Annotated in this window: 39 protein-coding genes; 22 read left to right on the forward strand and 17 right to left on the reverse strand. The window is 65.9% G+C overall.

Annotated features, from left to right (window positions below):
* Positions 1 to 317 precede the first annotated feature (317 nt).
* Positions 318 to 764 (forward strand): gamma-butyrobetaine hydroxylase-like domain-containing protein, encoded by a 447-nt coding sequence (locus CKO23_RS16580; RefSeq protein WP_200332933.1) that lies wholly within the window; start codon positions 318 to 320, stop codon positions 762 to 764.
* 22 nt (positions 765 to 786) lie between these two features.
* A complete protein-coding gene (locus CKO23_RS16585; RefSeq protein ID WP_200332934.1) occupies positions 787 to 1,953 on the forward strand; it encodes a PQQ-dependent sugar dehydrogenase in 1,167 nt (388 codons plus the stop codon).
* A 59-nt stretch (positions 1,954 to 2,012) separates the two neighbouring features.
* Here the strand turns inward: CKO23_RS16585 and CKO23_RS16590 are convergent, their stop codons facing one another.
* The gene (locus tag CKO23_RS16590) at positions 2,013 to 3,233 is read right to left on the reverse strand and encodes an argininosuccinate synthase (RefSeq protein ID WP_200332935.1); all 1,221 of its coding nucleotides are present in this window, start codon (positions 3,231 to 3,233) and stop codon (positions 2,013 to 2,015) included.
* 226 nt (positions 3,234 to 3,459) lie between these two features.
* Between CKO23_RS16590 and CKO23_RS16595 the strand changes: the two genes are divergently transcribed.
* The 11 genes from CKO23_RS16595 (at position 3,460) to ald (ending at position 15,812) form a co-directional block, all read left to right on the forward strand.
* The gene (locus tag CKO23_RS16595) at positions 3,460 to 4,191 is read left to right on the forward strand and encodes a mobilization protein (RefSeq protein ID WP_200332936.1); all 732 of its coding nucleotides are present in this window, start codon (positions 3,460 to 3,462) and stop codon (positions 4,189 to 4,191) included.
* Positions 4,192 to 4,421: 230 nt separating this feature from the next.
* Entirely contained in the window at positions 4,422 to 5,234 is an 813-nt protein-coding gene (locus CKO23_RS16600; protein ID WP_200332937.1) for a UDP-2,3-diacylglucosamine diphosphatase, read from the forward strand.
* Positions 5,235 to 5,789: 555 nt separating this feature from the next.
* Positions 5,790 to 6,599 (forward strand): response regulator, encoded by an 810-nt coding sequence (locus tag CKO23_RS16605; RefSeq protein WP_200332938.1) that lies wholly within the window; start codon positions 5,790 to 5,792, stop codon positions 6,597 to 6,599.
* A gap of 26 nt (positions 6,600 to 6,625) precedes the next feature.
* Complete coding sequence (locus CKO23_RS16610; protein ID WP_200332939.1) at positions 6,626 to 6,988, forward strand: response regulator; 363 nt, start codon at positions 6,626 to 6,628, stop codon at positions 6,986 to 6,988.
* 15 nt (positions 6,989 to 7,003) lie between these two features.
* A complete protein-coding gene (locus CKO23_RS16615; RefSeq protein WP_200332940.1) occupies positions 7,004 to 7,273 on the forward strand; it encodes a hypothetical protein in 270 nt (89 codons plus the stop codon).
* Positions 7,270 to 9,075, forward strand: coding sequence for a methyl-accepting chemotaxis protein (locus tag CKO23_RS16620; RefSeq protein WP_200332941.1), 1,806 nt, complete (start codon positions 7,270 to 7,272; stop codon positions 9,073 to 9,075). Before CKO23_RS16615 ends, CKO23_RS16620 begins: the two co-directional genes overlap by 4 nt.
* Before the next feature lie 13 nt (positions 9,076 to 9,088).
* On the forward strand, positions 9,089 to 12,538 hold the full coding sequence (locus CKO23_RS16625) for a hybrid sensor histidine kinase/response regulator (protein ID WP_200332942.1): 3,450 nt from the start codon (positions 9,089 to 9,091) through the stop codon (positions 12,536 to 12,538).
* Positions 12,539 to 13,210, forward strand: coding sequence for a COG4315 family predicted lipoprotein (locus CKO23_RS16630; protein WP_200332943.1), 672 nt, complete (start codon positions 12,539 to 12,541; stop codon positions 13,208 to 13,210).
* Positions 13,211 to 13,255: 45 nt separating this feature from the next.
* Positions 13,256 to 14,020, forward strand: coding sequence for a bacteriorhodopsin (locus tag CKO23_RS16635; protein ID WP_200332944.1), 765 nt, complete (start codon positions 13,256 to 13,258; stop codon positions 14,018 to 14,020).
* Between the two features lie 213 nt (positions 14,021 to 14,233).
* Positions 14,234 to 14,578, forward strand: a complete 345-nt coding sequence (locus tag CKO23_RS16640) for a phenylpyruvate tautomerase MIF-related protein (RefSeq protein WP_200332945.1) — start codon at positions 14,234 to 14,236, stop codon at positions 14,576 to 14,578.
* A 115-nt stretch (positions 14,579 to 14,693) separates the two neighbouring features.
* Positions 14,694 to 15,812, forward strand: coding sequence for an alanine dehydrogenase (gene ald / locus CKO23_RS16645; RefSeq protein WP_200332946.1), 1,119 nt, complete (start codon positions 14,694 to 14,696; stop codon positions 15,810 to 15,812).
* A 10-nt stretch (positions 15,813 to 15,822) separates the two neighbouring features.
* Here the strand turns inward: ald and CKO23_RS16650 are convergent, their stop codons facing one another.
* Genes CKO23_RS16650 through CKO23_RS16665 form a run of 4 tightly spaced genes read right to left on the reverse strand, consistent with a single transcriptional unit; the run spans position 15,823 to position 19,416 of the window.
* On the reverse strand, positions 15,823 to 16,425 hold the full coding sequence (locus CKO23_RS16650; RefSeq protein ID WP_200332947.1) for an ABC-type transport auxiliary lipoprotein family protein: 603 nt from the start codon (positions 16,423 to 16,425) through the stop codon (positions 15,823 to 15,825).
* A complete protein-coding gene (locus CKO23_RS16655; RefSeq protein WP_200332948.1) occupies positions 16,422 to 17,480 on the reverse strand; it encodes an MlaD family protein in 1,059 nt (352 codons plus the stop codon). Before CKO23_RS16655 ends, CKO23_RS16650 begins: the two co-directional genes overlap by 4 nt.
* Before the next feature lie 15 nt (positions 17,481 to 17,495).
* Positions 17,496 to 18,296: an ATP-binding cassette domain-containing protein gene (locus CKO23_RS16660; RefSeq protein WP_200332970.1), complete on the reverse strand. Its 801-nt coding sequence runs from the start codon at positions 18,294 to 18,296 to the stop codon at positions 17,496 to 17,498.
* Between the two features lie 13 nt (positions 18,297 to 18,309).
* A complete protein-coding gene (locus tag CKO23_RS16665) occupies positions 18,310 to 19,416 on the reverse strand; it encodes an ABC transporter permease (protein WP_200332949.1) in 1,107 nt (368 codons plus the stop codon).
* A gap of 234 nt (positions 19,417 to 19,650) precedes the next feature.
* Here CKO23_RS16665 and CKO23_RS16670 point away from each other — a divergent pair, with 234 nt between their 5' ends.
* Entirely contained in the window at positions 19,651 to 19,956 is a 306-nt protein-coding gene (locus CKO23_RS16670; protein ID WP_200332950.1) for an antibiotic biosynthesis monooxygenase family protein, read from the forward strand.
* A 49-nt stretch (positions 19,957 to 20,005) separates the two neighbouring features.
* Here the strand turns inward: CKO23_RS16670 and CKO23_RS16675 are convergent, their stop codons facing one another.
* Entirely contained in the window at positions 20,006 to 20,839 is an 834-nt protein-coding gene (locus CKO23_RS16675) for an MBL fold metallo-hydrolase (RefSeq protein ID WP_200332951.1), read from the reverse strand.
* Positions 20,840 to 21,005: 166 nt separating this feature from the next.
* Here CKO23_RS16675 and CKO23_RS16680 point away from each other — a divergent pair, with 166 nt between their 5' ends.
* The gene (locus CKO23_RS16680; protein ID WP_200332952.1) at positions 21,006 to 21,233 is read left to right on the forward strand and encodes a hypothetical protein; all 228 of its coding nucleotides are present in this window, start codon (positions 21,006 to 21,008) and stop codon (positions 21,231 to 21,233) included.
* 162 nt (positions 21,234 to 21,395) lie between these two features.
* On the opposite strand, the gene CKO23_RS16685 is transcribed toward CKO23_RS16680, so the two are convergent.
* Positions 21,396 to 24,467, reverse strand: a complete 3,072-nt coding sequence (locus CKO23_RS16685) for a type I restriction endonuclease subunit R (protein WP_200332953.1) — start codon at positions 24,465 to 24,467, stop codon at positions 21,396 to 21,398.
* Between the two features lie 47 nt (positions 24,468 to 24,514).
* On the opposite strand from CKO23_RS16685, the gene CKO23_RS16690 reads away from it, so the two are divergent.
* Both CKO23_RS16690 and CKO23_RS16695 read left to right on the forward strand, forming a co-directional pair.
* Positions 24,515 to 24,838, forward strand: a complete 324-nt coding sequence (locus CKO23_RS16690; protein WP_346014625.1) for a type II toxin-antitoxin system RelE/ParE family toxin — start codon at positions 24,515 to 24,517, stop codon at positions 24,836 to 24,838.
* Between the two features lie 3 nt (positions 24,839 to 24,841).
* On the forward strand, positions 24,842 to 25,147 hold the full coding sequence (locus tag CKO23_RS16695; RefSeq protein ID WP_200332954.1) for an addiction module antidote protein: 306 nt from the start codon (positions 24,842 to 24,844) through the stop codon (positions 25,145 to 25,147).
* 56 nt (positions 25,148 to 25,203) lie between these two features.
* Here CKO23_RS16695 and CKO23_RS16700 read toward each other — a convergent pair whose 3' ends face one another.
* The 7 genes from CKO23_RS16700 to CKO23_RS16730 form a co-directional block, all read right to left on the reverse strand.
* On the reverse strand, positions 25,204 to 25,872 hold the full coding sequence (locus CKO23_RS16700) for a hypothetical protein (RefSeq protein WP_200332955.1): 669 nt from the start codon (positions 25,870 to 25,872) through the stop codon (positions 25,204 to 25,206).
* Between the two features lie 175 nt (positions 25,873 to 26,047).
* Positions 26,048 to 26,698: a restriction endonuclease subunit S gene (locus CKO23_RS16705; RefSeq protein ID WP_200332956.1), complete on the reverse strand. Its 651-nt coding sequence runs from the start codon at positions 26,696 to 26,698 to the stop codon at positions 26,048 to 26,050.
* Positions 26,699 to 26,770: 72 nt separating this feature from the next.
* Entirely contained in the window at positions 26,771 to 27,160 is a 390-nt protein-coding gene (locus CKO23_RS16710) for a type II toxin-antitoxin system death-on-curing family toxin (protein ID WP_200332957.1), read from the reverse strand.
* The gene (locus tag CKO23_RS16715; RefSeq protein ID WP_200332958.1) at positions 27,157 to 27,384 is read right to left on the reverse strand and encodes an AbrB/MazE/SpoVT family DNA-binding domain-containing protein; all 228 of its coding nucleotides are present in this window, start codon (positions 27,382 to 27,384) and stop codon (positions 27,157 to 27,159) included. Before CKO23_RS16715 ends, CKO23_RS16710 begins: the two co-directional genes overlap by 4 nt.
* Complete coding sequence (gene relB / locus CKO23_RS16720; protein ID WP_200332959.1) at positions 27,381 to 27,623, reverse strand: type II toxin-antitoxin system RelB family antitoxin; 243 nt, start codon at positions 27,621 to 27,623, stop codon at positions 27,381 to 27,383. Before relB ends, CKO23_RS16715 begins: the two co-directional genes overlap by 4 nt.
* A gap of 76 nt (positions 27,624 to 27,699) precedes the next feature.
* Positions 27,700 to 29,877: an N-6 DNA methylase gene (locus tag CKO23_RS16725; protein WP_200332960.1), complete on the reverse strand. Its 2,178-nt coding sequence runs from the start codon at positions 29,875 to 29,877 to the stop codon at positions 27,700 to 27,702.
* A gap of 481 nt (positions 29,878 to 30,358) precedes the next feature.
* Positions 30,359 to 30,901 (reverse strand): chemotaxis protein CheW, encoded by a 543-nt coding sequence (locus CKO23_RS16730; RefSeq protein ID WP_200332961.1) that lies wholly within the window; start codon positions 30,899 to 30,901, stop codon positions 30,359 to 30,361.
* 761 nt (positions 30,902 to 31,662) lie between these two features.
* Between CKO23_RS16730 and CKO23_RS16735 the strand changes: the two genes are divergently transcribed.
* A complete protein-coding gene (locus CKO23_RS16735; RefSeq protein WP_200332962.1) occupies positions 31,663 to 36,039 on the forward strand; it encodes a PAS domain S-box protein in 4,377 nt (1,458 codons plus the stop codon).
* A 165-nt stretch (positions 36,040 to 36,204) separates the two neighbouring features.
* Here the strand turns inward: CKO23_RS16735 and CKO23_RS16740 are convergent, their stop codons facing one another.
* Both CKO23_RS16740 and CKO23_RS16745 read right to left on the reverse strand, forming a co-directional pair.
* Positions 36,205 to 37,575 carry an NAD-dependent succinate-semialdehyde dehydrogenase gene (locus CKO23_RS16740; RefSeq protein WP_200332963.1) on the reverse strand — a complete coding sequence of 457 codons (1,371 nt, stop codon included), beginning with the start codon at positions 37,573 to 37,575 and terminating at the stop codon, positions 36,205 to 36,207.
* Between the two features lie 150 nt (positions 37,576 to 37,725).
* Positions 37,726 to 38,505: a dienelactone hydrolase family protein gene (locus tag CKO23_RS16745; RefSeq protein WP_200332964.1), complete on the reverse strand. Its 780-nt coding sequence runs from the start codon at positions 38,503 to 38,505 to the stop codon at positions 37,726 to 37,728.
* 422 nt (positions 38,506 to 38,927) lie between these two features.
* Between CKO23_RS16745 and CKO23_RS16750 the strand changes: the two genes are divergently transcribed.
* Both CKO23_RS16750 and CKO23_RS16755 read left to right on the forward strand, forming a co-directional pair.
* Positions 38,928 to 41,129, forward strand: coding sequence for a VTT domain-containing protein (locus tag CKO23_RS16750; protein ID WP_200332965.1), 2,202 nt, complete (start codon positions 38,928 to 38,930; stop codon positions 41,127 to 41,129).
* Complete coding sequence (locus CKO23_RS16755; RefSeq protein ID WP_200332966.1) at positions 41,122 to 41,907, forward strand: endonuclease/exonuclease/phosphatase family protein; 786 nt, start codon at positions 41,122 to 41,124, stop codon at positions 41,905 to 41,907. Before CKO23_RS16750 ends, CKO23_RS16755 begins: the two co-directional genes overlap by 8 nt.
* Positions 41,908 to 41,962: 55 nt before the next feature.
* Here CKO23_RS16755 and CKO23_RS16760 read toward each other — a convergent pair whose 3' ends face one another.
* Positions 41,963 to 42,145 carry a hypothetical protein gene (locus CKO23_RS16760; protein ID WP_200332967.1) on the reverse strand — a complete coding sequence of 61 codons (183 nt, stop codon included), beginning with the start codon at positions 42,143 to 42,145 and terminating at the stop codon, positions 41,963 to 41,965.
* 526 nt (positions 42,146 to 42,671) lie between these two features.
* On the opposite strand from CKO23_RS16760, the gene CKO23_RS16765 reads away from it, so the two are divergent.
* Both CKO23_RS16765 and CKO23_RS16770 read left to right on the forward strand, forming a co-directional pair.
* Positions 42,672 to 43,127, forward strand: coding sequence for a hypothetical protein (locus tag CKO23_RS16765; RefSeq protein WP_200332968.1), 456 nt, complete (start codon positions 42,672 to 42,674; stop codon positions 43,125 to 43,127).
* Positions 43,128 to 43,568: 441 nt separating this feature from the next.
* Positions 43,569 to 43,863, forward strand: a 295-nt coding sequence (locus CKO23_RS16770) for a twin-arginine translocation signal domain-containing protein (RefSeq protein WP_200332969.1), incomplete at its 3' end; no start/stop codon positions are given.

The following is a 43,863-nucleotide window of genomic DNA, read 5'->3' on the forward strand; positions in this document are numbered from 1 at the left end:
ACGCCAAAAATCATCGGACATCTCTTGAAAGGCCATGGCATCATCGATACGCGTGATTGTCGTACCTAAGAGGCTATCTTATTTAGAATTTTAATGATTTAAGCATTTTCTGTTCCGGATATCCTCTTAGCCGCTCGCAAGCCAGGCAGGGCGTTCTGACCGCAGAGGCGCGATGGACGCAGCCTCGTGTCTTGGAACGGCGGCTTACCCTCGGGCCGCCACGGGCATCTCGCTTGATTGCCGCGCCGCCGTCCATAGGTTAGGCGGCATTCGGCCGTCATCCTCCGTGCGGCTTATCACCGATCGATCCGAGTCCAATGGAACAGCATCCGAATCCTACAGAGATCCAGCTCCATCAGAAGTCGCGCGTTTTGGAACTCAGCTTCGATGACGGCGCCCGCTTCCGGCTGCCTTGCGAGTATCTGCGCGTCTATTCCCCCTCGGCCGAGGTGCGCGGGCATTCGCCCGCCACCGCCAAGCTGCAGGTGGACAAGGAAGGGGTCGGCATCACCGACCTGAAGCAGATCGGGCACTACGCCCTCAAGATCTTCTTCGACGACGGCCACAACTCAGGTCTGTACGACTGGCCCTATCTCTACAAACTGGGGCGCGCCTGGCAGCCGCTCTGGCTCGACTACCTCAGGCAGCTTCGCGATGCGGGCCGTCAGCGGCAGGGGCCGGATCCGTTCGAGGTGATGAAGGCCGACGGTCTCACGCCTTCCGCGATTCCCGGCGCGGCTCCTGTGGTGTCGGGCGAGCACTGAAATGCCGGTCCGGGAGCGTCGCATGGGATTGAGCCGCAGGGTCCTCCTCCAATGCCTGCTCTGGATTCCGCTCCTCGGCGGCGCGGCGGATGCGGCGCCGATCGCGCCGACCGGAGATGTGCCGGAGGCCCAGGGCTGGCGGACAGAGGTCGTCGTGGATGGGCTCGAACACCCTTGGTCGATCGCCTGGCTGCCGGATGGCTCGGCGCTGGTGACGGAGCGGCCCGGCCGGCTGCGGATCATTCGTGACGGCCGCTTGGACCCTCGGCCGATTGCCGGGGTACCCGAGGTCCTGGCTTACGCACAGGGCGGATTGCTGGACATCGCCGTCCACCCGGACTTCGCGCGCAACCGGCTCATCTACCTGACCTATGCGACCGGGACGAAGGACGCGAATCGAACGACGCTGGCGCGCGCCCGACTCAGCGGCGCACGGCTCGAAGGCCTGGAGGTCATCTTCCGCAACCCGGACACCAAGGCGGACGGGCAGCACTTCGGCTCGCGACTGCTCTGGCTCCCCGACAAGACCTTGCTCATGAGCATTGGCGACGGCGGCAATCCGCCCGTGTCATTCGACGGCGAGAACATCCGCAACCAGGCGCAGCGCCTCGGCACCTTCTTCGGCAAGATCATCCGGCTGAAGGACGACGGCAGCGTTCCCGCCGACAATCCCTTCGTGCATGAGCAGGGTGCGCGGCCCGAGATCTACACCTACGGTCACCGCAACATCCAGGGCCTGGCGCGCGACCCGGAGACGGGCGACGTGTGGGCGAACGAGCATGGCGCGCGCGGCGGCGACGAGTTGAACCGCATCATCCCGGGACAGAACTACGGCTGGCCCGAGGTGACTTATAGCAAGGAATACTGGGGGCCCAGGATCTCCGACCTGAAGAGCCGATCCGGCGTGCGCGACCCCAGGGTCGTCTGGACGCCGTCCAAGGCGCCAAGCGGCCTCGTCGTCTATCGCGGCAATCGCTACCCAGGCTGGACGGGAAACCTCTTCAGCGGTGCGCTCAAGTTCCGTCAGATCCGCCGCATCACCCTCGATGATGAAGAGGCCGTCGGGGAAGAGAAGCTCAGCATCGGCAAACGCGTTCGGGATGTGCGTCAGGGGCCGGATGGCTTCCTCTATGTGCTGACCGACGAGCCGAATGGTGCCTTGCTGCGCATCCTGCCGGCGGAATCCTGACGCGAGAGGCCCGACCCTGAGGCGCAATCGAGAAGCCGATCGCGCCTCAGGATGAATGGCTACTTCCTCATCCGTCCCTGCACCCGCAGACGCAGCGCGTTGAGTCGAATGAAGCCGGTCGCGTCTTTCTGGTCGTAGGCGCCGGCATCCTCCTCGAAGGTCGCGATGGAGGCGTCGAAGAGGCTATTGGTCTCCGACTTGCGTCCGGCCACCATCACATTGCCCTTGTACAGATTCAGCCGCACGACACCGTTGACGACGCTCTGGGTCTGGTCGATGGCGGCCTGGAGCATCTCGCGCTCCGGAGAGAACCAGTAGCCGTTGTAGATCAGGCTGGCGTAGCGGGGCATCAGCTCATCCTTGAGGTGTGCGGCCTCGCGGTCGAGGGTCAGCGACTCGATGGCCCGGTGCCCCTTGAGCATGATGGTGCCGCCGGGGGTCTCGTAGCAGCCGCGAGACTTCATGCCGACGTAGCGATTCTCGACGATGTCGGCGCGGCCGATGCCGTTGGCGCCGCCGATACGGTTGAGTTCGGCCAGCACCTCGGCCGGCGACATGGCCTTGCCGTCGATGGCGGTGATGTCGCCCTTCTCGTAAGCCAGCTCGATGGTCGTCGGGGTATCCGGGGCCTGCTCCGGCGCGACGGACCAGCGCCACATGTCGGCGCCGGGTTCGACCCAGGGGTCTTCCAGGTCATAGCCCTCGTAGGAGATGTGCAGCAGGTTGGCGTCCATGGAGTAGGGCGACTTGGTGCCGTCGCGCTTCATCTCGACCGCGATGCCGTGCCGCTCGGCGTAGGCCATGAGCTTCTCGCGCGAGAGCAGGTCCCACTCGCGCCAGGGGGCGATGATCTTGATCTCGGGGTTGAGGGCGTAGGCGCCCAGCTCGAAACGCACCTGGTCGTTGCCCTTGCCGGTGGCGCCGTGCGAAATGGCGTCCGCGCCGGTCTCGGCGGCGATCTCGATCAGGCGCTTGGCGATCAGCGGGCGCGCGATCGAGGTGCCGAGCAGGTACTCGCCCTCGTAGATGGCATTGGCCCGGAACATCGGGAAGACGAAGTCGCGCACGAACTCTTCGCGCAGGTCGTCGATGTAGATCTCCTTGACCCCCGCGGCCGTGGCCTTGGCGCGCGCCGGCTCCAGCTCCTCGCCCTGGCCGATGTCCGCGGTGAAGGTGACGACCTCACAGCCGTACTCCTCCTGCAGCCACTTGAGGATGACCGAGGTATCCAGTCCGCCCGAGTAGGCGAGGACCACCTTTTTGATTGCGCTCTGCGCCATCGTCTTGCTCCAAATCGTTGGTTGAAAGGCCCTTGTCGGGCAAACGCACAGTATAGAACGCGCCCGTGGGCAGTGGGAGCCGGTCGCGGGCGGCGCGGGGCGGCTCTGCGGCCACTGGAAGACCAGCCCTTACTGGAATCTCATGACCACGGCGGGCGCAGCGGCTACCATTCGCGCGTCCCGGCCTCAGGCCAGAGGCGTTTCTTAACCAACCCAGGCAAATAGCATGAGCAGGATTCACTTCATCGGCGGCGAGAAAGGCGGAGTCGGCAAGTCCGTTCTCGCACGACTCTTGGCGCAGTACCACATCGACAAGGCATTGGCGTTCACCGCGTTCGACACGGACCGGTCTCACGGCACACTGCTGCGATTCTACGGGGACTTCAGCCAGCCGATCGCCCTCGACGATGCTCAGAGCGCGGATCGGATCATGGAGACCGCCTTGGAGGCCGAGCAGAACATCCTGGTGGACCTGGCGGCACAGACATCGACCTCATTGCATCGCTGGATCGATCAGACCGATCTGCTGGCGCTTGCGAGCGAGGAGGGGACGCAGATCGTCTTCTGGCATGTGCTCGACGACGGCGCCGACAGTATCGCCCTGCTCGACGCCTTGTTGGCGCGCTACGAAGGCGCCGCCGCCTTTGTCGTGGTCCGTAACCACGGTCGCGGTAAGGACTTCGCCAACTTCACGGCCTCTCCGGCCCATGCGAAGGCGCAGGCGTTGGGCGTCCCGGTGATGGATCTCCCGGAACTGCATGCCGCGTCCATGCGCAAGATCGACCACGCCAACACCAGTCTCTGGGCGGCCGCGCACAACAAGGACGCCGGACTCGGGCTGATGGACCGCCAGCGCGTCAAGGTTTGGCTCAATCGCTCCTATCAGCAGCTCGATCTGATCCCGGACCTGCTTTGCGGGGCTGCGCTGGCATCCAGTGCGCAGGAGCCAGGTCAATAGCACGCGTCAGTTGCGCGCAGGCCAAGGCCTGAGCTGCATGCGAATGGCAGTGGAGGCGCCTCGTCCGGCGAGTGCGACGAGGCGTCTCCGCATCGCCACGGATTCGCCATCGAGTTGTCAAAAACGCCTCGAAAAACAGCATTCTTCATCGCATCTTCACCTCGCTTCAACCCGCCGGTAACCAAGTTTCGCGACCATCTCGTGAAGTCATTCACGAGGCAGGTAGTGCGATGTCCGAAATCAAACGCATGAACCCCCTGAGATACCGCAGCATCTTCCTGTCGGATGTCCACTTGGGGTCTCGCGGCTGTCAGGCGCAGTTCATCCTGGATTTCCTTCGGTCGACACAGTGCAGGCAGCTCTATCTGGTCGGAGACATCATCGACCTCTGGGCCATGAAGACCGGCCTCTACTGGCCCGATGCCCACAATCAGGTGGTGCGCGAGATCTTCGAGAAGGCGAGGGCGGGGACGCAAGTCATCTACATCCCCGGCAACCACGACGACCTCTTCCGCGATCACCTGGACGCCCGCTTCGGCGATGTCGTCGTCAGGGACGAGATCGTGCACACCACGGCCGACGGGCGCCGTTTCCTGGTGTTGCACGGTGACAAATTCGACGGCGTCGTCCAGCACAGCCTCTGGCTCGCCAAGCTCGGCTCGCGCGCCTATGACCACCTGCTGGCCTTGAACGCCTCTCTCAGCTGGCTGCGCTCGCTCTTCGGCCTCAGGTACTGGTCGCTGGCGGGCTACCTCAAGCACAAGGTCAAGAACGCGGTCAGCTACATCGGCAGCTACGAGCACGCAGTCGCGACGGAGGCCGAGCGCCGCGAGCTTGACGGCATGATCTGCGGTCACATCCACCATGCCGAGATGCGCGACATCCAGGGCGTGACCTACTGCAACTGCGGCGACTGGGTCGAGAGCTGCACCGCGCTGGTCGAGCACCACGACGGTCGGCTGGAGCTACTGCGCTGGACGGATGCCTATCCAGAATCGATTCGCACGCCCGAGCCGGCCGTCGCGCTGGCTCAGGCCAGCTGACTCCCGCGCCCAAGCTTCCCGGGCCATGGTCTCTCTTTCCTCGTAACGCAAGGCGCGCGCTGCCGCGCCCATCGGCCTCTGACGCGCAGCGGCTCATGCGCCATTGCGCGCGGTCTCGTCCCCGTCATCTCACGTCCAGGGCGGCGCCTTCTGCGCGTCCCGGGATCCTCCTCCCTGCCCCTTCGATCTATCCCGCACGGCGTCTTTCTGGCAGCGTCAGGGTCTGATCTGCTTGTCGACCGATCGCGAGGCGCGTTGTTGCATCGCCGAAACCGATGCCTTGCGAGTGTCGGCCTCTCGATCAACCTGTGACGGACCTCAAAGCCGACGAACGGGAAGGCTGATTAAATCTGCAACAGAATGGTCAGGGGATCTGTCGACAACCTCGGCCCTCGACGCCAGGGCTCCCGCGAAGAACCGGCACCGACGGCGACGATCAGACGGACGACAGAGCCGAAGGCAGCCGTTTGGTCGGATCCACGGAGCCGCGCGGGCGGTGGGGCATGGTTGTGCTCGGATCGCTCTGAGACGCGGATTTCATCACGGGTATGACAGATGGCAGCCACCGACAGTAGAAACTTCGCCGTTGCCCTGTGCGGCTTCTCCGAGACCGACGAGAAGGCGCTCAATCGGGCCTTCATGCTCTCGGATGTCCGCCCGCGTCGCTACCAGTTCTGGACACCTGGTCGGCGTCGTCCAGATCTCTTCGCCGTCAACGAGGATCTGGCCGCTGGGCCGCGGGCGTGGAGCCTCATGCGGGCCGAGGTCGCGGGTGAGGCCATCCCCGTGGTTCGCATCGGCGCCTGCGAACGGGCGGCGGCGGATTTCGACGGCGCCACCCACGTCTTCTTCAAGCGGCCGATTCTCGCCAACCGCATTCTCAAGACGCTCGACGCACTGGTGACCGAGGTCTACCAGTTCGCCCCGGATCTCGCGATCCATGACGACATGAGCATGCCCCTGCGCGGGGAGGACGCGCACCTCGTCGAGCCGTCCGTGCCATCCTCGGCCAAGCGGATCCTGGTCGTCGACGACAGCGAGTCCGTGCGCAAGATGATGGAGATGCGTCTGGTGAGGAAGGGGTTCGCGGTGGATTTCGCGGTGACTGGCGAAGAGGCCCTGACCAAGGCGCGCGAGCAATCCTACGATCTCATCTTTCTCGACGTCATGCTGCCGGGGATCAACGGCTATGACGTGTCACGCCACCTGAAAAAGGACCTCCAGGTCCGCGCGCCGGTCGTGATGCTTACCGGTAAGACATCCCGCATCGACAAGCTGCGAGGGACGCTCGCCTCGGCGGACGCCTACCTCACCAAGCCACTCACGATCGAAAACCTGAACGATACGCTGCAGCGTTATCTGTGACGCACGCGCATGAGGTACCTCATTCAATGGCCAAGTTACTCATCGTCGACGACTCCGCCACGGAACGCGATTTTCTCAGAGACATGCTGGTCAGGGCGGGCCACGTCGTCATGACCGCCAATTCCGGGCGCGAAGGCGTCGAAGTCGCGCAGCGCGAGCATCCGGATCTGGTCTTCATGGACATCGTCATGGATGACGTGGACGGCTATCACGCCACCCGCACCCTCAAGGACGACCCGCGGACCGATTCCATCCCGGTCGTCGTCGTCAGCAGCAAGAATCAGAAGGCCGACAAGATGTGGGCCCAGCTCCAGGGCGCCAAGGGCTATGTGGTCAAGCCCTGCAGGTCCGAAGAGATCCTCAAGCACGTCGATGAGCTGGCCCTCTAGGGCTGAGTGCTTGTGATGAGCGCCTGTCCAGCCGGGGAGGCGACAACCATGCTCGCTCGGGCTCGTCCGCGAATCGACGAGCGCATCGGCGTCACCCGCTCAGTCGCCGTCCAGCGCAGCCCCTTGTGCGCCTTGCCCAACCTGGCTGATGAGCGTCTTTGCCGCGGTCCGGAGCTGGAAGGAAGAACCGATCTCGAGCGCAACCTCGGTGGCCGGCTGAGGCTTCTCGCCCAGCGCGCCAGGCTGCTCAACGCCAGTGCCATTTCGTTCAAGGACTCGCCATGAAACTGACCGACCTCACCATCTCAGCGAAGCTCACCATCGCAACCACGGCCCTGGTCTTGATGGTCTTCGCGCTCGTCTCCGGCGCCATCCTCTGGGGGCTCTACGGGCTCTCCGAGGAGCGCGAGCAGGCGGCCCAAAGCCTCAGCGCCGGGACCGACGGCGAGTTGACCAACCTGCTGCGGCAGAAGACCATCCACTCCATCGAGACGGCGGGTGTCCTCCTCTCGGACATCGCCGGCCAGGCCCGGGATCTGGGCGCGGACGCCCATGTCGCCGCCATGGCCACCCTGGTTGCGCAGGATCCCGAGATCTCCGGCGTGGTTATTCAGGATGCCCAGGGTCAGCGCCTCCTGGGTACGACAGACGCCATCGGCGGCAGCTACCGCGAGTTCCCGATCGCGCGCGACGGCCGCGAGATCGGCAAGGTGGTGATCGGCTTGAGCCAGGGTTTCGAACCGGCGGCCGCGGCCTATCTGAACCAGCGTCTCTTCGACGCCATGGCAAGCGGCGCGGATCAGCGCGAGGTCACCATGGCGCTGGTCATCGCCCTGCTCATCCTCAGTGCCCTGCTCATCGGCGGGGTCATCTATCTGTCGATCGCCAACCTCTCCAAGCGCTTCATCCTGAGTCCGGCCGAGCGCATCCGCGACGCGCTCCACGGCATGGAGCAGCGCCGCGACTTCTCCGAGCGTCTCGCCCCCGGCGCGGACGACGAGCTGGGTCGCACCGTGCTCGCCTTCAACCAGGGCATCGACTACCTCGAGCGCCAGAACGACCAGCTCAACGACTCCATCATCGAGATGCTGCAGGTCGGCGCCGAGATCAGTCAACGCCACGACCTCACCCTCAAGATGCCAATGAAGGAAGACATCACCGGCCCCCTGCGCGATGCGCTCAACCAGATCACCTCCGAGAGTGCGCGGGTGCTGGTTCAGGTCCGCGGGATCGCCGAGCGCGTCGGGCAGACCTCGGCTCAGGTCCAGTTACAGGGCAACCGTGTCGTCGAGGTGGCCGCCGCGGAGCGCGAGGTCATCGAGCAGGCGGCCAACGACCTTGCCGAGGCGGTCGAGGCCATCAACGGCATCGCCGAGCTGGCGCGTTTCTGCAACGAATCGGCCGAACGGGCCTCGGCGTCGACCGACCAGGCGCTGGCCTCGGTGAAGGAGGCCGTCGACGGGATGGGCAAGATCCGCACGACCATCCAGGAAACCGGCAAGCGCATCAAGCGCCTCGGCGAACGGTCGCAGGAGATCAGCGGCATCGTCGACATCATCAACAGCTTCTCGGAGCGCACGCATGTGCTGGCCATCAACGCGGCCATGCAGGCGGCGACCGCCGGCGAGGCGGGGCGCGGCTTCGCCGTGGTCGCCCAGGAGGTCCAGCGGCTGGCCGACAGCTCGCGCAGCGCGACCAGCCAGATCGAGACCCTGATCGCCAATATCCAGGTCGAGACCCAGGACAGCATCCAGACCGTCAACGAGGCGACCGAGGCGGTGGGGATCGAGTCACGCACCATCGAGAACGCCGGCGAGCTGATGCTGGAGACGCAGCAGACGACCGCCAACCTGGCGCAGGCCGTGCGTCAGATCGACGGTCGCGCCCAGGCCCAGGTGGAGGCCAACCGCACGCTCATGGAGCGGGTCGAGTCCATGCGTGCCAGCACCGTGGAGACCACCGACCAGCTCGACCACCAGACCAACGAGACCATCCGGCTGGTCGGTGACTCCAACAGCCTGATCGAGGCGATCCAGCTGTTCCGTCTGCCGGCACCCGTTGAGGTCGACGCGGTGCGCCAAGCTTAGGGGCGAGGTCGTTATGAACTCCGGCGCAATAGCCGAGGTCTTTTCCAGCGCGGTCCCTGCCTTGCAGCAGGCCGTCGAGCTTGCCGGGGATTGCGGCGGCGCCAACGAGGACCGCTTGGCGGCGGCAAACGACTTTGCCGAGACCCTGGCGGATCTCTGGCCGATGCTGGAGCCGCGGGGCGAGCATGTGATCGAACTGCTCGGCCTGCTGGACATGGCCGTGAGCGGCCTGCCGGAGCAAGCGGCCGAAGGCAATGCGCAAGCCGCCGTCCAGGTGCTCGAGTTGCTCGCGCTGCTGGAGGTCTATTTCGAGACGCCCGATGATGCGGAGGTCGTCGAGGCCCTGATCGAGATCGCGACCTGCGAGTCCTTCGACCCGCCGCTGACCCCGGAGGCCGCGGCACTCTGGCGGGCGCTGCCAGGCGACCCCGAGCGCTCGCCGCCTGAGCCCGACGCGGCGCCGGAGACGGCGCCCCCCGAAGTCCCCCGCGAAGTCGAAGAGGCGTGCGCTGTCGAGGATGTGGTCGAGAGCGGCTCGGGTCCCGCCGTCGCGCTCGTCGCGACCGAGGACGATGCCTCGGCCGAGCTGAGCGAGGAGGCCGTCGAGCTGCTCGCCATCCTGGCCTCGGCCGTCGAGGACATGGGCGACGAGCTGGGCCAGCGGATCCACGACATCGCCGAGGTCGCTGCGACGGCCGAGCGCCGCGACGCCGCCCTGGCCGCTCAGGAGATCCTGGTGTGTCTCGCCGACGCCTCGTCGCAGGCCGGTTTCCTGTCCTTTTCGAGCGTTTGCGCCAGCCTCGGCTACAAGATCGCCGCCATGCCGGCGGACGAGCCTTGGGCGGAGGCTCACCTCAAGGGTCTGCGACGGCTGCCGACCTGCATCCAGGGCTATCTCTTCGATCCCTTGTCCGAGCGCACTCGGATCGATCTCGTCGGGCTGCTCTGCGAGCCGCACTGGACCGAGCCCCTCACCAAGGCGGATGCCACGGCCTTGGTCGAGGGTCTCTACCGCGAGCCGCGGATGCTCGAGGCGGAGACCGGGCCGGCGCGTCCGAGCGCGATCGAGGCGGAAGACCTCGCCCTCGAGCTGGCGGATGACATCGACGCCGCGGTGGTCGCGAGCTTCCGCCGCGAGGGGCCGGAGCTGGCGCAGCAGCTCGCCGTCGCGCTGCAGAAGGTCATCGAGGGGCGCGGCGGTGAAGAGCCTCTGCGCCACTCCCAGCGACTGGCTCACACCATCAAGGGCTCCGCCAACGTCTGCGGCGTGCATGCCATCGCCATCCTCGGGCATCACATGGAGGATCTGCTGGAGTTCCTGGCCGAGCGGGAGCTGGCGCCGGGGCCGGCGTTGGGCGATACCCTGGCCGCTGGAGCCGATGGCCTCTGCGTCATGTTCGACGTGCTCAACGGCGTCGAGCCCTATGACCCCGAGACGCTGCGGCCGATCATGCAAGAGGTCCTGGATTGGGCCAATCGCATCGATCGCGAAGGCCGCTCGGCGCTCGCGGCGGGCGCGCGCGCGAGCAGTGCCGAGCCGCTCCCGTCCGAGACCGAGACCGAAACCGGGACCGAAATCGAGACCAAGACCGAAGCCGAGGTCCCGAGCGAGCCCGCCGTTGCGCCGCCGCCGGCGAGCAATGCGGACCTGGATGAGGCCTATCTCCAGGTGCCGGCGCGCACGGTCGAGGAGCTGCTGCGCCTGGTCGGCGAACTCTCCATGGCCCTCTCGCAATCCGAGGAGCAACTCGGCCAGGCGCAGCGCACCCTGCGTGAGACCAGCGAGCTGGACCGGCGCAATCTGCTCCATGTCGCCGAGCTCGAGAAGCTGGTCGATCTGCGCGGTCTGGGCACCCGCGGCGGTGCTCGGGGTCAGGCGCGCAGCGAGACGGTCTTCGACCCCATCGAGCTCGAGCAATACAACGAGATGTACATCGCCACCCGCCGCCTGAACGAGGGCGTGAGCGATGCGCGCGAGCTGGCGCAGACCCTGGACGGCACGCTGCGCTCCATGGGCGAGCTGTCGCTCCAGCAGATCAAACTGAGCCAGCAGCTGCGCCAGCTCACCATGGGCACGCGGCTGGTCGCGGTCAGCAGCCTGGTGCCGCGTCTGCAGCGCGCGGTTCGCCAGACCTGCCGCGCCACGGGTAAGGAGGCCGAACTCAGGGTCCATGGTGGCGAGGCGCGCATCGATAGCGATCTGCTCGACCGCCTCATGCCGGCCATGATGCATATGGTGCGCAACGCGATCGATCACGGCATCGAGTCGCCCGAGGAGCGCGCGGCCAGTGGCAAGCCACGCGCGGGGCGCATCGAGGTCCATTTCAAGCAGCTCGGCGACCAGGTCGAGGTCGGCATCGGCGACGATGGCCGCGGTCTGGACCTGGGGCGGATCCGGGCGAAGGCGATCGGCAAGGGGCTCATCGATGCCCGCTCGGAGGTGACCGACCAGGAGCTGGCCATGCTGACGCTGCGGCCCGGCTTCTCCACCCGTGATCAGGTCACCCAGGTCTCCGGGCGCGGCCTGGGCATGGATGTGGTCGCCAGCACCGTGCGCGCCCTCAACGGCGCACTCGAGATCGAAACCCACCCTGGCCAGGGCTATCGCTTCACGGCCAGGATGCCGTCCTCGCTGCTGGCGATGTATTGCCTGCTCGTGCAGTGCAACGCGCAGCTGCTCGCCATCCCCGCCAACGAGATCCGACGCGCGCTGCTCTCGGACGAAGGGCGTCTGCAGGCGACGCGCGAGGGCTGGCGCTTCACGCACGAAGAGGGCGAATGCCCCTTGATCCAGCTCAATACGCTCATGGGACTGCCGGCGCCCGAGCCGGACCGCGGGCGTCAGGTCGTGCTGCTGATGGACACCGATTGCGGGGAGCAGGCGGTCATGGTCGACGCCCTGCTGGAGGGGCGCGAGCTGGTGGTCATGCAGCTGAGTACGCGGGTGCCACGGATCCCCGGACTCCTGTCCGCCTCCATCCTGGGTGACGGCCGCGTGGTCCCCATCGTCGACCTGCGTGGCCTGATTCGGGTTGCCTCGGGCGCGGATCTCGCCGACCTCGCCGCGCATGCGGCGGCGGAGGAGATCCGCCCACCGACCGTGCTCATCGTCGACGACTCGCTGTCGATGCGGCGCGTGCTCTCGCGTCTGGCCGAAGACGGCGGCTTCCGGCCCCTCACGGCGCGGGACGGCATGGAGGCGGTTCAGGTACTCGCGCGCGAGGCGGTGGATGTGCTGCTGGTCGATATGGAGATGCCGCAGATGAACGGTCTGGAGCTGACCGCGCACCTGCGCGCGCGCCCCGAGACCAGCGGACTGCCCATCGCCATGATCACCTCGCGCTCGACCGAGAAACACCGGCGCGAGGCCCTGCGGGCCGGCGTCGACCACTACTTCGTCAAGCCCTATCGGGACGACGACGTGCTGGACTTTCTTCAACAGGCCCTCGATCAGGTGTCTTGAATGGACAGACCGATGCGCATTGCCCTGATGACCACTCTCGCCCTGTCCTTCGGCGCGACCGCCCAAGCCCAGCAGGCGCCGCCGCAAGGTCAGCAAGGCTATTACTACTACCCCCAGCCGGCCTACTTCGCGCCCTATGCGCCCTATGGGTATCAGCCTCCAGCACCGCCCGCCGCGCCCGCGGTCAAGGCGCCGGCTCCCGCTGCCGCGCTGGCGCAGCCCAAGACAGACGCAGCCGCAGCTCCGGCGCCGCCCCCGACGGCCAAGACGGCGGAGCGCGCTCCCGCGTCGGTCGAGACGCTCTCGGACCCTTACCCGGCTGCCGATCCTCAGGCGATTGAGACCCTGACGGGTCGCTTTCGGGTCGAGCAGGGTCGACTCGGTCCCGTGCTCGCCGATGCCGATGGGCGCACCCTCTATCTCGCGCGCGGTGACGGGGTCGAGGCGCAGTGCCACGCGGCGGGCTGCGCGGGTCTCTGGCGCCCCTATCTGGCCGATGGCGATGCCGCCGCGGAGGGGGCCTTCGGCGTGCTTCAGCTGGCGGACGGTCGCCGCCAGTGGAGCTATGACGGACGCCCGCTCTACCACTGGATCGGCGATCAGGGCGCGGGCGATGTGACGGGCGATGGCGTCGACGGGATCTGGTTCGCCGTTCGAATTCGCCGGGGATGATGCAATGACAGGACTGACACAGGACTCTGCTCGGGAACCCTTATCATGACGACGCTCTTCAATCTCACCTACTTCTCCTTTCTCGCCTGCGGGCTGGCGGCCATTCTGGCGGTGGTCTACTTCGTCATCCAGACCCCCAGGCTGGCCGGACGCCTGCGCCTGCTGGCGCTGCTCAACATCCTCGTCTGCGCCGCCTCAAGCGTCGTGCACCTCTACTTCTTCACCCGGCTGCAACCCATCGCGGCGGGCGCCGCCGGGGTGCAGGAGATGGCCGCATCCATTGGTCAGCTGCCGCTCATCGTCCGCTATGGCTATTGGTTGGCGACGACGGCCATGCTCATCGTCATGTTCCCGCTCCTCATGGGCATCGAACGCGTCGGCGCCGCCTTTGCGCTCAAGCTGGTCCTCATCGATGCCGCCATGATCTCGACCGGCTATCTGGGCGAGCGCTCGACCCTGGCCGGCGACGGGGCAAGCCTGACCGCCCTGAGCTGGTTCACCCTGAGCGGCATGCTCTGGATGTACATGACCTTCTCCATCTTCCAGGTCCTGCGTCGCCTGCCGAGCGAGGGGCTGATTCCGGCCCAGCGCGATGCGCTCATCTACATGTTCTTCTTCTTTCTGATCGGCTGGGCCATCTTCCCCGCCGGCTTCTTCTACGCCATGGTGTTCGACTCCGGTGTCGGCGTGGTGCTGCGGGAGTTCACCGTCAACGTCGGCGACATCGTGAACAAGGTCCTGTGGGGCTTCCTCGTCGTCTACGCGGCCGGCGAGATCTCCAAGTCCCTGCGCCCCGACAGCACGGGCTGACCCGGAAGAGAGCGAACGCGGCCTCTCGCCCCGCATCTCGCGACACCGCCGCGCGGTGTCGCGCCATCCCCGGCGCTCCGCGCCCAGCGTCCCCGACCAAGAGTACGGCCGCCGCTGCCCAGCCCGACTGCGCCGCGACGCCCCTGGCGGTGCGACAGCGCGCGGCGGCTCCACTATCATCCGGCGTATCCAACTGCCTACGGAGACGCCACCATGCCCACCCTTCGCATCACCACCAATGCCCAAGTGCCGGCCGCCGAGCGCGCCGACCTCCTTGCCCGCGCCTCGCGCACGCTCGCCGAGATGCTGGGCAAACCCGAGTCCTACGTGATGGTCGTCCTCGAAGATGGCCGCGACATGCTCTTCGCCGGCACCGGCGAGCCGGCCGCCTACCTCGAGCTCAAGAGCCTGGGATTGCCGGAGTCCAAGACCGCCGACTACTCCGGCGTCTTGTGCGGACTGCTCGGCGAGACCTTGGGCATTCCCGCCGGGCGCGTCTACATCGAGTTCGCGGCCCCGCCACGCCATCTGTTCGGCTGGAACGGCGGCACATTCTGAGCCGCGCCCCGGACCCGCCTCGATGAAAGCGCCGTCGCCGACCCCAAGATCCGCGGGCATGGGGCGGCGGCTTTCCTGCCGCTCCGACTTCAGACAATGTCAAGAGGGCTAGGGGATGGACGTCGGTGTTCCGCGCGAGATCAAGAACCATGAGTACCGGGTCGGCCTGACACCCGCATCGGTCAAGGAACTGACCGTCCACGGGCATCGCGTACTGGTGGAGACAGCCGCTGGTGCCGCGATCGGCTTCGGCGATGACGCCTACATCTCCGCTGGGGCCGAGGTCGTGGCGAGCGCCGACGTCCTGTTCGAGCGGTCCGAGCTGATCGTCAAGGTCAAGGAGCCTCTAGCGGTCGAACGCGCCCGGCTGCGCGCGCACCAGACGCTCTTCACCTTCCTCCACCTGGCTCCGGACCCGGAGCAGACGCGCGATCTCATGGCGAGCGGTGCCCTCTGCATCGCCTACGAGACCGTGACGGACGCGGCCGGCCGGCTCCCGCTGCTCGCCCCCATGTCCGAGGTCGCCGGCCGCCTGTCGATCCAGGCCGGCGCCCATTGCCTGGAGAAGGCCCAGGGCGGACGCGGGGTGCTGCTTGGCGGCGTCCCAGGTGTCGAGCCCGGTCGCGTGACCATCCTGGGGGCTGGCGTCGTTGGAAGGAATGCGCTGGCCATGGCTGTCGGCCTGGGCGCGGAGGTCAGCGTGCTGGATCGCAGCCTGGCGGCCTTGCGGGCGATCGATGATCGTTTCGGGAATCGCGCGCGCACCCTCCTGGCGACCAGGGATGCCGTCGAGCAGTGCGTCTCGCGGGCCGATCTCGTCATCGGCGCGGTCCTGGTCCCCGGCGCCACGACGCCCAAGCTGGTCACGCGCGACATGGTCGGGAGGATGCAGCCCGGTTCGGTCCTGGTCGATGTCGCCATCGATCAAGGCGGCTGTTTCGAGACCTCGCATCCCACCACGCACCAGGCCCCGACCTTCGAGGTCGAGGGGGTCGTCCACTATTGCGTCGCCAATATGCCTGGGGCTGTCGCTCGCACCGCCACCCTGGCGCTCAACAACGCCACCCTGCCATACGTCCTCGCACTGGCCGAGCAGGGATCGCGCGCGGCCCTGCTCGATGACCCCCATCTGCGCGATGGCCTCAACGTTGCGCAAGGCCGGGTCTGCCGCAAGGAGGTTGCCGAGGCGCAGGGGTTGGATGCCGCGGCCGCGCTCGAGCTGCTGTCGGGCTGAGCCTGCGGACTCAAATCGCTTGCGACACGTCCGCCGCCAGCTCGGTCAGGATCTCCCCGAGGGCGCTTCCGTAGCCTTTCACCACGGCGGCTGGCGATGGCTCGACGAGATCCACGCGGCGGCTTAGGGTCCGCTCGAGGCGCGCCCTCGGCGTCACGGCCGTCAGGTCCATCAGTCTGAATTGCACGGTGACGACGGCCGCTGCCCGGCGCTCCGGGCGCAGGTCGCCGTAGAGTTCGGTCACCACGGCCTCCAGGACGTGGGTCGCGCCCTCATAGTTGTCTGGCTGGGTCACGGCGGCGAAGGGGCCGGCGCGATCGAGCCATGCGGCCATGCTGGCACCCAGAAGGTCGCCCGGGTCGGCGATGAAGGTGTTGTCGGCGTCGGCGGCGTAGCGCACCGCGTCGAGCCGGAAGACGAGCGCGCGACTGGCGAAGGCCGGTGCGATGCGTACGCGCCCCATGCTCAGGGTCTCGGGGCGCCGTTTGGCGCTCATTGCCGGAGGCGGGATCTCGACCATATAGGTCGCCGCCTCCGGCATGGGTCGCCCGATCGAGCAGGCGGTCAGCGCCACGAGGGCACAGAGCAATAGGGTCAGGCGCGTCAGGATCATTTGCCTTTGCTCCAGGGAAACTCGGCGCCTTGCCGCGGTCCGCCGATGAAGAAGCCAGCGGGATCGCGCTTGGCGCGCTCGGAGAGGGCGCGCAGGTTCGCCGCCGTGACGCGCAGGTCCGCGACGATGACGCGCACGTCGTATTGATTGTCGCCGACCAGCGCGTCGACACGCTGAAGCGTCTGGTCCAGGTTGGTCAGGGTTCGGGCGAGCGCGTCGCCCTCGGCGATCGCCTTCAGACGCGCGCTGAAGTCCTCCGCGTTGTGCAGGGTGCGTCCGAAGCTGGGGTCGGCCAGGAGGTCGTCGACCCGCTTGGAGGCGCTGGCGAAACGGCGCATGGCCTGCGCGATCGGCGCCTCGGCCAGGGTTTGGTCGAGCCGCTTGACCAGGGCGCGCGAATCCGCCATGAGCGCGACCATCTCGCCCGAGAGTGTCTCGATCGGGAGCTGGTCGAGCTTGTGGTCCAGGGTGACGATGAGTCGGTTCAGGTTGGTGCCCAGCTCGCGGATGCCGGCCTCGTTCAGGCTGGCCAGGAACTCCTGCGCCTTGGCGATGAGTTCGCCGGTGAGGCTCTGCGCCGAGGGGATATAGGGGTCCTTCGGCGTCCAGTCGAAGGGCAGCGGCGGGTATCTCTCGGGGTCGAAGTAATCCAGCACCAGGTACAGCTGTCCGGTGATGCCGGCGAGCTGGGTCTGCGCGCGCAGGCCGCGGGCGACATAGTCCTGGATCTCGGTGCGCCACTGCTCGAGGAGGGCATCCGGGCCTGAGAGCTTGGCGCGCACGACGATGTAGGCACGGCGGTTCTCCAGCGGCACGCCCCGCTCATAGGTCACGGCGGAGAGCAGGATGTCGCTGACCTGGCCGACCGGCACGCCGCGGAAGTTGACCGGCGCGCCGAGCTCCAGACCGGCGACGGATTGATTGAAGTAGGTCTCGATGACCAGGGTCGGTTTGAGCATGGAGCGTCCGACCAGGATGAAGAGCACGCCAAGGAGCGCCGCCACCGCGACGCTGACGAAGATCCCCAGTCGGACATAGCCTTGCCGCTCGTCCATGCTCTGCCCCCCTGCTCAGTCGACGCCCGCGTCCGGCCGGCGATTGAAGAACTGCCGCACCTTGGCCTCCGTGCCGCGGTCGCGCAGCTCGGCCGGCTTGCCCGTGGCAATGATGCGGCGCGTCTCGGTGTCCATCATGACGGCTCTGTCGGCGATGTTGAAGATGCTCTGCAGCTCGTGGGTGACGACCACGAAGGTGAAGCCAAGGTGTTTGCGCAGCCGCAGGATGGTCCGATCCAGATTGGCCGCCGTGATGGGATCGAGGCCCGCCGAGGGCTCGTCCAGCATCAGGATGTCCGCCCCCAGCGCCATGGCGCGCGCGATGCCGGCGCGTTTCATCATGCCGCCCGAGAGCTCGCCCGGCATCAGGGACTCCGCCTCGCCCATCTCGACCAGGTGCAGCAGCATGCGCGCGATCAGGTTTTTCTGCGCCAGCCCCAGGTCGGTGAAGGCATCCAGCGGAAAGCGCACGTTCTGCAGCACGCTCTGGGAGCCGAAGAGGGCGCCGCTCTGATACATGATGCCGAGACCGCGCTGAAGCCGCGCCTTGTCCGCCGGCCCGGCGTTCACGATGCTCTCGCCGTCGATCAGCACATCGCCATGGATTGGCGCATAGAGGCCGATCATGTTCTTCATCAGGCTCGACTTGCCGCATCCGGACTCGCCCAGGATGACCAGGATCTCGCCGCGCCACACATCGAAGTTCGCGTCTTCCAGCAGAACCTTGGGGCCGTAGCCGATGCTGAGATGGCGGACGCTGACGGCCGGCGCCTCGACGGCCGTCTGGCCGGGCTCGGGGGCGCGCGCCGGGGGCATGTCGGGCGGCGCCTCAGGCATCGAGCAGCACGGTGAAGAGACCGTCCAGCACGACGATCCAGATGATGCTCGTCACCACGGCGCTGGTCGCGGAGAGGCCGACCGAGGTCGCGCCCGCCCCGGTCGCCAGACCGCGCTGACAGCCGATGACCGCGATGGCGAGCCCGAAGGCGGCGGCCTTCATGAGGCCGACCAGGAAATCCCCGATCGCCACGGCGCCGAGCAGGTGGTGATAGAACTGGAAGAAGCCGATGTCGAAGCGGATCAGCACCAGCGCGCCCCCAACCAGGCCGACGATGTCCGCGAGGACGGTCAGCAGCGGCACCACCAGGACGGCGGCCAGCAGGCGCGGCAGCACCAGGAAGCGGATGGGGTCCAGCCCGAAGGTGAGGATGGCGTTGATCTCCTCGTTGACCTTCTGGGTGCCGATCTGGGCGGCAAAGGCGGCCCCGGTGCGCCCGGCGAAGACGATGGCGGTCATGAGCGCGCCCAGCTCGCGCAGCATGGCGACGCCCACGCCATCGACCACGAAGATCACGGCGCCGACCTCGCGCGCCACCAGGGCGATCTCGAAGGCGATGATGACCCCCATGAGGAAGCCGATCAGCAGCACGATGGGCACCGCATTGGCGCCGGCCTCGGTCGCCACGTTAAGCACCTCGCGCCAACGCACGACGCCGCGCCGGCTGAGCGCCTGGCCGAGCGCGAGGGCGCAGGCGCCGAGGAATCCCAGCATGCTCGCGGCCTCCGCGGCGCGCCGCGAGACCACCCGGCCAAGGCGCTCGATGCGGCCGGCGGGCTGCATGCTGTCGGCGGCGCGGGTCAGCTCGGCGGGCGGGTAGGTGGGGATGAGGGCCGCCAGGTTCGGCGCCAGTCCGCGGATCTCGATCGCCGCGCCCGGCTCGCGCGCTTGGTGCTGCAGGTCGTAGATGAGCGCGATGCCGGCGTCGTCGATCAGCTCCAAGCCGGACGCATCGATCACCAATGGACGCTTGGGATGACGGCTGAGCAGCTCCAGTGCCTGCGCCCACAGGGGCGCGGCGCCGAAGGCGGTGATCCGGCCTTTAAGGATCAGATCCGCCCGAGGTGCCTCGGCCGGTGCGGTGTTGGTTGCGCTCATGCTTGAGAAGATAGACCTGGCGTGGCCTGCTTGCATTGACCGGCGTCGATGCGCGCGCACCGGCGATTCGGGTCCACGCCGAGGCGCGAGAGGGTCGCAGTCGCCGGCTGGGCGCGGGCTGTCCGGCATGCGAGACCTCCGCCCAGGGGGTGTGCGGCGCATCTCGCAACGCCCTGGTTGAGCCCCCATACTAGCGCCTCCCATTCAAGATCCTCGAACCCCAGGAGCCATCGCATGTACTTAGCCATGAACCGTTTCCGTATCGCGCGCGGCCAGGAAGATGCCTTCGTCGAGCACTGGCGCAATCGGGAGAGCTACCTGGATGAGGTGCCTGGCTTTCTGCGGTTTCACCTCCTCAAAGGCCCGCAGGCGGAGGATCACACCCTCTTCTCCTCCTTCTCGGAATGGACCTCGGAGGATGCCTTCGTCGCTTGGACTCACTCCGAGGCCTTCCGCGCGGCGCACGCGAACGCCGGCAATACGACGCGCGATCTCTATCTGGGGCCGCCGCAGCTGGAGCTCTTCGAGTCCGTGATCTGAGCCTGGGCGGACCAGGCCGCCGGCCGATCGCCGAGACGGCCCCTGTGCCTCAGGCGAGGCCGAAGCCGTGCCTGGTGCCCACCACGGATGCGCGGAACTGGCTGGGGAAGCGCGCGCGCAGGTCGCAGGTCGCCTCCAGCCCAGTGCAATGGATGGGTGCCAGGTAGCCGATCGCGAGCCGCTCCAGGTGCTCGGCGGTGAAGGCGAGACGTTCCGCGCTGGCGCGCAGCAGGTGCATGCCGCCGATGACCGCGTGGATCGGTCGGCCCTCGGTCAGCTCCAGGACATACTCCAGCGTATTGATGACGCCCGAGTGGCCGCAGCCGAGCAGGACGACGGTCCCGGCGGCCGTTTCCAGGTACATGGCCTGATCGTCCGGCAGCAGGTCCGGGTGGGTCCGCCGCGGATCCTGGTAGAAGGGGCCGCCGGTGTCTTCGATGGCATGTCGGCGGGGGATCTCGCCCGTGAGGTGGATGCCGGACGCGATGGTGACGGGCTCGGCGGTGGCGATCAGGCGGCGCGAACGGCTGCGCAGGACGTCTGGCTCCAGACAGGGCGTTCCGATCGCGACGCCTTCCCGGTTGTACTTGGGCTGCATGGCCCGCGGGTGCAGGTAGAGGTCGACCGGTCCGGTGACAGCGAGCGCCTCCATGAGTCCGCCGGCATGGTCGTAGTGCCCGTGACTGAGCGCGATCGCCTCGACCCGCGCGAGCGGCAGGTCGAGCAGCTCGGCGTTGTGGCGGAGCACATGGCCCTGTCCCGTATCGAACAGCAGGCAGTGCTCGTCCGCCTGGATGAAGAAGGCGACACCGTGCTCGCCCAACAGCCCTTTTCCACCTGCCGTGTTTTCGACGGCCTGGGTGATCCTCAGATCACGTATCATGCAAATGCTCCCGCGTTGTCTTCGAGGTTGCGTCGAGCGCCGCGGCCGAGCCTGCTCCATGCGCGCGGTAAGGGTCTCGACGCCATTGAAAAACGTCTTGAGTCTACTAGGGTTAGCTCTGAAGTCGATGCAGTTCCCTAAAACGAGTCTGCTGACGAGGTGTGAGATGGGTTACAGCGATATTTTGATCCACATCGACGAAGAGCTGGATGACGACAGCATCCACGATCTGGCGCGTGAGCTGGGCAATTGCGATGGCGTGCTCTCGGCCTGTGTCTCGGAGACGCGGCGCCACCTGATGCTGGTCCAGTTCGACCCCGACGATGTCAGGCCGAGCGACGTGGTGAGGCAGGTCCGCGCGCGCGGCTTTGGCGCGGAGATGGTCGGTCTTTAGATGCACCAAGCGGCGGCGCCCGCACGGGGCGCCGCCATCACATCGACCTCGGCATCCTCTGGCGCGACGAGATGCGCCGCCAACACGGTCCGCGTCGCCGAGAGAATGCTCGATCTTGCGAATAGCCGATGTGGCGGTGGCGTCAAAAGAGCCGGGCATCGGTCAATGTACGTCTTGGTTCTCCCGCACTCGGCGGAAGATCTCGCGCGCCAGGTGTTCATGCGCCGCCGAGCGGAACTCGGTATCCGTCATCACCCGAGAGAAAATTTCCTCGTTGCCCTCCATCCGCGCGATGAACAGCTCGTCCAGCATGCGGTCCAGATAGGCCGAGAAGTTCGTGAAGTTGTTGGCGCGGGCCGCCTCGGCGATGGTCTCGTCGTGCTCCGCCGAGGCCCGTATCTGGTCGAAAAAGAGTTGATCCGCCTCGGCGAAATCGGTGCCGAAGCGTTCGTTGAGGTGGTCGATCAGGCTTGAAAGGGCAACCGCCTCATCCCGGACGCCGCCGGTGCCGACATCGGTCGGCCCTTTCAGGGGATAGGGCTCTCCCCGCGAGAGATCGATGGAGCCCTCGGTCATCTGCTGAAGCCGGAAGAACCGCAGCGCCACCTCATCATCCAACACGAAGCCCCGGCCATCACCCGGCGGCGGGAGCTTGGCCAACAGGTTGCGCACGAAGGCGTAGAGGCGTTCGAGGTCGCTGTCCTGATAGGGGATGATCTGTGACAGGAAGGCATAGAGGTTCCGATAGGCCGTTAACTGGCCGCGAAATTCCTCGCGTTCTTCCTCCTTCCGTTCTTGAAAGCACTGGACGACGGCATCGAGCACCGCATTCATCAGACGATGATCGCGCGCCGAGTGGTCGCGCTTGGCGCGGTACCAGACCTCGGCGAAGGCGGTCACATCCGCCGGTGTGAAGATCGCCCATTCCAGCAGGCGGTGTTGCAGCTCCGAGAGGCGCTGCGGATCGGCATTCTCGCCCACGGGTGTCGTCTCATAATAGGGCTTGAACGCCTGGTAGATATCGTCCTCCTCGTTGGCGAAATCGAGCACGAAGGTGCGCGACTTGCCCGCTGCGATGCGATTGAGCCGCGAGAGGGTCTGCACCGCCTGAACACCGGCGAGGCGCTTCACCACATACATCGTCTGCAACAGGGGCTGATCGAAGCCGGTCTGATACTTCTCCGCGACCAGCAGCACCCGGTAATCGTCGCGCTCGAAGGTCTCGGGCAGCTCGCTTTCGGCCAGTCCGTCGTTCATCGCCACTTCGGTGTAGGACGCCCCGGGGTCGTCCGGGTCCTCGACCGTGCCCGAGAAGGCCACCAGCGAACGAATGCCGCTGTAGCCCTGAGCGTTGATGTAGCGATCGAAGGCGAGCTTGTACTTCACGGCGGCAAGGCGGGAACCCGTGACCACCATGGCCTTCGCCCGGCCGCCGAGCTCGTGCATCACATAGAGCCGGAAGTGCTCGACGATGACGGAGACGACCTGCTCGATGTTGACTGGATGCAGCTCCAGATAGCGCGCGAGCGCCTTCGCGGCCTTCTTGCGCGGCACATCGGGGTCGTCCTCGATCTGCTTGATCAGGCCGAAGAAGCGCTTGTAGGTGGTGTAGTTTTGGAGCACATCCAGGATGAAACCCTCCTCGATGGCTTGCCGCATGGAGTAGGCGTGGAAGGGTGATGCGCCGGACGGACCTGGCTCGTCGAACAGGGCCTTGGTCTTGAACTTCGGCGTGGCCGTAAAGGCGAAGAAACTCAGGTTCGGCTGCCGGGCGCGCCGCAGCGCATCGCGCAGCACGGCGGACTTGGCCTCGTCGGACAGGTCGTCGTCTTCCTCCCCGGAGAGCTGGGCGGCGATGGCTGCCTCGATTCCATCCTTGTTCAGCATGCCCTTCAGTGCCGTCGCGGTCTCGCCGCTCTGGGACGCGTGCGCCTCATCGACGATGACGGCGAAGCGCTTGCCCGCCGTGTCGATGGTGACACCACCGCCCTTCTTCTCCAGCGTCGAAAGCGCCTGAGAGATGAAGGGGAATTTCTGGATGGTGGTGATAACAATGGGCGTGCCCTGCGAGAGTGCGCGGGCGAGCTGCTGGGTATCCTCGTCGATCTTCTCGACCACGCCGGTCTTGTGCTCGAACTGATAGATAGTCGCCTGCAACTGCTGATCGAGCACGCGCCGGTCGGTCACGACGATGACGGAGTGGAAGATTTTCTCGTCCTCGGCGTCGTGCAAGCTGGCCAGCCGGTGCGCGAGCCAGGCAATGGAGTTCGATTTGCCCGAGCCGGCCGAGTGCTGGATCAGATAATGTCGGCCCGCGCCATGGGCCTTGGCGTGCGCGACCAGACGGCGAACCGCGTCGAGCTGGTGATAGCGCGGAAAGATCATGGTCTCCTTGCGCACCGTGCGCACGCCCTTGTTGGTGGTGATCTTCTTGTCCTTCAGCTCCAGGTGCATGAAGCGTTGCAGGATCTCCAGCAGGCTATCGGCCCTGAGGACTTCATCCCAGAGGTAATGCGTCTTCCAGTTACCCTCCACCGGCGGGTTCCCCGCGCGGTGATCCTGGCCGCGGTTGAAGGGCAGAAAATGGGTGTCCTTGCCCTGGAGTCGGGTCGTCATCCAGACCTCGTCCGGGTCCACCGCGAAATGCACCAAGGCGCGCTTCTTGAACGCAAAGAGCAAGTCGCGCTCATCGCGCTGGGTCTGGTATTGGTCAATGGCAACGGCGGCGCGCTGTCCAGTCAGCGGATTTTTCAGCTCGGCAGTGACGACCGGGATGCCGTTCACGGCGAGGGTGACGTCGATGATGCAGCGGCGGTGCTTGCCGTCCGCCTTCTTCATGACCGAGGTGAAGCCGACCTGGCGCGTGACAGTCAGCCGGTTCTTGGCATAGAGCGCCGCCGCCTCGGGGTTCATGCGCGTGTTGGGCTGGAAATAGGCCATGCGGAAGGTTTTGCCGTAGCACTTGAAACCGTGGCGTAGGACGTGGAGCGTACCTTTTAGCTCCAGCTCCTTGGCCAGATTGTCCAGCACGGTCGCGGCGGTCTTCGGCCCGAGCAGCGCCTCGAGTGCCGCCCACTTGGTCGGTTGGCTGTCGCGTAGGAAGCCAGTGACATCCTCGGGGAAGATGGCGATCGTTTCGTCATAGGCGTTGTGGTGGCGGGCCGCATAGCCTCCGGAGCCGGTTAGCTCGGCCTCAATCGCGGTCTCGAAGGCGTATTCAGTGTGGGCTGGCATGGGTCCTTCCTCGAAGCAGGTTCAATACAACAGAATCCTTGCTCGCAGTGTCATCGAACGATTACGATTATCCAATGTATACAATCAAGCAAACGCCAGCGTTCGCCGCTTGGCTGTCCGGCCTCAAAGATCGCCTGACGCGCACGCGCTTGGCGCGCCGACTTGAAAAGGCGCAGCTTGGCAACCTCGGTGATGTGAGACCCGTCGGCGCTGGCGTCTTCGAGATGCGCGAATGCTTCGGTCCTGGCTGGCGGATGTATTACATTCAGCGAGGCCAATCGCTGATCTTGATGCTGGGCGGCGGCGACAAGTCCACTCAACAAACCGACATTGCCAAGGCGATCGCGTTGGCTGACACCCTGGAGGATTGAGTCATGACCGAGAAAATCCGCATTGCCGATCTGCCTGAGTTCGACATCACCGAGCACCTGGATGACGACCAGGCCATTGCTGAGTATCTGACCATCGTGCTGGAAGAGAACGACCCGGCGGCTTTCGCGCAGGCGCTCGGCACCGCGGCCCGCGCGCGTGGCATGACCGAGATCGCCAAGGCGAGCGGAATCGCGCGCGAAGCCCTCTACAAAGCCTTGCGACCCGAGTCGCAGCCGCGTTTCGACACCATCAACCGTGTCTGTCATGCGCTGGGCGTGAAGCTGGTGGCGCAGCGGATCGATGGGTGACGGTCGCGGCGGGCATCCGTGGCCCCCTTGGTCGTGTCATTTCGGCAGACCGAGGGTCAGCGCAGTTCCGCGATCTGGCCGGTGACGGCGGCGGTGATAAGGGCGGAGCGATACTCGGCAAGCTTCTCAATCGTGCCTCTGACTTTTTCGGTGATAACGTCGATCGGAGACAACAGGGCGCCTAAATGGTCAATTAGCTCGCGCTGTTCGGTTTCGGGAGGCAAAGTGAAGATCAAGCTGCCTACTACAGTGGTGTTCAGACCTGACAGGATAGCTCCCCGGCGCTCTGCTGCAATCTGCTCTGATACGAATTGTGCCTCATGCAGGAGCATTAGCGCCCACTCTGGCATCAGTCGAAATCGATTCGGTCGAATACGGATTGTGTCACTGTCCGCGATGCCTGGGGCTATCCGATCCGGTACACGCCTGCAATTGCCGAGCGAGCCTTTTCGGGTAATGACTAAGTCACCAGGCAAGAGTTCGTAGCGTTTCAATTCTGCGTATCGTTCTTCCTCAACCCATCTGCTTCCGTGCGTGAAGTCGCCCGATATCGTGTTTTCTTGCCCGTAAAGTTTAAAGCCAGTTTCATGGTCGGGAAGGTTCGTAAGCATTCCCCCGAACGGCCCCATTTGCAGACCTATGCCGTCTTCAACAAGGCGCTTCAGCGGCCTGACCTCCCAATGCGCCGGAATGTCCCCAAGCCAGTCGATGCCGGAGGGTTTCATGGGGGCGTCGGGGTTGATGCCCTTGGTGACGGCGCGGGTGATGAGGGCCTGGCGCCAGGGCTGTGAAGGTCACGAAAAGTGTAGAAACGTAACCGATTGATTTACCTGCTTTGCGCTGCCTCAAATCCGATGCTAACCACCGGAGCACCGCCTAGGTGCCTGCGTAAGATGCTGATTATACAAGTTGTATTTTCGCACCTTCAAAGCTCTGGGCCTGGCGCTTCTCGGCCAACCGATCCAGCAACGCGCGCTTTTTCTCGATCAGCGCATCGATCCGCGCTGTCTTCTCATCCAGAAAGCGGGCGATGCGCTGTTGGGTGGTGATTGGGGGAAGCGGTGGCATCCAGTCCTTGATGAAGCCTTCATCAATGCGCTTCTGGCCTCCGGCCCCATACATCTCCGACTCGCCGATCTTTCGGAAGTCGTCAGCAATCGACACATAGAAAAGAAAGCGCCGGTCGATGCTCGGTCCCGGACGAACAATGTGCAGCTCGGTCGTGCCGAATCCGATACCGTTGGCAAGTCCCTCGGCAAGCGCACCTTTTCCATTCTCAAAGCAAGGCGTGATCTTCGCGATACAAATGTCGCCATCCGCGAAGTAGGTGTAGCCGCTGTATACCTCCTCCAGCTCTCGCACCTCGTCGAGGTTTAGTCCCCCATACTCGCCGACAGCATCCATCGGGACGAACGAGACGAATTCGTCAGGTTCCATGTCCAGTGAGGACTTCTTGGGGTTCAGATGTGCGTCGAAGCGAAGACGGCGGCGCGTCCAACCTTGCAGCAGCTCTTCACACTCGGCACAGGCATTCTCTGCAACCGTGGTCATGCCACCAACCCCTCCAGCAACCCCGTAATCTCCCCTTCCAACCGACTGATGTCTCCCTCGATCTTTTCGTCGCTACTGAGCATGCGAATGCAACCTCATCCAGCGCGCCAGTTCGGCCTCTTGAACCTCAGAGGACGCCACGCCAAGCATGATTTCGACAACCTCGGCCTCTGGGGCTTGCAGCGTCCAGCCGTTGAGATCGAGAAACACGGCACTTGCCATGAAACCGATGCGCTTATTGCCATCGACATACCCGTGGTTGCGGGTCAGTCCGAAACCATAGGCGGCGGCGAGTGTGGCCAACTCCCGAACATCATCGTCCAGCCATTGATGTCGCGGCCGGGCGAGCGCGGAGTCGATCACGCCGTCGTCGCGAATCCCATGCAATCCACCAAAACGCTCGATCTGCTCGAAGTGCAACGCATCAACCCAGGTTCGTTTCAGCCAGAGCGGCTCCGTCACTTCGCTAGCTCACGCAAAGCATTCTCATAGCGCGCGCTGATTCTCGCGCCCGATTCCATCACCCGAGCCAGATCGGGATCGACGGTCGTCAAGAGGATGCCCTGCTCGGTTTCGACCGCGTAAATTCTGTCCCCATTGCTCAGGCTCAGACGATCAGTCATGGCCTTGGGAAGCTGTGTCGTCAGTGCTTCACCATCATGGTGCATCGTGAGTTCCACAATCATGTCGGTTTCTCCGAATCCGCCAGACCAAGCTCGCGCTCCACGTCATCTAGGGTATGGGTTGATTCTTCGCCGTTACGCACGCGCGCCATGACCGCATCAGCCAGGTAGTAATCCTCCAGATCATCCAGACCACGCTCGACCAGCTCGCGCAGGTAGAAGGCTTTGCTGCGACCGGTTTTGGCGGCGAGATGATTGAGTCGCTGCTCAGTGGCTGAATCGAGTCGAATGGATGTCGGCATGAGGCAATCCCTCGATGAATACATGTATCAACACTAGCATGGGATCGCCCAGGTTGCAGTGGAGGCATTCCATGACTCAGTCGATCAGACCGCGCAGCAACCCAGCAATCTCCCCCTCCAGCCGGCTGATGTCCCCCTCGATCTGATCCAACGGACGCGGCGGCTTGTAGACGTAGAAATGCCGGTTGATCGGGATCTCATAGCCCACCTTGGTCTTGTCATAGTCCACCCAGGCATCGGGCACATGGGGCAGCACCTCGCGCGTCATGTAGGCGTCGATGGTCTCGCGGAAGGCTGCAACCAAGCGGTCATTGGGCTTGTCCGGGCCAAAGTCCATCGGCAGCGGCAGCGCGGTTCCAGGCGGGAGCGGGATGTTCTCGGTGTCGCGCAGCTCGCTATCCGGCTCGGGTTGGCCCTTGGCGTCACGGCAGATCTCGGCTTCCGGGTCACGCTCACCGAGGGCGGCGAAGATGGCCTTCTTGATCGGGGCCGGGAGCTTGAGACCGGCGCGCTTGGCGGCGGCGGTCAGGTCGGTCTCGAACGTGGCGCGATCCAGGTAGCGGCCCTTGCCCTCAAGGGTTGCGAGCAGTTGGCGGATGGCTTCCTGCTGCTCGCGCCCTGCTTTCTCCTCGCGTTCCACCTGAGCCTTGTCCTTGCGCTTCTTCGAGACGGCCAGGTTGGCGAAGGCGCTCTGGTCGTCGAGCCAGGCGATGCGCTCGGGGGTGGCCTCGAGGTTCAGCCGCAGCGGGCGCTCGACGGTGATCTTGAGGAAGCCGAATTCGCGGTTCTCGAAGATCCGCGAGATGACGCGGGTCTCGGTCTGACCCTCGATCTGGACCTCCGCCGTCTCGCCGTCCGCCTGATTACCGTAGACGCGGGTCAACTGGGCGATCTGCGCCTCGCTGATCTCGTTGCGCTTGTTGTTGAGGCTCTTCTTCATCTTCTGGAAGAAGCGGGTGCCGTCGATCAGCTGCATCTTGCCGCGCCGCTCGGGCGGCTTACGGTTCGTCACCAGCCAGACATAGGTGAAGATGCCGGTGTTGTAGAAGAGCTGATCCGGCAGCGCCACGATGGCGTCGAGCCAGTCGTTCTCGATGATCCAGCGCCGGATGTTGGACGGCCCCGATCCGGCGTCGCCGGAGAACAGCGGCGAGCCGTTGAAGACGATGGCGATCTTGGAGCCGGGCTGGTCCTCATCCCCCGCAGCAAAGGGGTGCATCTTCGAGATCATGTGCTGAAGGAACAGCAGCGAGCCGTCGTTGATGGCCGGCAGCCCGGCGCCGAAGCGGCCCGTGAACCCCAGGGTCTTGTGCTCGCGCTCGACCGTGTCTTTCTGGTCCTTCCACTCGACGCCGAAGGGCGGGTTGGCCATGAGGTAGTGAAAACGCCGGCCCTCGAAGCCGTCTCGGGTCTTGCCGTCGCCGAGGGTGTCGCCGAGGACGATGTTGGCGGTGTCCTCGTCCTTGATGAGCATGTCCGAGCAGCAGATGGCCCAGGACTCGTCGTTGTACTCCTGGCCGTGGAGTGCGAGCTGCGCGCGCTCGTTCTGGGAGAGGATCAGCTTCTCGGACTCTGAGAGCATGCCGCCGGTGCCGCAGGCTGGGTCGTAGATGGTGCGGTAGATGCCGGGTTTGTAGACGTCCTGCTCGCCGGTGTAGATGAGGTTCGCCATGAGGCGGATGACCTCGCGCGGCGTGAAGTGATCGCCCGCCTCCTCGTTGGCCTGTTCGTTGAAGCGCATCACCAGATGCTCGAACAGGTAGCCCATCTGGAGGTTGTCGATCCTGCCGGGGTGGAGATCGAGTTCGGAAATCGCCTTGACGATGGTGAAGAGGCGGTTGCTGGCGTCCAGCTTCTCGATCTGATCGGCGAACTTGAAGCGCTCGAAGATGTGCCGCGCGGTCGGCGAGAAGCCGTTGATGTAGGAGACGAGGTTCGGCGCGATGTTCTCGGCGTCGCCAAGCAGGCGGGCGAAGGTGTAGGGGCTTACGTTGTAGAGCGGGTGCTTGCGGTTCGGGTCGGCGGCCTTGCCGAGTAGACGATCCATGGCCGCCTCGGGCATCTGCTGCGCCTCCAGCGCGGCATGCTGCTTAAGGACGGCGTCCTTGGTCGGCGCGAGGACGCAGTCGAGCCGCCGCAGAACGACCATTGGAAGCATGACCAGGCGATATTGCGGCGGTCGGTAAGGTCCCCTGAGCCGGTTCGCGATCTCCCAGATTTTGCCTTTCAGCTCTTCGTGCGCCTGAATGTTCACGGATGGTCGTCTCTTCCTGTGGTCGTCGGCTCTCTTCGCCGCACGGCTAAGTTGGTTGCTTGCTCACCCACGGGTCTAGGATAAAGGCTGCGGCGGCAGCGCCTCGGAGGGTGCGGTCCGAATTGGGAGAGCTTAAGCCATTCGCGCCCAGGGCTTCGGCATCGATCATCCTCGGCCCTTCGCGCCCTGAGGCGATTTCCGGAAATGACCTTAGCCAAATAGACCCGGATCGGTAGGGTGGGCAAAGTCCGCGCTCTGGGCTCGCGCCCAACCTCGACGCCAGACGGACGTGCCCATCTTGCAAGCCGCCGAGCTGGGATGATGGGCACGCCCCTGGACCCTCGGCACTCCGAAAGCAGCGCATCGCCAGGGCTTTGCCCATCCTACGGAACCGCGGGTCTGTTGTTTCCCGGAAATCGCCTGAGTCCTCTGACGTCAACCTGACCGAGAAGACTTGGGGTCGCGCGCATGATGCGGTCCCTCAGGCGGAAGGCTGGCCGCCATCCAGCATGCTCGCGCGTTGCGCGAGGGTGGCGAAGAGCGCGTCGAGATCGATCCGGGCGAAGACGGTGCCGTCGAGCGAGATGCCGGTGACCTCCAGCTCGGGCAGGTTGGGGATGGGGAAGAGCGGCTGGAAGGTTGCGTCGGCCGGGATTCGACAGGAGCGGATCTCGTCGATGCGCAGGCCGGCGCGGGCGTCGCGCCGCCCGACCATGAGGAAGTAGCCGCCGAGCTGGCGCGTGGGCTCCGCCATCAGCGCGCGGATGTCGTAGATCGGGATCAACTCGCCCCGATGATTCGCCAGTCCCAGGCACCAGGTCGCGGTAAAGGGCAGGCGTGCGCAGTGCAGCGGTGGTGAAACCTCGGTTGGGAGATCCGTCGGCGTCAGGAACCACCAGTCGCCGATGCGAAAGGCATGGGCGAAATCGCCGTCCTCCTGCTCGGGCTCCAGCTCTCCCAGGGCTAGGCGCGTTTCTAGTGCGGCACTGGCCGTGGCTTCTGTCTTGCGTGCGTCCTTGTTCATATGTGTGCGCCCCCGGCCTGGCTTGGCCGTGCCTGAAGGTGATGTCCGGGAAACACCAGGCTGTCAGTCCTGGTCGCGTCGGATGGGCAACGCCCGTGCGATGCGCTTCGTGGGGCGGCGGGCGTGCCCATCATCCAAGCTCCGTGCCTTGCAAGATGGGCACATCCGTCCGGCGTCGAGGTTGCACTCGGGGCCAGAGCGCGGACGTTGCCCATCCAGCCGATCCGCGTCTTCTCGGGTAAGGTCGTTTCCGGCATTCACCGTGCATTGGGCGAGCCTCAAGGCGGTGGTCGGCCAGCAACGTCCTCGGGCGAGCAAGCCGCCCGATGGGCGACTAAGATGACGCCCTGCGGTCTGGGGTTCAACCGGACCCCTGTGACCGGCTTCGCAGATCGCGTATCTCGGCGGCGGCTTTTTTCTGTCTTGATGAACAGCGCCTTCGGTGAAGGTCGTATTCGGTATCCGACGTTCGCTCGATCGCTTCCGGACGAGCGGTTTCGCTCGTCCGCGCCGCGCCCTCATCGGCGCCTTGGACCGGGCGAGAACCAGAGCACGACAATCGACGACTTCACCCTGGGATACTGTTACAGATAGCATTGGTCGTGGTGCCACGTCTCGCCTCATGCGTCTGGCATGGGCTGCGTCCATGGTTCGACTGCCAACGGCAGCGGTTTTCGCCATTGGCGCTTGGCGCGAGAGAGATGTGCAATCGTCGGTGTCGAGGTAGAGCGGGCGTTCAGGTCTGGCGTCGAGGCGTCTAAATGAAAGAACGACAACCAGTCCCTGTCGAGTCGAGCAACCAGCGGGTGGGGCACGCCGATCCGCGCGCACTCCCCGGCGGCTCGTGCGTTGCGGGGGCGGGAGAGCCGCTGGCGCAGTGGGAGCGCGCGCTCTTCGTCGGCGGGCCGGTCGGGGTGCTGGTCTGGGCGGACGCGCCCGAATGGCCGATCGAATACGTCTCTCCCAACATCGCGTCCATCCTCGGGCGCGGCGCGGAACAGCTGCGAAGCCCCGATTTTCGCTACTCCGCGGTCATCCATCCGGACGACCGCGCGCGGGTCGCGGAGGAGGTCGCCCGCTATCGCAGCGAGGGACGCGCCTCCTGGGAGCAGCGCTATCGCATCCTGACCGCGGATGGCGGCACACGCTGGCTCCATGGCTTCACCCGCGTGGACCTGGACGCCGCCGGCGATGTCGAGCGGATGCGCGGCTATGTCGTCGATGAAACCGAGCGCCCGCGCCCTGAGCAGGATGTGCGAGCCGTCAGCGCCGCCATCGGCGATGCCCTGTGGGTGGTTGCCACTGACGCCACCCTTGAGCACGCCAACCCGGCCGCCTTGGCGCTCACCGGGCATGACCTCGCGGCCTTGGGCGAGATGTCCTTCTCCGATCTGATCGCGTCGCGCGAGCGCGAGCGTCTGCCGGCATTGATGACCCAGCTGGAGAGGCAAGGCCGCCTGCGCGTGGCGCTCTGGATGCGTCGCCCGGACGCGACCGAGCGGCTCGTCGACCTCATGCTCCAACGCCTCGACGACGGGCGCTCTCTCGCCGTCGGGCGCGATGAGACGGAGCGCCAGGCGAATGAAACCCAACTCAGGGGCGAGCTGGGTCTCCTGCATACCCTGATCCGTACCATCCCGGACCTCATCTGGCTGAAGGATCCGCATGGCGTCTACCTGGCGTGCAATCAGCGCTTCGAGCGCTTCCTCGGAGCCTCCGAGTCGAAGATCGTCGGCGGCACCGACCGCGATTTCGTGTCCGACGAGCTGGCCGAGTTCTTCCGGCGTCATGACCTCAAGGCACTCAATGCCGGTCAGCCGACCATCAACGAGGAGATCGTCACCTTCGCGGACGACGGTCACCAGGAACTGCTGGAGACCATCAAGACGCCTGTCTGCGATGCCGATGGTCGGCTGATCGGCGTGCTGGGGATCTCGCGCGACATCACCCAGGCTCGCGGCATGCAGGAGGCGCTGCGCGAGCGCGAAGAACTCTACAGCGCCATCGTCAACCAGGCCGCCGACGCCATCGTGCTGGTCGACGCCGAGACCCTGCGCTTCGTCGAGTTCAATGACGCCGCCTGTCAGTCGCTCGGCTATACGCGCGAGGAGTTTGCGCGGCTGCGGATAGTGGACATCCAGGGGGACGTGCCGGAAGAGGAGGTGCAAGCACGCATCGAGCTGATCAACCGCACGGGCCGCGGTGATTTCGAGCACATCCACCGCCACAAGGACGGCAGTCCGCGGCATGTGTCGGTCACCAATCGACTGCTCGAGATTCGCAACGGACGCTATTGGGCCGCCATCTGGCGCGACGTGACGGATGCCAGACGTGCCGAGCACGCCTTGCGCGAGGAGTCCGAGCGCCGCCGCGTCCTCTTCGAGCGCTCGCGCGATGCCATTGCCATCCTGGAGACGAGCGGGCGGCTGGTGGAGTGGAACGCGCGCTTCCGCGAGATGCTTGGCTACCGCGACGAGGAGCTGGCCAACCTCCACGTTTGGGACTGGGACATCGACTGGAGCCGCGCCGAGCTCGAGGCCATGTTTTCGCGGATCACCGCGCAGGGCTTGACCAAGGAGACGCGCCATCGGCGCAAGCACGGTGGTGAGTATGACGTCGAGGTCAGCGCCTCTCGGGTCGAATGGGGCGGGATCAGCTACGTCTATGCCCTGCACCGCGATACGACCGATCGCAAGCGGGTGGAGGCCGCACTCAGACGCAGCGAAGAGAATCTGAATCGGGCGCAGTCCGTGTCCCAGACGGGGAGCTGGTGTCTGGATATCCCCAGTGGTCGGCTGGACTGGTCGGACGAGAGCTATCGGCTATTCGGACTCCCGCCCGGCGTGCCGGTGGACCTGGATATCTTTATCCGCTGCGTGCATCCGAACGACCGCGAAGCGGTCGGCGGCGCTTGGGCGCGGGCTGTCGAGGGCGCTGCCTACGACATCGAGCACCGGGTGCTGCTCGGTGATCAGGGGGGACTCGGCGACCAGGCGGTGCGCTGGGTTCGCGAACGCGCCGAGATTCTGCGCGACCTCCAGGGTCTGGCCCTGAGCGCGCTCGGCACCGTGCAGGACGTCACCGAGCGGCGGCGCGGCGAGGCGGCCCTGCGCGAGAGCGAGGCGCGCTACCGCGATTTGCTGCAGGGGATCCCCGTGGGGGTGCTGGTCTACGGGCCGGACGGACGCTCGGTCGATGTCAATGCGACCGCCGCGACCCTCCTCGGGCTGGGCAGCGAGGCGATCGATGCGCTGGACGCCGAGGTGCCCTGCGCCCTGTATGTCGATGAGAGGCTGCAACCGCTCTCGCCGGAGCACCGTCCAGTCAAGCGGGTGATGGCGACCCACGCGCCCGTGCGCAACCAGCTGATCGGGATTCGGCTCGCCTCGGACGCTACCCTGCGCTGGGTCCTGGTCAATGCAGACCCGGTGCTCTTGGGCGGTGAGCTGAAGCAGATTCGGCTCGTCCTCGTCGACGTCACCGACAAGAAGCTGGCCGAGGACGAGTTGTCCCACTATCGCGCGCACCTGGAGGAGCTGGTGCGCACGCGGACCTCCGAGCTGGAGCAGGCCAAGTTCGCCGCCGAGGCCGCCAATCTGGCCAAGAGCACCTTCCTGGCCAACATGAGCCATGAGATCCGCACGCCGCTCAACGCCATCATCGGCATGACCCACCTCATCAAGGCGAGCGCCAAGGACCGCGAGCAGACGCAGCGCCTCGGCAAGGTCACGGATGCGGCCTATCACCTGCTGCGGGTGATCAACGACATCCTGGACCTCTCGCGGATCGAGGCCGGCAAGCTGCAACTCGACCCGGTCGACTTCGAGCTTCAGCACCACTTCACCAAGCTCAACATGCTGGTCGCGGACGAGGCGCAGCGCAAGGAACTCGCGCTCAGTCTCATTATCGACCCCGAGGTTCCGGCGCGACTCCATGGGGATCCGCTGCGGCTCGATCAGATCCTCCTGAATCTGGTCGGTAACGCGCTCAAGTTCAGCGATGAGGGGACCATCCGGGTGCATGCGTCTCTGAGCGAGCGCTCCGGGGCGGATCTCAAGATGCGTTTCGAGGTCAGCGACCAGGGCATCGGGATCCCCGTGGAGCGGCAAGCTCAGCTGTTCCTGGCCTTCGAGCAGGCGGATAGCTCGAGCACGCGCAAGTTTGGCGGATCTGGGCTGGGCTTGGCGATCTGTAAGCATCTCGTCGAGCTGATGGGCGGTGAGATTGGTGTCGCGAGCACCCCGGACGCGGGCAGCACCTTCTGGTTCACGGTGCCTTTCACGGCGGTCGAAACCGACCAGGAGACGGCGTCCGAGGGACACTTCGACGACGCCCTGACGCGCCTGGCCCCTTACCGTGGCGCGCGGATCCTGGTTGTCGAGGACAACGAGATCAACAGCGAGGTGCTGAAGATTCTGCTGGAAGAGGCCGGGCTCCAGGCCGACATCGCCGAGAACGGCGTGGTCGCGGTGGCGATGGCCTCCAATCGGCGCTACGCCGCCATCCTCATGGATATGCAGATGCCCGAGATGGACGGACCCGAGGCGACGCGGCGCATTCGCCAGCGACCGGACTACGGGCGGGTGCCCATCCTGGCGGTGACGGCCAATGCCTTCCAGGACGACCGCGACGCCTGTCTCGAGGCGGGCATGAACGACCATATCGCCAAGCCGGTGGACCCCCGCGGTCTCTATCGCGTCCTGGCGCGGTGGCTGGAGGCCACGGCGCCCGGCGACACCCGCGAGGAGCAGCCCGCGACCGGCATCGATGCCGACGCCCTGGACGCGGTTGCTGGGCTGGATACCGGCATGGGTCTGCGCAACGTCGGAGGAAACGAGCCGCTCTACCGGCGCCTACTGGAGAAGTTCGTCAAGACCCACGCCGACGACATGCGGCGGCTAGGCGCGGCGCTTTCCGACGGCGATCGGGATCAGGCCAGGCGCATCGCCCATACCCTGAAGGGGACGGCGGCGACGCTCGGCGTTCTCGATGTGCGGGCCCAGGCGCAGGCTCTCGAGGCGGCCATCCACGAGGGTCGCGCCGAGCCAGACGTCGAGCACCAGCGTCTACAGGTGGCCGGCAGCCTTGAGCGCTTCGTTGCCGCCATTGAGCGCTGCCGCGCGGATCAACCGATATAGCCTGCTGGGCAGGCACGGCGCGTCGGGCAAGAAGGACGTCGCTCGGAACCCGTAAGCCGGGGCAAGGGCGACGGTTCCGGGGTGTGTCCGTCTCGCCCAATCCGCCTCAAGCGCACTGCATCCATCCCTGTCTCCTGGCATCGCTGCTCAAGCAACCCTGCCCGCTCAACCAATCCAGAGCGTCTTGGCGTTCACGAATTCCTGGATGCCCGGGGTGCCCAGCTCACGGCCGTAGCCGGAGTCCTTGATGCCGCCAAAGGGCAGCCTCGGATCGCTCTTCACCTGGCCGTTCACGAAGGCGCAGCCGCAGCTCATGCGGCGCGCAAAGCCTTCTCCGCGCGCCGCGTCCCGTGTCCAGACGCTGCCGCCGAGCCCAAGGCGCGAGTCGTTGGCGATGCTCAGCGCCGCGTTCGCGTCCCTGGCCCGGATCAAGGCGGCGACTGGTCCGAACAGCTCATCCGCGTACGCCGGCATCCCTGGGCCGACGCCCTCCAGCAGGGTCGCCGCGTAGCCCCAGCCCGAGCCTGCCAAGGGATGGCCGCCCGTCGCGACTCGGGCGCCGACCGCGACGCTTGCGGTCACCTGCTCATGCAGGGTCTCGCGTAGATCTTGCCGCGCCAGTGGCGCGAGGCTGGTTGCGGGGTCCAGGGGATCGCCGGGCACGAGCGCCTCGATGGCGGCCCTGAATGCCTCCTGGAAGGCATCGGCGATGGCCTCGACCAGGACGAAGCGCTTGGCCGCGATGCAGCTCTGTCCGGCGTTCATGTAACGGGCCTTGACCGCGGTCGCCACCGCCAGCTCCAGGTCCGCATCCTCCAGCACGACGAAGGCGTCCGAGCCGCCCAGCTCCAGCACCGTCTTCTTGAGATGCTGGCCGGCGATGCTCGCAACGCGGCGCCCCGCCGTCTCGCTGCCCGTGAGGCTCACGCCGCGGACGCGCCCGTCCGCCACGACCTGCTCCGCGCCCTGGGCGTCGATCAAGAGGCTTTGGAAAACGCCCTGGGGTGCCCCCGCCTCACGGAAGAGCTGCTCGATGCTCAGGGCGCAGCGCGGCACGTTCGAGGCGTGCTTGAGCAGCAGGGTGTTGCCCGCGGCCAAGGCCGGCGCGGCGCAGCGGAAGACCTGCCAGAAGGGGAAGTTCCAGGGCATGATCGCGAGCAGCACGCCCAGCGGTTGATAGGCGACGAGACTGCGGCTGGCATCCGAGGCGATCAGCCGGTCGGCGAGCAGCGCCTCGGCATGGTCCGCGTAGTAGTCGCAGACCAGGGCGCATTTCTCGACCTCTGCCTCCGCCTCGCCGATGAGTTTGCCCATCTCGCTCGTGATGACCCGCGCCAGCGCCGCCTTGCCCTCGCGTAGACGTTTGGCCACGGCGCGCAGCAGGTCGCAGCGCTCGCCGAGGGCGCGCTCGGCCCAGTGCGATGTCGCGGCATCGGCGCGCTGGATGGCGGCTTCGACGGCGTCCGGGGCCATCTGCTCCAGGGCCTCCATGCGCTCGCCGGTGTAGGGGTTGATGGACTCCAGTGGTCTGCGCATGCGCTTCTCCGCGTCGGGCTGGATGGGCGAGGGCTCTGGTAGAGGATGGCGCCCATGTCAGAGGATGGCGCCCATGGCCCCGTCTGCCGAGGGGCTGAGTTCTAGCGCGCGGCGCTCAGGGCATCGGCGCCGCGCACTGGTCAGCGGGGATCAGTCCTGGAACAGCTCGTCGAGGAAGCCCTGCATCCGCTCCCAGGAGCGTGCGTTGGCCTGAGCATCGTACTTGAGATTCTCGATACCATACTCGCCCACCTTGGGGTTGGTGAAGCTGTGCCGCACCCCGCCGTAGATGTCCATCTCCCAATTGGCGCCGGCCTCTTCCAGCTTGGTCTGGAAGTTGGCGACCACGTCCGGCGCGACGAAGCTGTCGGCCTGACCGTGCAGCACGAGGAGCTTGGGTCCGATCTTGCCCTTGGACTCCTCCGGCGCCGCCGGCAGCGAGCCGTGGAAGCTCACGACGCCCTTGACGTCCGCATTGCCGTAGGCCATCTGCAGGACGGTCCCGCCGCCGAAGCAATAACCGATGGCGGCGGTCTTGTCCGGCAGCACCAGCGCGCTGGCCTTGAGCTGGGCCAGGCCAGCCGCGGCCCGCTGGCGCCAAAGCTCGGGATCGACGGTGACCTCCTGCATCCACTCGCTCGCCTGCTTGGGATCCTTGGTGACCCGGTCACCACCGTACATGTCCGCGGCGAAGGCGACATAGCCCAGTGCGGCGAGCATCCGCGCACGCTGCTTGGCGTAGTCGTTGAGCCCCCACCACTCGTGCACCACCAGGATGCCCGGGCGCTTTGCGCTGGTCGCGTCGTCCCAGTAGAGGTAGCCGGTCAGTGCCGTTCCGTCGTCGTCGTAGGCAACGGCCTTGGATTGGACCTCTGCCTGAGCACTGGTGCCGATCAAGATCAGGCCGATGAGGCTGATGAGTGTGCGCATGAAATCCTCCTGGTTGGTGTTGGGATGTCGATTGCGTCGCGGGCGGCGGGCTGGACAGTGGAGCGCCGGCCGGATCCGGCCGATGATCTCCACTCGACTGAGTGCGAAGAGACGCCGGCCGAGCGAATAGGGCGCCGCATGCCCAGGTCGCTGGTTCTCCGCGCAGGCCGGCGTCGGGAGAATCGACGCTCTGCCACGCGATTTCAACAGGCGCGGGTTCACCAGGGTGTCGAAAGCCGCTTCGCCGCCCCCTCCGAGGCCGTGGCGCGCGGCCGCTTCTTGCTGACGCAGCCGATGGATGGCGCCCTTTGGTGTCGAATATCCGACTGCGTTACCATGTTTTGTGCGTGCCAGATGGGTGCGGGACGTGGCGGCCGGCGCGTTGGCGGCGGTCATTTGATGAGTCGGATCAGGAGGTCGTCATGGAAACCGATGCGAATGCCGCTCGTGCCCTGGATGGCGCTGGCGCGTCCGAGGCGGATGGGCTGTTTCAACCCGGCCGCAACTGCTGGCGCGTCGAACACGCCGAGCGTGTGGGCGTGCTGGTCGACGGCGAGGAATACTATGCCGCTGTGCGCGCCTCCATGGCCAAGGCGCGTCGGCGGATCCTCATTGCTGGGTGGGACCTGCATAGTCAGCTCGAGCTGGTCCGCGAGAGCGTCGACGACGATCTGCCGGTCCGGCTCGCCGACCTTCTGAGAACCCTGCTGGAGCGCAACCCCGAACTGGAGGTCTACATCCTCCTGTGGGACTACGCCTCCATCTACGCCCTGGAGCGCGAGCCGCTGTTTCTCCGCGACAATCCCTGGGAGAGCCATCCGCGTCTGCACTTCGTCAAGGACGACAAACACCCGCTCACGGCGAGCCAGCACCAGAAGCTGGTCGCCATCGATGGGGCCATCGCCTACTGCGGCGGTTTCGATCTGAGCACATGGCGTTGGGACACCAATGCGCACCCGCCCGAGGACCCCCGCCGCATCGACACCGCGGGCGATCCCTATCAGCCCTTCCACGACCTGCAGATGCTGGTGGATGGGGAGGCCGCGGCCGCCGTCGCGGAGGTCTTCGTCGAGCGTTGGCGCTGGGCGACCGGCAGTTGCATCGCGCCCTTGTCCGAGTCCGAGTCCGAGGGCGATGCCTGGCCGGAGGCTGTGGAGGCAATGTTGCGCGATCGGCCGGTCGCCATCGCCAGGACGCTCTCCGCCTTCGAGGAACGCCCGGAGGTGCGCGAGATCGAGCGGCTCTACCTGGATACCATCGCGCGGGCGGAGCACCTCATCTATCTCGAGAACCAGTACCTGACGGCCCGTTCGGTCGGCGACGCACTCTGTGCCTCCCTGGAGCGCGAGCAGGGGCCGGAGGTGATCATCATCCTGCCCCGGCGCACGGGCGCCTGGCTGGAGCAGCACACCATGGACATCCTGCGCGCCCGCATGCTGCAGCGGCTGCGCCACGCCGACCGCCACGATCGACTGCGTGTCTACTACCCGGACGTGGCCGAGCTGTCCGACGGCTGCCTCATGGTCCACGCCAAGCTGACCATCACGGACGACAGGCTGCTGCGGATCGGCTCCTCCAACCTGAGCAACAGATCCATGGGGCTGGATAGCGAGTGCGACCTCTGCATCCTTGGCGAGCAGGAGGATGCGATCGCCGCCATCCGTGGTCTGCGGCATCGGCTGCTCGGCATCTTCCTGTCCATCGATGCGGATGAGGTCGCCCACGCGGAGACGCAAGCGCGGGCGCAGGGCGGCGGCATCATTCAGGCCCTTGAGACCCTGCGCGCCGGGCCGCGCGCGGCGGACCAGGCGCCGCCCGTGCGCCTCGCCGACCTGGATGGCGAGATCGACCCTGAATGGGACCGCCAGCTGCCTGACGAGCGCATCGTCGACCCGGACCGACCGATCGACGCCGAGCTGGTCACCGACGTGGTGATCGGGGGCGAGGCGCATCTGCCACACATCCGCTGGCGCCTCATCCTGGGGATCGGGCTGATCCTCCTGTTCGTCGCCCTGGCCGCCGCCTGGCGCTGGACCGCCCTGGGCGATTGGCTGGACCCAGATGCCATCGCGGCGGCGCTCAAGGGGTTGGATGACACCCTCTGGGGGCCGCCGGTCGCCGTGGCGGGCTTCGTCGCCGCCGCCCTGGTCGCCGTCCCCGTCACCTTGCTCATCCTGGTTGCGGCCATCATCTACGGTCCCGTGCCCGGCGCCCTGATCGCGCTGGCCGGTTCCATCCTGTCGGCGCTCTCGGGCTATGGCATCGGGAGCTACCTGGGGCGCCCCGCGGTGGAGCGCATGACTGGCGGGGGGCTGGAGCGCTTGAGCAAGCGACTGGCTCGCCATGGCGTTCTGACGGTGCTGACCGTGCGCATCGTCCCAGTGGCCCCCTTCGCCGTCATCAATCTCTTCGCCGGCGCATCGCACGTGCGGCTCCGCGATTTCATGATCGGCACCGCCATTGGCATGACTCCGGCGATCCTGGCGATGTCGATCTTCGCCGAGGGGCTCATGTCGCTGATCCGCCAGGCGGACTTGCGCGCCGTTGCGCTCGTGCTGGTTGGCGCCTTGGCGGTCGCTGGGCTGGCCTGGTACGGCCGGCGGATGCTGGTGGCCAGTGACTGAGGCCGCTCGGATCCTGTCGGTTGCGACCTACAACATCCACCGCGGCATCGGTCGTGATCGGCGGATGGATCATCAACGCATCGCGCGGGTCATCCTGGATCTGGATGTCGACGTGATTGCGCTGCAAGAGGTCGAGACGCCGCCCGCCGTCGCCGGGGTGGACGCCCTGCTGGACCGGCTTCATCAGCACGGCTATCAGCCGGTACTTGGCCATACCCTGCGATCAGCGCGCGGCGCATACGGCAATGTGCTCATCAGCCGCTTGCCGGTCATGCGATATAGCTGTCAAGACCTGAGTCAGCCGGGGCGCGAGCCGCGCGGTCTCATCGAGGCGCGCTTGAGCCTGGATGGCGTCGAGAGGCCATCCAGTACGCTCGCCTGTCGAGCGCCGCTCTGCTGCTTTGCCACCCATCTGGGGCTGAGCATGCGTGAGCGCCGCCGACAGATCGAGCATCTGGTCGGGCGGATCGATCGGGCTCGTCGTCAGGGGCTGGTCGACCCGCCGATGCTGCTGCTTGGCGACTTCAACGAGTGGCGCCGTCGTTCCGCGCGCCTGCGACCCATCGATGCGCGCCTCCGGCCGGCGCCGCCCCGCGCGACCTATCCGGGCGGCTGGCCGCTCCTGCCACTCGACCGTATCTGGTTCGGCGGCGGTTTGCGGCTTGCGTCTCTGGAGGTCATGCGAGTCGGCGTTGCGGGTGTCGCGTCCGACCATCTGCCGCTGCGGGCGGCGTTCCAGCTGACCGACGCGGTGGAGTCGCATTCTGCGGGGTGGTGACGTGCGGCCCTCCCTGGGCTCCTGGCGGTCAGTGCCCGCCGTCCCCGAGATCGCCTCAGTAGGCCTCGGGCGTCTTCGCGGCGTTCTGATGCAGATTCGAGGAGAGCTGTGCCGTCTGCATCGCCTCCTGCTGCATCGGCGCTTCCTCATTCACGGAAGAGGTCTCCAGCCAGAAAACGAGCATCAGGGCCAGAAAGACGAGGAGGACTGTCAAAAAATCGCGCGTGATGAGAAACATGGTTGTCCCCTTGATGCAGGTAATCGTCGAAGAGGCCGCGTTGCGCGCCTCCGCCGAGGGGCTCGATGCGGCGGAGTCCCCAAACTGGATTTCGGTTCAAGACGTCTGCGGATCCCCGGCTTTCTCCGGCCGGGTGCGATGCGGATGTTCGAGCGAGTCTTCGTGCAGAAGCTCAATCGGTTTCATCGTCCGCACGGATAGACCGTCCGCACGGATAGACCGTCCGCACGGATAGATCGCTCAGAATGATAGTTGGTTATCCCTGATCGACAAGGCAAGGCTCGCGTCACTTTCGTCGAACAGCGACGGGCTTTGCAAGGCGCCTGTCTGACATCGGCCGGACGCGTTCGTCTGGCGTTCTCCCATGCCCCAAAATCGGCCAGAAGTCGGACCAAAGTCCTTATTAAATGAAGACTTGGCAGATCTTTGCGGACTATGCCAATGACCCGGGTGCTGCTAGCCTTAGGTGGCCTACTGTCAATGGCCCTAATGGGTCAGGGGGAATACCATGGATATCCAGACCTCGATGCGAAACACATTGCTCGGCCTTGTGCTGGTTTTGAGCGCCTCTGGCGCTGTCGCGGCGACGGGCGGTGCGGCGGCTCAGTTCCTGGAGCAGGGCGGTGACCCGAGCATGCCCTGGGTGAGCGGCGGCATTGGGAGCGATGAGCGTGCCTACATGCTCAGCGAGTACGGCCCCAGCTACACGCTCAAGCTCGAGTTCGCCGTCACCAACGGCAGCTACCTGGGCGATGTCGATGTCGTCATCGCGAAGCCGGGTGGCGCCACACTGCTCACGGCACACTCCCGTGGCCCCTGGTTCATGACCAGGATTCCCGCCGGTGATTACCGGGTGAAGGTCAGCGGCTATGGCCGCAGCTTCGAACAATCCGTCAAGGTGCCCGCGCGCGGCTTGAAGACGGCCGTGTTCAATGGCTGGACCGAGGCGGGTGTCTCCAGCGCGATGCGCGCAGCCAAGTAGCGGCCCCCTCTTGCGACACCGCTGAGCGGTGTCGCTCCGCTCGCCGACTTCTCTGTCCAGAGCCCCCGCGTCGGTGCCTGGGTCGCTTCCCTCCCAGCCGGTTCAGCTCGACCTCTGGTCGCCGCGTTGAGAGGCCGCCTGTCGTTGTGCGGTTTCATGTCGATAGGCCTCGGTGGGGCGGGCTGCGAGGGCGCTTTTCGGCGTCTCCACGTCTTGTGCCATACTTGTGCCGGCGGCGCCGACAGTCCCTTGGCTCGGTCGTCCGAGCGCCTTGGCGATCAGTCCAGGACTTCGCGCGGAGCATGGGGTTCCGATCTCTCCTGCTCGCCCATTTCAAGCCCGCGGGCGCCGTATCGGGACAGCGGTTCCGACCTCTTCGGGGCTGGGGCCTCATCGAAAAAGCCCTGGGGCTCTCGCCTCAGCAAGAACGGAGTTTCAACGATGGCGAAAAGCGATTCCAAGACGGCGCTGGACATGGCGCTGGAGCATGTCTCGGCCAACCGTCGCGACTTCCTGAAGCGGTTGCTCGGCGGGACCGCCGCGGTTGCGGCGCTGCCGCTCATCTCGACCGATGCCGCAGCTCAGCCCCTGCCATTTGGCATCGGCAAGGGCATCTTCGCCGCGGGCGCGGCGAAAGGTGTGGTCCCGGCAGGGCCTTCCGGCAAGGGCGGCGGGGGCCGGTCATACGGCGCTAAGGGCGGTGGTGGTGGTCGGCCATCCGGTGGTAAGGGCGGCG

Source organism: Thiocystis violacea (assembly GCF_016583565.1).
GTDB classification, from domain to species: Bacteria; Pseudomonadota; Gammaproteobacteria; order Chromatiales; family Chromatiaceae; genus Thiorhodococcus; species Thiorhodococcus violaceus_A.

Excerpts from the sequence above, each read along its gene's own strand:
- CKO23_RS16580 (WP_200332933.1), top strand. The coding sequence starts at position 318 with ATGGAACAGCATCCGAATCCTACAGAGATCCAGCTCCATCAGAAGTCG.
- CKO23_RS16585 (WP_200332934.1), top strand. The coding sequence starts at position 787 with ATGGGATTGAGCCGCAGGGTCCTCCTCCAATGCCTGCTCTGGATTCCG.
- CKO23_RS16590 (WP_200332935.1), bottom strand. The coding sequence starts at position 3,233 with ATGGCGCAGAGCGCAATCAAAAAGGTGGTCCTCGCCTACTCGGGCGGA.
- CKO23_RS16595 (WP_200332936.1), top strand. The coding sequence starts at position 3,460 with ATGAGCAGGATTCACTTCATCGGCGGCGAGAAAGGCGGAGTCGGCAAG.
- CKO23_RS16600 (WP_200332937.1), top strand. The coding sequence starts at position 4,422 with ATGTCCGAAATCAAACGCATGAACCCCCTGAGATACCGCAGCATCTTC.
- CKO23_RS16605 (WP_200332938.1), top strand. The coding sequence starts at position 5,790 with ATGGCAGCCACCGACAGTAGAAACTTCGCCGTTGCCCTGTGCGGCTTC.
- CKO23_RS16610 (WP_200332939.1), top strand. The coding sequence starts at position 6,626 with ATGGCCAAGTTACTCATCGTCGACGACTCCGCCACGGAACGCGATTTT.
- CKO23_RS16615 (WP_200332940.1), top strand. The coding sequence starts at position 7,004 with ATGAGCGCCTGTCCAGCCGGGGAGGCGACAACCATGCTCGCTCGGGCT.
- CKO23_RS16620 (WP_200332941.1), top strand. The coding sequence starts at position 7,270 with ATGAAACTGACCGACCTCACCATCTCAGCGAAGCTCACCATCGCAACC.
- CKO23_RS16625 (WP_200332942.1), top strand. The coding sequence starts at position 9,089 with ATGAACTCCGGCGCAATAGCCGAGGTCTTTTCCAGCGCGGTCCCTGCC.
- CKO23_RS16630 (WP_200332943.1), top strand. The coding sequence starts at position 12,539 with ATGGACAGACCGATGCGCATTGCCCTGATGACCACTCTCGCCCTGTCC.
- CKO23_RS16635 (WP_200332944.1), top strand. The coding sequence starts at position 13,256 with ATGACGACGCTCTTCAATCTCACCTACTTCTCCTTTCTCGCCTGCGGG.
- CKO23_RS16640 (WP_200332945.1), top strand. The coding sequence starts at position 14,234 with ATGCCCACCCTTCGCATCACCACCAATGCCCAAGTGCCGGCCGCCGAG.
- ald (WP_200332946.1), top strand. The coding sequence starts at position 14,694 with ATGGACGTCGGTGTTCCGCGCGAGATCAAGAACCATGAGTACCGGGTC.
- CKO23_RS16650 (WP_200332947.1), bottom strand. The coding sequence starts at position 16,425 with ATGATCCTGACGCGCCTGACCCTATTGCTCTGTGCCCTCGTGGCGCTG.
- CKO23_RS16655 (WP_200332948.1), bottom strand. The coding sequence starts at position 17,480 with ATGGACGAGCGGCAAGGCTATGTCCGACTGGGGATCTTCGTCAGCGTC.
- CKO23_RS16660 (WP_200332970.1), bottom strand. The coding sequence starts at position 18,296 with ATGCCCCCGGCGCGCGCCCCCGAGCCCGGCCAGACGGCCGTCGAGGCG.
- CKO23_RS16665 (WP_200332949.1), bottom strand. The coding sequence starts at position 19,416 with ATGAGCGCAACCAACACCGCACCGGCCGAGGCACCTCGGGCGGATCTG.
- CKO23_RS16670 (WP_200332950.1), top strand. The coding sequence starts at position 19,651 with ATGTACTTAGCCATGAACCGTTTCCGTATCGCGCGCGGCCAGGAAGAT.
- CKO23_RS16675 (WP_200332951.1), bottom strand. The coding sequence starts at position 20,839 with ATGATACGTGATCTGAGGATCACCCAGGCCGTCGAAAACACGGCAGGT.
- CKO23_RS16680 (WP_200332952.1), top strand. The coding sequence starts at position 21,006 with ATGGGTTACAGCGATATTTTGATCCACATCGACGAAGAGCTGGATGAC.
- CKO23_RS16685 (WP_200332953.1), bottom strand. The coding sequence starts at position 24,467 with ATGCCAGCCCACACTGAATACGCCTTCGAGACCGCGATTGAGGCCGAG.
- CKO23_RS16695 (WP_200332954.1), top strand. The coding sequence starts at position 24,842 with ATGACCGAGAAAATCCGCATTGCCGATCTGCCTGAGTTCGACATCACC.
- CKO23_RS16700 (WP_200332955.1), bottom strand. The coding sequence starts at position 25,872 with ATGAAACCCTCCGGCATCGACTGGCTTGGGGACATTCCGGCGCATTGG.
- CKO23_RS16705 (WP_200332956.1), bottom strand. The coding sequence starts at position 26,698 with ATGACCACGGTTGCAGAGAATGCCTGTGCCGAGTGTGAAGAGCTGCTG.
- CKO23_RS16715 (WP_200332958.1), bottom strand. The coding sequence starts at position 27,384 with ATGATTGTGGAACTCACGATGCACCATGATGGTGAAGCACTGACGACA.
- relB (WP_200332959.1), bottom strand. The coding sequence starts at position 27,623 with ATGCCGACATCCATTCGACTCGATTCAGCCACTGAGCAGCGACTCAAT.
- CKO23_RS16730 (WP_200332961.1), bottom strand. The coding sequence starts at position 30,901 with ATGAACAAGGACGCACGCAAGACAGAAGCCACGGCCAGTGCCGCACTA.
- CKO23_RS16735 (WP_200332962.1), top strand. The coding sequence starts at position 31,663 with ATGAAAGAACGACAACCAGTCCCTGTCGAGTCGAGCAACCAGCGGGTG.
- CKO23_RS16740 (WP_200332963.1), bottom strand. The coding sequence starts at position 37,575 with ATGCGCAGACCACTGGAGTCCATCAACCCCTACACCGGCGAGCGCATG.
- CKO23_RS16745 (WP_200332964.1), bottom strand. The coding sequence starts at position 38,505 with ATGCGCACACTCATCAGCCTCATCGGCCTGATCTTGATCGGCACCAGT.
- CKO23_RS16750 (WP_200332965.1), top strand. The coding sequence starts at position 38,928 with ATGGAAACCGATGCGAATGCCGCTCGTGCCCTGGATGGCGCTGGCGCG.
- CKO23_RS16760 (WP_200332967.1), bottom strand. The coding sequence starts at position 42,145 with ATGTTTCTCATCACGCGCGATTTTTTGACAGTCCTCCTCGTCTTTCTG.
- CKO23_RS16765 (WP_200332968.1), top strand. The coding sequence starts at position 42,672 with ATGCGAAACACATTGCTCGGCCTTGTGCTGGTTTTGAGCGCCTCTGGC.